The sequence below is a fragment of the Yaniella sp. genome, assembly GCF_030453185.1.
GTDB lineage: Bacteria > Actinomycetota > Actinomycetes > Actinomycetales > Micrococcaceae > Yaniella.
The window spans coordinates 1-50,843 of the sequence record NZ_JAKDKW010000011.1; the positions used below are offsets into that span (position 1 = coordinate 1).

The window sequence follows — 50,843 nt, forward strand, 5'->3', positions numbered from 1 at the left end:
TGGTATTTCCACACCTATATCAGTGAGCGCTTGAAACGCCCCAAACAGCACAGCAGCCACATCCAAGTGACCATCACTAGAATGGATGCATGTCACGATCTCCCATCGATGCACTGGCAGAACAGTACGCTGCTCGCCTTGCAGAGTTTCACCCGGTCACCGCCTCTGAAATAGGGCTTGGCGAGTATGCCGATAAGATGCCCGACTATTCCCAAGAAGCCGCCGACGATCTCGATACAGTCAATGCTGGCGTGTTAGCACGGCTAGACGATCTGGAGATTGAAAGTGCCGATGACCAGATCACCAAAGATGCTCTGGCAGAGCGCTTGGTCGTGGAACGACAGCTCCACGCCACCGGTGTCGTCGACCTGAATAACATCGCGTCTCCGGTTCAAGATATCCGCTCCACGTTCGACCTCATGCCAACAGCCACTGCTGAGGACTGGAACAATATTGCTGCTCGTCTCGCACTCGTCGGTCCTGCACTGTCGAGTTACCAGCAGCGTTTAGCATCGGCCACAGCCGCGGGGCACCCACCCACGGCTCGTCAGATCGAAGCATGCATTGTCCAGTCGAAGGCTGCAGCAGATAACTTCTTCACCGACCTCGTCAGTCAGGCAAGTGCTGTGTCACCCTCACTTCGTAGTGCACTCGAGCGTGGCGCGACAGCGGCGGCACAAGCGTACGCTGATTTTTCACGTTATTTGGCAGAAGATCTCCACGGCAACGCGCGCAGCGGAGACCCCGTAGGTCAAAACTATTATCAGCTGGCATCCCAACAATTCTTGGGCGCGCACATTGATTTGGCAGAGACCTATCAGTGGGGCCTAAACGAACTAGATCGCATCACCGCAGAACAAGCAGCAGTAGCCGAAACGATTCGACGTGGTGCAAGCATTGACGAAGCACGCGTGTTGCTGACTGCTGAGCCACAGCGACAACTCCACGGAACCCAGGCGTTGCAAACATGGATGCAAAAGCTTTCAGACTCCACCATCGAGGATATGAGACAACATTTCCACATCCCGCCACCGATGGACAAAGTAGAAGCAATGATTGCTCCGACCCAGGACGGGGGGATCTACTACACAGGCCCCTCGGCGGACTTCACACGTCCCGGGCGGATGTGGTGGTCGGTACCCGAAGGTGAAGACACCTTCACAACGTGGCAACAAACCACCACCGTCTTCCATGAAGGCGTGCCCGGGCACCACTTGCAGATTGCCACAACCATGATGAACGCCGAGCAGCTGAACAGTTGGCGTCGCAACTGGCTTTGGGTTTCGGGCCATGGAGAAGGCTGGGCGCTTTATGCTGAAGACCTCATGAAGGAGTTGGGCTATCTAGACGACCCAGGTGACTATATGGGCATGTTGGACGCCCAGCGGATGCGTGCGGCTCGTGTCGTGTTCGACATCGGCTTCCATTGCGGTTTTGTTGCCCCTAAGTCGTGGGGCGGTGGCGTCTGGGATCTGGAAACCGGCTATCGATTCCTGCAAGCACACCTCAACGAAACCCCACAGGTACTGGACTTTGAATTCACGCGCTATTTGGGCTGGCCCGGCCAAGCTCCGAGCTATGCGGTAGGCAAACGGATCTGGCAGAACATTCGGGCAGAACACGAGAAGGAGCCAGGCTTCGACCTGAAAACTTTCCACACCCGCGCCCTGGAACTCGGGTCCATGGGTTTGGACACACTACAGAAAGCACTTCGATGAGCGTAACTCTACTACTCGGCTCCGCCTCGACGTCTCGCGCGGCGATCTTAACTCGCGCTGGCATACCCTTTACCCAACTCGCTGCCGACATTGATGAGGCAGCACTGGTCACCGACGTCCCAGAACCGCGTGTCCAGGCGCAAGCACTGGCAACAGCAAAAGCTCATGCGGTTTCCAACATGCTCCTCCGCGATACGCTGCCCGACGGGCCCACCTATATCATCGCAGCTGATTCAGTCTTTGAATTCGAAGGCCACGCCTACGGTAAACCCCAGCACCCTGATGTCGCGATAGAACGCTGGCGAGCACAACGCGGCAAAGCCGGCATCCTGCATAGCGGCCACACAATCATCGCCGTGCTCGGGGGCCGCAAGCAACGAATCGTACAAGAAACGGTCAGTGCCACCGTCGCGTTCGCCAATGTGAGCGACTCAGTCATCGATGACTACGTAGCCACCGGCGAACCCCTGTTCGTCGCCGGCGGGTTTACCCTTGAGGGGCACGGAGCCACCATGATAGCGGGTGTCGACGGAGATCCGAACGCAGTCCTTGGTTTGTCTCTGAGGGCAGTGCGCGAAATGTTAGATCGCCTAGGGGTTGCTCTCACCCCGCTCTGGACTGCTACCGAATAAACCACATTTTTGTAGGTTTCCTACAACGTATGGAGCAGTTTAGCGGCGCACCGTGCGTCATTCTGTATGTTTCCCACGGATTCGTCCTAAGCTGCTTTAGATGGCTTCGATTACAATGGCCTCATCGACTGACATCCGGGTCAACGTCCCAACCAAGGAGAATAGTTTCTATGTCCATGACCACTGCGTCATCCTCGATGATCTACCGATCGTTTTCGAAGGTATTGATCGCCAATCGAGGTGAAATCGCGGTCCGCATTATCCGAGCCGCACAAGATGAAGGACTCGAGGCAGTCGCCATCTATGCGAACCCGGACCGCGACGCGATGCATGTGCGCTTGGCGGATCACGCATTCTCCCTTAACGGTGACACCGTTGCCGATACCTATCTGTCTGTCGATAAGGTACTCCGCGCTGCTAAAGATTCAGGTGCCGACGCCATCCATCCGGGCTATGGCTTCCTTGCAGAAAATGCTGAATTTGCTCAAGCAGTCATCGATGCCGGGATCGTGTGGATTGGTCCACCTCCTGCTGCTATCAATTCATTGGGCGACAAAGTTGCAGCTCGCCACATTGCCCACACAGTAGGAGCGCCGTTAGCTCCCGGGACCCCAGATCCGGTCAAGTCGTCTCAAGAGGTCATAGATTTCGCGGATGAATTTGGACTGCCATTAGCCATCAAAGCGGCTCATGGTGGTGGCGGGCGCGGGATTAAGGTAGTCCGCCAACGTTCCGAAATTCCTGACGCTTATGAATCCGCAGTTCGTGAGGCTACTGCCGCCTTCGGTCGCGGTGAGTGTTTCGTCGAACGTTTCCTCGACGCTCCACGCCATCTTGAAACGCAATGCCTCGCGGACAAAGATGGCAACGTTGTGGTGGTCTCTACTCGTGACTGTTCCCTGCAACGGCGCAACCAGAAGCTGGTGGAAGAAGCACCCGCTCCGTTTCTCAGCGAAGACCAAGAACAACAGCTCTATGACGCTTCAGTGGCGTTGCTCCAGGAAGCCGGTTATGTAGGTGCCGGAACCTGCGAGTTCCTCATTGGTCAAGACGGTATGATCTCATTCTTGGAAGTCAACACTCGTCTTCAAGTCGAACACACCGTTTCCGAAGAGGTCACTGGTATTGACCTGGTTCGCGAGCAGTTCCGCATTGCCCGCGGTGAGCTCCTTGGATACGAACACCCCACAGTTGATGGGCACTCCTTTGAGTTCCGAATTACTGCCGAAGATCCAAGCCAGAATTTCATGCCAGCCCCGGGAACTATCACTAAAATGCGTCTCCCTGGCGGGCCCGGCGTCCGCATTGACACCGGCATCGAAGAAGGCGAAACAATTTCCGGGGCGTTTGACTCGATGGTTGCCAAACTGATTGTGACTGGCAAGAACCGCAAGGAAGCCCTCCAGCGGTCGCACCGCGCATTGACTGAAATGCGTATTGCCGGGCTCGCGACGGTATTGCCATTCCACCGCAGAGTGATCCAAGATCCCAACTTTGCCCCAGAACTCGACCAGCCCGGTCAGAAATTGCCTGCCGATGGTCCGTTTACCGTGCACACTCGTTGGATCGAGACCGACTTTATTAATGATCTGCAACCTCAGGTCACCTCACCGGCGATGGATGCGGATGACGAACAGCAACGTCGCCTCGTCACGGTTGAAGTCAACGGTAAACGCGTTGAAGTCACGCTGCCGGATTCATTGTCTGGCATCGCAGCGGTTGAGTCCAAACCGAAGCGTCGTCGTGCGCCACGCAGCGCCACCGGAGCAAGCGGAGCGAGTGCGGCTGGTGTTTCCGGAGACGTGGTTACCTCACCAATGCAGGGCACTATCGTAAAAATGGGAGCTGCAGTGGGCGATGATGTCTCTGTCGGCGACCTAATTCTGGTGTTAGAGGCGATGAAAATGGAACAACCCATCACCGCACATAAAGCCGGCAAGATCACCGAGCTCACCGCCGAACCAGGTGCTACCGTCAATGCGGGCGCTCGCCTGGCTACCATCGAGGGGTAACAAAGCCGCCGTCTTTGACGATTCAGTAATCCGGCCTATACACTTAGGTTGTTTTCACAGGTGACGTCCAGGTCACAATAAACTGGACGTCACCTGCATTGTTTCCATAACCATCACGAAAGTACTCTCGATGTCAACGCAACCCACAGAGACTTCGCATGGCGTCAAGGATGAGGATCTGGGCGTAGCCCGGTGGAAGATCATCCTGGCCTCCGTAGTAGGCACCACCATCGAATTTTATGACTTCTATATTTATGCCACAGCGGCCGTGTCGATCTTCCCCCTTATTTTCTTCCCCGGTGGAGATCCCCAAACCGCGCTGCTAGCGTCCATGGCTACCTTCGGTGCAGCCTTCGTTGCTCGCCCACTAGGCTCCGTGATCTTCGGACACATGGGTGACCGTATCGGCCGTAAAGCAACGCTGATCGGTGCGCTACTCACCATGGGTATCGCAACTTTCATTATTGGTCTGCTGCCAACGTTCTTCCAGATTGGGCTATGGGCACCAGCGATGTTGACCATCATGCGTTTCTGTCAGGGTCTTGGTCTCGGTGGCGAATGGTCCGGTGCAGCACTGCTGGTTACCGAAACAGCCAAACCAGGTAAACGTGCATCTGCCGCCATGTGGCCTCAGCTCGGTGCACCGTTCGGATTCCTGCTGGCCAATGGTTTCTTCCTCATCCTGACACTGGCCTTTGGTTACGACTCCGCCACCCACGGTGCTGACCACGTCTTCATCGACTGGGTATGGCGGGTACCGTTCTTGGCCTCGATCGTGATGGTTGCGATTGGCCTGTGGGTGCGCCTCTCGTTGGAAGAAACCCCGGTCTTCAAGCAAGCCGTCGCCAAGGATGAGCGGGTAAAGGCCCCGCTGAAAGATGTCTTCGCCAAAAACTGGTGGGAACTGATCCTGGGTACCTTCATCATGTATGCAACATACGTATTGTTCTACCTGATGACCACTTGGGTTCTGTCCTATGCGATTGGTTCCGCCGATACCGGTGGTCTCGGGACTTCGTATAACGATTTCTTGGTCATCCAGTTGATCTCGATTCTGTTCTTCGCTGCGTTCGTACCGGTTTCGGGCTTCCTTGCAGACAAGTTTGGTCGCAAGCCGACCATGCTGGTTATTACTGCACTCATGATCGTCTTTGGCTTGCTCTTCGGATGGTGGCTCAACGCCGATGTCATTATCAGCGACGACGGTACTCTGAACTCCGCACGTATGATTGTGTTCATGATCGTTGGGATGTCTCTGATGGGTCTCACCTTTGGGCCGATGTCTGCCATCCTGCCAGAGTTGTTCCCCACGGAAACTCGGTATACCGGTTCCGGTATTGCCTACAACGTTTCCTCCATTTTGGGTGCAGCACTGACACCATTCATCGCTGCCTGGTTGATGGGCGCCTTCGATGTCTCGTATGTGGGGTATTACTTGGCTGCGGCTTCGGCCATTACCTTGATCTTCTTGGCACTGAGTCCAGAAACGAAATACCGCTCGCTAGCGAATTTCGACGTCGATGAGGTCCAGCGTCAACGCTAACGACTATGCATTGGTGATCAGATCTTCAATGCACAGGCCCGGGCACATTCTATGTGCCCGGGCCTTACTGTTTTAGTATCGGTAGCGCACCCTACGCTGTAAATATATGGCTCTAATGCTGGGTGTATTCTTGGGCGTAGTCGAGGTACCACTGCAGCACCGATGGGTCAGCTGCAGTTTCTTTCGACACCTTTTGAGCGGCCATACCCTGCAAGACGCGCTTAACCGGGACCTCCATGAGTTTGCCAGTCTTGGTCATGGGGACACCCGGAGCAATAATGATCTCATCGGGTACATACCGGGGCGACAATTCGGTCCGGATAGCTTGTACGACCTGGTCTTTGAGTTCGTCGGCAGGCATGTCCGGGTCTGAAGGCACCACGAAGAGCGGCATATAATAGTCGCCGTCCTCCAGCTCAGCACCAATCACCATGGAGGCAGACACTGCATCGAGGGCGTCTACTACTTGATACAGGTCGCTGGAACCCATGCGAATCCCACCACGATTCAGCGTTGCATCGGAGCGGCCGTGGATCACAAACGATTGTCGATCCGTTTGCGTCGCGAAGTCACCGTGGTACCAGATATGCGGATCTTCGGTGAAGTACGCTTCGCGATAGCGTAAGCCCTCAGGGTCGTTCCAGAAATATAACGGCATCGTTGGCATCGGTTTGGTGATCACCAGCTCGCCCACTTCATCGGTCACTGAGTTGCCCGATTCGTCAAAGACGTCTGCTGCTACACCCAGTGCCGGACCCATCAGTTCGTTAACATAGACAGGATCCATCGGGTTAGAGCCGACAAATACAGAACACACATCAGTTCCACCGGAATCGGAGCGGAGTCGTAGATCGGATTTGACCGCTTCATAGACCCAATGCCAGGTTCGTGCCGGTAGAGGTGATGCGGAAACCAGTATGTCGGTAAGGTTCGAAAGATCGTAGTCGTCTTGCGGCACGATTCCGGCTTCCTGCACGCCAGTCAGGATAGCTGCACCGCAGCCAAAGAGCGCAACCTGTTCTTTTTCCAGGATCTCGAACTGTCGACCTGGTCCCCCAGCGAAGACACCACCCGAATAGGTTACTGATTTCGCGCCGGTTATCAGGATCCCTACCAGCATGTTCCACAGCATCCACGTGGTCGACGTCGAAATATAGACGGCTTGTCCCTGCGGCACTTTGTAATGCAGACCGAAGGATTTCGCGATTTCTAAGACGGTGCCGCCTTGGCTCTGCACGATCCCCTTGGGGGTTCCGGTCGTACCAGATGAGTAGAGCACCCACAGCGGATGGGAGAAATCGACGCGGTTAAATTCTGGTTGCCGACCCGTGGCGATAATGTCAGTAAACGAAGCGGTCTCGATCTTATACTGTGCAGCGATGTCGTTGACTGTCTCCCGCGAACCACTGTTGGTATTTTCTACCAATACGTGGTGGGTAACTGTTTCGAGTTCACTGAGCAGACCCTCAAGATCACTCATTTGGTCACGAACTTTACCGCCGAGCTCTAGCCCGTCGATGGTCATGAGTACCTTGGGCTCGAGTTGGTTGAACCTGGTGACGATGCCCGGCACACCGAAATCGACATTCACAACCGACCAGATAGCGCCAACTGCAGCGGTGCCGAGCAGCGCAACGATGGCCTGCGGGATGTTTGGTAGCGCGCCGGCGACGACGTCACCCTCACGGACACCAATACTCCGAAGGTGATGGGCAAACGCCCCAACTTGTTCGTTGAGTTGGTTCCAGGTCAGCACAGTCCGTTTGAGTGATTCATCGAGACCAACGATGGCTTCTTGGTTACCCATCGTCTGTGCGTGGCGCAGCATGTTTTCAGCGTAATTGATCTTCGCGCCTTCAGCCCAGACAGTCTCTGGCATGCGGCCCTGGATCATAGGACCTGTTGGTTTTTCACCGATAATGTCAAAGTAATCCCAGATTTCGGTCCAGAAGACCTCCAGTTCTTCGACCGACCAATTCCACAAATCAAGGTACGTTTCCATGCCCAGATCGTGTTTGGTATTCATGTCCTGCATGAACTGGTACATCGCCGTGGCCTGAACTTGATCAGTTTGTGGCTGCCACAGAATATTTTCGCTCAAGGTGTCTCCCAACTGTGTCTGGACGCTCGCCCTCTAAGTTAATAAGTACCAACTCGATGGGCAAGATGTCACAGCCTTAGATTGTAGTCGAGATCACAACGGCATGAGTTTGTTTGCTAGAACTCTTCTCGACGGTGCATCTGGCGAGCAACTTCTGCGATGGTGCCGGTCAGTGACGGGTAGATGGTGAAGGTATCTGCGAGGTCGTCGACGTGTAGTTTATGCGTTACGGCTAGCGATAGCGCATAAATCAGGTCCGAGGCCTGTGGTGCGACCACGACCCCACCGACGACGTGTCCGGAACCGCGACGGGCGAAGATTTTGACGAACCCTTCATCCACGTTCATCATTTTTGCGCGCGGGTTAGTAGCCATCGGGATCATAAACTCATCGACCTGGTAATCCCCACTGGCGACCATCGCATCGGTAACGCCAACCGTAGCGATCTCCGGCGAAGTGAAAATATTCGAGGCTACCCGGTTACTAGAGAACGGTTTGACGACGTCGCCAAGCAAGTGGTTGACGGCGATACGCCCCTGCATCGCAGCAACGGATGCCAGGGCCAGTCGACCCGTACAGTCACCAGCCGCGTAGATGCCCGGCATCGACGTGCGCGAAACTGCATCGATTTTGATATGACCGGATGCGGTGATGTCCACGCCTACATCTTCAAGGCCGATGCCATCGGTGTTAGGAATACCTCCAACGGCTAAAAGACAGTGTGAGCCTTCAACATAGCCGCCGCCAGACAGTTCGACTCGCACGCCGTCTTTAATGCGGCTCACGGACTGGGCACGGGTCCGTGATATCACGTTTACGCCGGCTTCAGAAAAAGACTCCTCGAGCACTTTGGCCGCATCAGGGTCTTCACCCGGCAACAGCGTTTCGCGCGACGAAACAAGCGTGACATTGGAGCCTAGCAATTGGTAAGCCGAAGCGAATTCGGCACCGGTCACGCCAGAGCCTACAACCACCAGGTGTTCCGGCAGTTCCTCCATTGAGTAGAGCTGCTTCCAGTTGAAAATCCGCTCACCGTCTGGTTTGGCGGTATCAAGTTCACGGGGTGTGGCACCGGTGGCGATGAGAACGGCGTCTGAGGTGATTTGCTCAACATTGCCGTCCATCGTGGTGGCTTCAACAACATTGCGGTCCACGAGTTTGGCCTCACCGATGACGATCCGTACACCGTTGGCCTGCAGTGCATGACGAATGTCCTCGGATTGCTCAGTAGCCAAACGCAGCAGCCGGCGATCGATTCGCTCTATGTTGGAACGAACTGATGCGGCGTCAAATTCCAGCCCGAGGGTCGGCGCACGCAATACGCGTCGGCGTGAATCTGCGGAAGCGATCAGCGTCTTGGACGGTACAACGTCAGTTAGCACCGCCGAACCGCCGATGCCGTTTCGCTCAATGATGGTGACGTCGGAACCAAATTTTGAGGCCACGAGTGCAGCTTCGTAACCGCCGGGGCCACCGCCGACAATAGTGATGGAGGGACGAGGGACAATTTCTAAAGTGCTCACGCATCTATTGTGGTCTCTTTTGCTTGAGAATGCACAATCCCTACGGCGTTTCTAGTTGTATTGCGAAAGTCGTTGTCTCAGGGCGATACAGTAGTGGCTGTGAGCGATACAAACATGTTTTTACCCGGTGACCATCCTGGATTTGACCTCGCCCGGCAGGCCGCTGAGGTCCTTGCCGACCGATTCGGAGTTACACGACATGACATCGGTGTCGTACTGGGCTCCGGTTGGGCCCACACGATCGATGCCTTAGGTGAAATCAACGGGGAGATGTCATTTGATGATATTCCGGGGCTGGCTGGCGATTCAGTTGCCGGCCATGTCCAAAAAGTGACGTCCGTTCGACTCCCCAATGGGCACAATGTCTTGGTCTTCGGGTCGCGTACACACTATTACGCCAACCGTGATGCACAAGCTGTCGCCCACGTTGTTCGAACGATTGCCGCTACAGGTGCTGCCACCGTGGTATTGACCAATGGTTGCGGAGGTTTGGACGCACAGGTCGCACCAGGCACCCCGGTACTGATTTCCGACCACATCAATCTCACCGGCACCACACCTCTGGTAGGGCCGGAATTTGTTGACATGACCGACGCGTATGCGTCACGACTGCGAGTGGTCGCTAAAGAGGTGGACCCCAGCCTGACCGAAGGCGTATATGTCCAATTTTCCGGCCCTCAGTATGAGACACCCGCCGAGGTTCAAATGGCAGCCAAACTCGGAGGCGACCTGGTGGGGATGTCAACGGCCCTGGACACCATCGCAGCCCGTCATGTCGGCCTCGAAGTGCTGGGAGTGTCCCTAGTAACCAATGCTGGCGCGGGCGTCACCGAAGCTCCTCTCTCCCATGAGGATGTGATTGCCGCTGGCGAATCCGCGGCACCTCGCGTCTCGCGATTATTAGCCGACATCATTCGGGCTATTTAGCATGGATGAACTGTTCACCGCTGCTCAGACATGGATGGATCTTGACCCGGAGCACGCAGAGATTCTGGCCAATGAAATTTCGGCTGCCCGCCGCGAGGAAGATTGGGCAATCGCCGCATTAACTGCTCGGTTCGCCGGATATCTCACCTTTGGCACGGCAGGACTCCGTGCGCCCTTGGGCCCCGGAACCACTCGTATGAATAAGGTGGTTGTCCAACGTGCAGCCGCAGGCATTGCGGATTTTGCGCGCGAACGCACGGACGAACCGGTCGTAGTGATTGGTTACGATGCACGGCACAGGTCCAAAGATTTTGCTATCGACTCCGCTGCTGTCTTCACTGCTGCAGGGTGTCGAGTTAAACTCATGCCAACCACAACCCCCACTCCTGTGTTGGCGTTTGCCCTCAAATACCTGGCCGCAGACGTCGGAATCATGGTCACGGCCTCTCACAATCCTCCCAGCGATAATGGCTATAAGGTCTACCTCGGGCCACGTCTGTTGGGTGCCGACGATCCCACCGGTGCCTACGCTCAAATTACTTCACCAACCGATCAGCTCATCGCTGCCAATATTCATGCTTGGAATATCACGACCGAGCAACCGAGGCTAGCGTCGTCCGGATGGGAACTCATCTCTCAGGACATCAGCAATGACTACGTCGAAGCTGTCAGTCAGTTCCTTGGCAGTGTGTCGTCACCTGTTGCTCGAAGTGCCCTCAATATCGTCTATACGCCGCTGCACGGTGTGGGTGCGGGTGTCTTTTGTCAGCTGATGGATGCAACCGGTTTCAACACGGTGTCGGTGGTGGACCAGCAAGTTGATCCAGACCCAGCATTTCCCACCGTAGCGTTTCCCAACCCTGAAGAACCCGGTGCCTTATACCTGGCCATCTCGACGGCGGGTTCCCTACCCGAAACCGATCTCATTATCGCTCATGATCCTGATGCTGACCGACTGGCCGTTGCGGTGCCGGTAGCCGGTGAGTGGCGGCGGCTATCGGGCGATCATGTGGGTTTACTCGTGGGCGCCCGGCTCATGCCTTACCTTGCGGCCAATAACTTGGCAATCTCCAATTCAGTTGTTTCAGCTCCACAACTCGCCCGGTTAGCGGCCCATCACGGTGTGCCCCACGAAACAACGCCCACCGGCTTCAAATGGATTTGCCGCGTACCAAACCTCGGTTTTGGGTATGAAGAGGCCCTCGGTTACGCGGTGGCACCACACGTGGTCAATGATAAAGACGGGCTCAGCGCTGCCGTCGTCATAGCTGATTTGGCCGCAGAGTTAAAAGCTGAAGGCAGCAATCTTGTGGAATATTTGCAAGAGCTCACAGGCCTGGTCGGTGCCACCATTACCGATCAGATATCAGTTCAGGTGCCGTCGCCTTCTGTTGGTTCTCTACTCGTTGATGACCTTCGAACTAACCCACCCCTCAAACTTGCGCAACAAAGCCCGGTAATTGCCGTGGACTACGCCAACGCGCAGGTGGAACTAGCACAACGATATGGTCCTATGAATATGGTGGAGTTTTCTACCGAGGGACTTGTCACAGCCAGATTGATGATTCGCCCCTCCGGCACGGAACCAAAAGTGAAATGTTATGTATCAGTGTCAGCTACACCGGATACACCGTTTGAAACCGTACAAGCAGCCATGGTTGATTTACGTGAAGACGCTGCCAACCTTGTCAATGTCGAATAAGGAGACACTGTGCCCAATACTGCACCGTTAAATCCAGCTGAGGTAGATGCATTAGCACCCCATCAACTGGCCGCAAGAATTGATCACACCCTGTTGTCACCAACCACAACGGCTTCAGAAATTGACAAGCTTTGCGACCAAGCCGCGCAGTTTCGTACCGCTTCGGTGTGCATCCAGCCGATTTGGGTAACTCGCGCAGCTGCTCGCTTGGCCCACACCGAGGTGAAAGTCTGCACCGTAATCGGATTCCCAACCGGTGCCCAAACACCACAGACTAAAGCGGCTGAAGCAACCGAAGCTATCAGCAATGGTGCACATGAAATTGATATGGTCATCGACCAGGCAGCAGCGCTATCGGCTGACACCACACGGCTGCTCAATGATATTTCAGCGGTGGTTTCAGTAGCCGAAGGCCATGACGTCGTTGTCAAAGTCATCTTAGAAACCGCTGCGCTGACAGAACAGGCCAAAGTGCTGGCCTGTAAAGCAGCTGTTGAGGCGGGCGCGGACTATGTGAAAACTTCCACTGGATTTGGTCCCGGCGGCGCCACCGTCGAAGATGTTGCACTGCTCCGGCAAACCGTGGGCGATGAACTCGGAGTCAAGGCTTCTGGCGGCATCCGCACCCGTGAGGATGCACTCATCATGTTGAAAGCTGGTGCAACCCGTCTAGGTGCCAGCTCAACTTACGCTATTCTTAGTTAACAACACATCCTTGCACCGTTCGCCGGGCTATCCTGGCTACGAGAACTTTTTGAAAGAACAGAGGTGTCCTCTTGATACGTGACGGTAAACCGGTAGATTACTCCGGTCAGGGCAATACCGCCGGTAACTTAATCGCAGCCTCCATCACAGCGGTGCTGTTTATTGGTGGGCTCTACATGTTCAATACACTTGCGTTTGAAAACGTCTGGATCCCAATGCTGGGCGTCATCGGGCTGTGCTCACTGGCCTATTTCATTCCAAAACAGCTCATCGGCAAATCGAACACCGTCGATAGTGATTTTGTGACTGATCGAGCGCACGAAACCCATTCTCCAAACCTGTAAACGATTCGTCGTCACATTTTTTAGAACGACATAGAACAGCACCCGGGGTCTGTTGCCCCGGGTGCTGTTGTGTTGTTTGCAGACTGTGAAAACACCCCAACGAAATATCGGCATAGACGCACTACGGCTGTTCTCAATTGCCATGGTGGTACTGGGCCACTCCGGATCATTTGAATGTTCCACGCTACTGTCGATCTGGCGGATGCCCTTGTTCTTCATCTTGTCCGGTTTCTTTTTTGTCCCTTATGGAAGATCACTACGGTTTGAACTGAGTCGGCGCTGGGAAACGCTCGTCATTCCTTATCTTGCGTGGTCGGTAGTCATTTCACTCGTAGTCATCATCGTGAAATGGTCAGAGCCGACCGATATGTTGCACCATCTGTTTACGGGATGGCGCGGCGGAACCGGCCGTTCTATTTTTTGGATGTCGGCGTGGTTTTTACTGAGCTTGGCCATATCGGCCGTCATGCTGCGGTATCTGGAACGTTTCCCGCGCTGGATAGCTTGGGTTGTCGGGGCCGCTAGTATCTTGACCTCAAGACTCTTCGTGTATTTAGACCGTGCCGATATTCTGGACGGAAACCCCTTTGTTGACGTGCCGCTGCGTCTCGGCATTAGCCTACCAATCATCTTCTACCTGCTTATTGGCCAAGAGATTCGAACACGAGTCATGCCCGCGATCGAAGAGCTCTCCGTGGTCCGAGTCTCGTCCATTGGCATCGTGCTCATCGTTGGGCCGCTGGCACTCGCCAAGCATTTCTCAGTCCCTGCCCACTACATGCATGCCGGCTTATTCGGTTGGCCTATTGTCACTCCGATGATTGCCATCACCGTGACGATTGGGTTCATCATGATCTTTGCTACCGGTGTCAATCGAGTGATCCATGCTTCGGAGTTTTTGAACAGGCTCATTGGTCGACTGGTCCGAACCGGCTCAACCGTGGTGATGTTCCATGGCTTGGTCTTGTTATTCGTGCACCACCTCGGACTGAATTCCAGTTCCCTAAGTGATTTATTAGTAAGGTTTGGAATAACGTTGACGACGGCGTTTGCTGTTGGTCTTCTCATCAATATGTCACCGGCAGCACGGGTATTATCAGGCGTTCCGAGAGAACGCCCGCTGCGGGTGACGATAGCCGCCTAACCGCCGAAACGAGTCTATGTCCCCCGCTCGAGTACCTCGCAATATTGGAATCGACCTGCTGAGGGTTTTCTCTATTGTCATGGTTGTGGTTGGGCATGCCGGTTCGTTTCCCAACGATCAACTGCTGACCGTGTGGCGGATGCCCTTATTCTTTATGCTCGCCGGATTTTTCTTTACCCCGGGACGCAGCCTCACGGTCGAATTCTCTAAACGCTGGAATACCTTGATCATCCCGTACTTGGCTTGGTCACTGATCATCTCTGTGTGGATTATCGTGACATTATGGGGCCAGCATGAGGTGATTTTCGACCATCTGGAGTCTGGTTGGCTCGGAGGCTCCGACCAATCTATCTACTGGATGGCAGCGTGGTTCATCACTACGCTAGCTGGAGCAACGATTCTACGCCGCTTCCTCGAACGCTTTGGCAGCCTTATCCCGTGGCTGGTTGCCATCGCCGGGATCGTTGTTTCATATATCCTCACAGAAATGGTCAGCAACGGCACAGTGGATACCCACCCTCTGGTCGATACTCCATTGCGTTTGGGCTTGGCCTGGCCCGTCATGTTCTATTTATTAGTGGGCGAATTACTGCGCAAACTTCTGATGCCGTTGGTCAAAAAATTTTCTTCTCACGTGTTAGCACTCATCGGTCTCGTCCTAGTGGGCGTAGCGCTATATGCCACCGTTCCATTCAACATTAGTGCTCACTTCATTCAGGCTGGTGGATTCGGAACTCCCGTTCTGACGCCGCTGATCGCCATCATGGTCACGGTAGGATTCATTCTTGTCTTTGCCACCTGGGTCAATGACATGCTCCAGAAGTTCCGCTCACCTCAAGCTGGGGTCTCACGTCTGGTACGTACGGGAACCCCCGTGGTGTTTCTCCACGGTTTGGTGCTGGTGTGGATGTACCAGCACGGTTTTGGCGAAGATTCCCTCGAGCATTTCCTGTGGCGCTTGAGTACGGCTGTCGTGGTGTCGTTTCTTATGGCGCTCCTGATCAACAGCACGCCTACCGCGCGATTACTGTCCGGCGCTCCACAAGAGCCGAACATTTTACGAAAACGCGATGACAACCCATCTTAGTTCTCACCAAAAACGTGAGCGATGAAGTCCCCAGCCCACTGGAGTAGGTCTGCGTCCACGAGGTCTTTTCCGGTCACTGATTTCGTTTTCGGGCGCGGCACCATAAGAGCTTTCATGGGGGCCCGATGCGTAGCGCCCGGGTACATCCGCTTCAGCCGCATGGCACGCGAATCCGGCAGTGATTCCATGGGACCAAACTTGATGTTCTTGCCCATGAGCATGACCTCGTAGATGCCATATTCGCGAGCAGTATTGCGGAAGTTTGCCACGGCCACGAGGTTCTCTGCTGGTTCTGGAAGCTTTCCGTATCGATCTTGGAGCTCTTCCACGACTGCAGCAACAGCTTCAGCGTCAGCAGCTTGGGCAAGGTTCCGATACGCCTCGAGGCGTAGTCGCTCACCCGGGATGTAGTCATGCGGCAGGTGCGCGTTAACCGGTAGCTCCACTTTGACTTCTTCCGGCGAGGTGTCTTCCTCACCTTTGAAGTCAGCCACGGCTTCACCGACCATGCGCAGATACAAGTCGAAGCCTACCCCGGCGATGTGGCCGGACTGTTCGCCACCGAGCAGGTTCCCTGCACCGCGGATCTCAAGGTCTTTCTGGGCTAATTGCAGTCCGGAGCCGAGCTCGTTGTGGGTCGCCACTGCTTTGAGTCGTTCCATTGCGACCTCGTTGAGCGGCTTACCTGAGTCATATAGGAAATACGCATAGGCGCGGTCTCGGCCACGCCCCACACGTCCACGCAGCTGGTGTAGCTGCGACAGACCGTAGCGGTGTGCGTCCTCGATGATCAGCGTATTGGCATTGGCAATGTCCAAACCGGTTTCAATGATCGTGGTTGAAACCAGCACATCGTATTCTTTTTCCCAGAAATCGACCATGATCTCTTCGAGCGTGGATTCGCCCATCCGCCCGTGGGCGACGGCAACGCGTGCTTCTGGCATGAGCTCCTGGATACGTGCGGCGACTTTGTTAATCGTGTTTACACGATTGTGGACGTAGAAAACCTGACCCTCTCGCATGAGTTCACGCCGAATGGCAGCGGTGATCTGCTTGTCGGTATATGGACCAACGTAGGTCAAGACCGGATGGCGTTGTTCTGGCGGGGTCGCTAAGGTTGAGGTTTCTCGGATGCCAGTCATCGACATTTCCAAGGTTCGTGGAATTGGCGTGGCCGTCATGGCCAGCACGTCCACATTTGTACGCATCTTTTTGAGTTTTTCTTTATGCTCTACACCGAAGCGCTGTTCTTCATCCACAATGACAAGCCCGAGGTCTTTGAACTGGACTTCATCGGAGAGGAGTCGGTGTGTGCCAATCACCATGTCGACGGTTCCTTCAGCCAGCCCATTGACTGTCTCACGCGACTCTTTGGTCTTCTGGAAACGTGATAGAGCACGGATCGTCATGGGGAACCCGGCAAAACGTTCGGTAAACGTTTCTGCGTGCTGGCGAGCCAACAGTGTTGTTGGGACCAGGAGGGCAACCTGTTTGCCATCTTGAATAGCTTTGAATGCAGCGCGCACGGCGACTTCGGTTTTACCGAAGCCCACGTCTCCTGCCACCAGACGGTCCATGGGAACTTCAGCTTCCATGTCCTGTTTAACTTCTTCAACAGTGGTTAGCTGGTCCGGCGTTTCCATATGTGGGAAGGCTTCTTCCAGTTCGGCCTGCCATGGTGTGTCCGGCGGGTAGGCATGCCCCGATGTCGCCATTCGCGCCGAGTATAACTGGATGAGTTCTTTCGCGATCTCGCGGGTAGCGCGACGTGCCTTTGATTTAGTCTGTGCCCAGTCTGATCCGCCCATTTTCGACAGGCTCGGGACATCGCCACCCACGTACTGGGATACCTGGTCCAGCTGGTCGGTCGGAACAAACAGCCGGTCTCCGGCGCCCCCGCGTTTCGACGGCGCGAATTCTAATACCAAATATTCTCGGTAACCTTCTTCTCCGGCGGTAGACCGCGCGCCGGCGACTTTGCGACGCTGTAGTTCAATGAACTTGGCAATTCCGTGTTGACTATGGACCACGAAATCGCCTTCTTCAAGGGCTAACGGGTCCACAGCGTTCCGCCGTTTACGGGCCAACGATCGGCGCTCGCCCCGCTGCGTTCCTGCAGCTTGTCGTCCAAAGAGGTCATATTCGGTGACCACGGCCAAGCGCTGCTGAGCCCAAGCGAATCCTGAACCCAACGAGGCCGCAGTCACCTGGATCTGGGCTGGCTGCACATCGTCTATCGACTCGACCACCGTGGCGGTGTGACCTTGTTCCAAGAAAAGTTCAGCCAGACGACGTGCCGGGCCGGGGCCGTGGGTGGCAACAACTATGGACCACCGGTCCTTTATCCGGTTCCCAACGTGTTCCATCAGTGCTGTCATGTCACCAGCAAATTGTGCGGGTGACGCAAAACCACTACGGAGCGCTGTGGCGTCTATGGTCTCGTCGTGATCGAAAGCCGTAAATTGCCACCAACCCTGATCATGTTCTAGCGCAACCGTACGGGTATCGCCGAGTGTGGCGAAGCCTCCGGCTTCCTGTTGGTTTTCAACAGGCGCAGCAAGCCCTTCCCCGGCTGCGGCCCATGCGGCTTCTAAGAATTCTTCGTTGGTGCTCAACAGGTCGTCCACCCGATGCCGGACTTTTTCAGGTTCCACCATGACGGTGAGAGAGCCTTCCGGTAGCACTTCCAAGAAGGATTCCATGTCGGTGACCAATGGTGCCAGGGACTCCATGCCCTCAACGGCTACACCGTTAGACATGGGCTCCAGCATTTCTAAAACATTCGGCATCGATGCTTGGAGGTCCCGTGCACGTTGCTGGACTTCATCGGTCAGCAGTAGCTCACGGCACGGCGATGCATACATCTTGGTCGGTGTCTCGGATCCATCCTCGGAGGTATCCACTAACGAACGCTGGTCAGCGATGGAGAAATAGCGAATATCCTCGACTTCATCACCAAAAAATTCGACCCGGTATGGGTGATCGTCGGTGGGAGGAAAAACATCAATGATGCCGCCGCGAACGGCGAATTCACCACGCCGGGAGACCATATCAACTCGGGAATACGCAGCGCTGGCCAGATCCTCGACGACTTGTTCGAAGTTATAAAATTCTCCGGCTTGCAGCAGGACCGGTTCGAGGTCTCCTAGACCTTTGACAATCGGTTGGACGATGGACCGCACCGGAGCGGTGACAATCTTGAGCGGTTTTTGCCCGTCTCGCCCAGGGTGCGCCAGCTTCCGAAGGATCGCCATGCGTGCACCGACGGTGTCGCTTCGTGGTGAAAGTCGTTCGTGTGGCAACGTTTCCCAAGACGGGAAGTGCCCAACGACCTCGGCATCCATCCAGGAGTCCAGACCGCGCGCCAGATCTTCTGCTTCACGAGCTGTTGCGGTCACTAATAGCACAACCGGAGTGGAAAACTCGGAGTCATCCAGCGCTTTCGCTAGCAGTGCGGTGACAGCTTCTCTTGCGCCGTCAGGTAGCGTAAGGGAAAGGTCCGAGGTGCGCTCGGTTCGGGTAATTGAGGTCCGCATTGCCGCTACGGCGGTATCGGTTTCAAGGTGGTTTAATAACCCTGATAACACAGCGTTTTCAGACAAATCTAACTTCCCACTATCCTGGTAATGTTCACATCCGGCGCACGTACAAGCATAACTGTTTTTACAGCGTCACCGTCTACACTCGCTTAAATATCAACTGCTAGCGAGCATTAGAGAGGAAGCACATGGCTTTTAAGGAAACTACTACCATCCCGTACACCCCCAAGCAGGTGTTCAGCGGACTCACAAATCGCGATTTTCACGTATACGCAGCCGATGCATTCCGCGCCGATCTTGATGAATTCTCTGTGATGCCACACGAGCCAACATCTGACGACACCGTGTCGGTAAATATCCAGCGCACGGTCAACGGCGAGGACTTCGCCAACAAGCTACCCTCTGCTGTACAGCGTTTTGCAAAAGGTCGCGTAGCGATTGAACAAACTGAAGCTTGGTCTGCGGCAGCTGACGACGGCGCTCGTGATGCGAATGCGACGATTAAAGTCCCAATGGCGAAAGCTACAGCAACTGCCACAATCAAGCTGTACCCAACCGAAGATGGTTCTGGAACGGTCGTAGAAACCGAAGGCAGTGTAAAATCAACGATCCCCTTGATGGGTTCAAAGATTGCTCAGTTGGCCGAACCGCAGGTTGGGAAGTTTCTCAATGGTTTGACCAAGAAGCTCGAAGCTTGGCTAAAGGAACACTGAGTCCATTGTCTGATGCAGTGATCGGCGGGGTGCAGACTTATGGCTGTCCCCGCCGATTTTTTCTTCTATTTTTGGTGGAACCGATTCTGCGTGGTGGTTAAACCATGCTCAATAAGGGATTCCACCGCATCTGCAGCACTATCGATATGCAGTGCCAAGTTTTCTTGTTCTGCGGTACTGAAAGGGCGCAGAACATAATCGGCGGCATTCATGCGCCCAGGGGGTCGACCGATGCCCGCGCGGACGCGGAGATATTCCTTGGTCCCCAGGGCCTGTGAGGTCGACTTCAAGCCGTTGTGGCCGCCTTCTCCCCCGCCACGCTTCACGCGAAGCATATCGAATTCAATGTCGAGTTCATCATGAATGACGATGAGGTTTTCGGGGCCGATCTTGAAGAATTTCAATAAGGCTGCGACGGGCTTGCCGGAAAGGTTCATATAGTTGGCCGGTTTTGCCAGTACGATTTTGGGGCCACCGATGCCCATCCGAAATTCTGCGACAGCAGCACCCGCCTTATGCACATTCCAACGTTCGGAATTACGTTCGGCGAGTTCATTGACGACCATGTGCCCGATATTGTGGCGGGTAGCAGCATAACGGTCACCGGGATTGCCCAATCCCACCACCAGCACCGGGCCGGCGGTGGGATCAAGCGCACCTGTTGTTGCAGTAGCCAAAGGGAGTCTTACTCTTTTTCGGCGTTTTCTTCGGCGACAGTTGGAACTTCTCCACTGGCTTCTTCATCAGTATCTTCGCCCAGATCCTGTTCGATGACCAGGTCAACAGTTGCAACCAGGTACTCTTCGTCAAGATCGATCTGCACGCCTGCTGGCAGGATGACATCTGGTGCGTAGACGTGTTCGCCGGCCTTGCGGTCGGTGAGGTCAATGGTGACGTGGTCAGGCAGATCCAGTGCATCAGCTTCGACTGGGACACTGTTGACGTCCAGAACGTAGGTGTGTTCTGGGGCAACTTCACCGATGACCTCCAGTGGCACATCAACGGTGACGCGCTCGCCGCGTCGAACAATGATGAGGTCAACGTGTTTGATTTCGTCTTTCAGCGGGTTGCGCTGAATGTCTTTTGGCAGTGCCATTTCTTTGGAGTCGCCTTCGACCAAGCGCAGTAGCTGGTTCGAGTTACGCAGTGCCAGGAAGCCTTCGTGGCGTGGCAACAGCAAGTGGCGGGGTTCTTCTCCGTGGCCGTAGACTACGGCCGGGATGTAGCCTTCGCGACGTGCGCGGCGGGCGGCACCTTTACCAAAATCGGTGCGGGTTTCTACTGGCAGATCAAGAATATCTAGAGCCATGTTCATTCCTCCTGTGTATGTTCAAGTGCAGGTTGCACTCAGATTTTCCAGGCAGGAACTGTACAACACCAACAGTGTTGACAAAGCCTCGTCGATCACGGAGTGGGTGAGACTCCCTCGCCTGGGCAACGAGTCACAACTATAGCATCAGCAACGGCTAGAAACGAATTCGACCACTACCTCGAAGGGAAGTGGTCGAATTGTCAACGGAAGTAGTGCTGGTTACGCGTTACCGTCGAACAGACTTGTAACTGATCCATCCTCAAAGACTTCACGAATCGCGTTGGCCAGAATCGGTGCTACCGAGAGCACTGTGAGGTTCTCGAAGCGCTTATCGTGAGGGATCGGCAATGTGTTGGTGACAACCACTTCCGATGCTCCAGAGTTCGCGAGGCGTTCTGCGGCCGGGTCTGAGAACACGGCGTGGGTTGCGGCGATGATGACCTCGGTTGCACCGGCGTCTTTCAGGATCTTCACTGCACCGGAAATCGTGCCACCGGTATCAATCATGTCGTCAATCAGCACACAGGTTCGGCCACTTACCTGACCTACAACAGTCTTGGATTCGGCTTTATTTGGCTGGGTGAGGTCACGTGACTTGTGGACGAAGGCTAGCGGTGCACCGCCGAGGCGTTCGGCCCACTGTTCGGCAACGCGTACACGACCGGTATCCGGTGAGACCACGGTGACGTTATCAACGTCGACGCGGCCGCGGATGTAGTCTGCCAGGATTGGGAAAGCGAATAGGTGGTCCACTGGGCCATCAAAGAAACCCTGGATCTGCGATGTATGCAGGTCCATGGTCATGATTCGGTGTGCGCCGGTTGCCAAGTAAAGATCAGAGATCATCCGAGCCGAAATAGGTTCGCGACCTCGACCTTTTTTGTCCTGGCGTGCATACGGGTAGAACGGTGACACTACGGTGATGCGGCGGGCCGAAGCGCGTTTCATCGCGTCGCAGAGCAAAAGTTGTTCCATGACCCAGTTATTCATTGGAGCTGGATGTGCTTGTAAGACAAACACGTCTTTACCGCGCACGGACTGGCTTGGCCGAACGTATGTTTCCCCGTTTGCAAAGTCATAAGCATCTAGCGGCAAGAGTTCAGTGCCCAAGTGCTCGGCAATTTCCTCGGCCAGCTCTGGGTGCGCCCGCCCTGAGGCCAACACAAGTTTTTTGTTCTCGTTGGTGACGATTTCGCTCAACCAAGTTCTCCCTAGAACGTTCGGCGTCTTATTAGTGCTTCAACTGTAAACGCTACTACAGCCTTCCAACAGTCTGTTGGGAAGTTTATGATTTTCCGTTGGATGCACGGGCGGCTTTCGCCGCTGCCGAATCAGGTCGACGCTGCAAGACCCAGTCTTCGATGGTGCGTTGCTCCATCGCGTTCATAGCGAGGGCCCCTGCTGGCACATCCTTACGAATGACCGCGCCTGCCGCGGTGTACGCGCCGTCACCAATTTCTACCGGGGCCGTGAAGACAGTATTGGAACCGGTACGAACTTCGGCTCCAATGACGGTGCGGTGTTTGTTCACACCATCGTAGTTCGCGGTGATGTTGCCGCAGCCGATATTCGCGTTTTCGCCGATCTCTGCGTCTCCGGCATAGCCAAGGTGAGAGAGTTTCGCTCCGCGACCAATCTGAGCATTCTTCGTTTCGTAGAATGCCCCAATTTTTCCGGTGTCACCCAGCACGGTGCCCGGACGGAGATAGGTAAACGGTCCGACGTTCGCGCCGATGCCGATGACAGCTTCGGTTGCTTCGGTGCGTCGAACCGTCGCGTCTTCGCCGACGACGACACTTTGCAGAGTGCTGTCGGGTCCAATCACGGCTCCCGAGGCAATCTGGGTTGCCCCGTGCAGCTGAGTATTGGGCTTAATGGTCACATCTTGTGCCAGTTCAACATCGACGTCGATCCAGGTCGTGGCAGGATCCACGATGGTGACACCGGCTCGCATCCAGCGATCGGCAATACGGCGGTTGAGTTCGGAACCAAGCGCGGACAACTGCGTGCGGTCGTTGACGCCTTCGACTTCCATCAGGTCGTTAGTCACATACGTTGCTACACGACCGCCTTCGGCCCGAGCCAGGCCGAGAACGTCGGTCAGATATTTTTCGCCTTGGACATTATTGGTCGTGACTTCGGCCAATGTCCGGGCTAAGATTTCGCCGTCGAATGCATAAATGCCCGAGTTGATTTCGGTGATGTCTGCGATCGTGGAATCACCGGTTTCTTCGGCGATTTTCAGTGCGTCCTTGTGCTCGACGATACCGCTAACCAGGCCTTGTTCGTCACGCACGATACGACCGTAGCCGGTTGCGTCTGGAACGTTGGCACTGAGCACCGTGACGGCGTTCTGAGCGTTCTGATGTTCGCTCACTAGAGCGTTTAGTGTTTCGGGGGTGAGTAGTGGAACATCACCGTAGGTCACTACGACGGTGCCATTGACAGCCCCGATGGCTTCCAGCCCTTGTTCTACAGCTCGGCCGGTGCCCGGTACATCGTCCTGATCGGCGATGACGAGGTTGGGATTATGTCCGAGAAGGTGTTCCACCACGCGTTCACGCTGGTGACGAACTACGGCTACGAGATGCTCTGGGTTCAAACTCATGGCGGCATCGAGGGCATGTCCGACGAGTGAACGTCCACCCATGGGGTGCAGGATCTTTGGAAGACTAGATTTCATCCGTGTGCCGGCGCCGGCCGCCAACACGATTACAGCCGCGGGAGAAGAGGAACTCAAAACAATCGCACCTTTGATCGTAAGACACTATTTCTCAACCGCGATGCGGCAGTTCCGCCCCTAGGATTCGAACCTAGACCACACAGCTCCAAAGGCTGGCGTGCTGCCATTACACCAGGGCGGAATGTTGGTCATTGACCAACACCTCAAACATTGTGCCATAGATATTCGTAAATTCCGAATTCCTACATCGGTCCGTGGCATTCGATTCGGTACTGATTACCTCATATCCGGGTTGGCCTCGGCATCGCGGAGCGCTGCTATAAGCTCAGGCTTGCGCATGGACGAGCGTCCAGCGATATCGTGTTGTTGGGCCAGCTGATAGAGCTCATCAAAGCGCAAGTCTTCCAGCTGCGTTGCTGGCTCATGAGCAACCTCAGCCGGGTCATAGACATCATCGGCCGGTTCTGCAGTGTTGTCTTCGATACCCACATCTCTCGCAGGCGGCAATGTATCGAGCAGAGCCTGGGTCTTGCTATGGCGGCGCAGCCGGTTGAGTGCATAAATCCCGGCGAGTGCCCCGCCGAGCGCAACGGTGCTCGCCCCGAGAATCTGGCCGATACCTGGGCTGCGTGTTGATCTTCTTGATGTATTCATGTCTTTCATTATCGCCTAGATATAGTTCCTGGTCTTTTGTCACCCCTTCAACAAGACCAACCGACGGAGGGACCTGGGATCGGAGTATCCGTGGTCTCAATAGAGCACCTCGGATCGGCAGAGTATTTATAGCTGCCGGTCAAAACTGTCGCTGTTGGAGTTGATGATGCAAAAGCTGCTTAAAAACTATGGTGCGAATGATTGCTCATCCGCACCATAGGTTCGACTTCAGTACTCGTTAGTCGTTTTCAATAAATTTATTGATGATCGCTTCATTGAACGCTGGCAGGTCCTTCGGAGTCCGAGAGGTGATCAAATTACCGTCAACTACAAGCTCTTCGTCTGCCCAGTTGGCGCCAGCATTCCGCAGATCGGTTTGCAGGCTTGGAAAGCTGGTCATGTTCCGGTCTTTGAGTACGTCGGCTTCGGTGAGAATCCATGCTGCGTGACAGATGGATGCCACAGTTTTATTTGTATCGAAGAAAGCGCGGGTGAAATTCACTGCGTCTTTGTTCATGCGAATTTGGTCTGCGTTTTTAGTTCCCCCAGGCAGCACAAGCCCGTCAAAATCATCGGCGTTGGCTTTGGCGACATCGAGGTCTACTTTTTGTGAGTGGTCACCGCCACTGACCTCACCTGATTCTGGGGAGACGAGAACGGCTTCTGCACCTTGCTCAACAACGGTGTCCCACGGCGAATAGAGCTCGGATGGCTCGTAACCGTTAGTGACAAGAAACGCTATGCGACGGCCTTTAAGGTCGCTCATGAATTCACTCCTTATGTTTGGGTGTACTACCACCGTAGTCGGCTGCGTAAGTGTGCGAAAGGTTGGGTAGCTTCCGGTACGGGAAGGTGTTGACCAGACCAATAGCCTCAAACATCGCGAAGATAATGGTTGGGCCCACAAAGCGAAAACCATGTTTTTTCAACTGTTTCGCGAGGGCGACCGACTCAGATGATTGACTGGGCGGATTGCCATCTAAATCGAGCACTGGATCGTTGATCGGCTCATACGACCAAATCAATTTCGCCAGGCCGCCCTGTGCTCGCAACATAATGGTTGCTTTGGCATTACTGATGACCGCCTGAATCTTCTGTCGGTTCCTGACAATTTCTGCATTATCCATCAACGATTCGACGTCGTCCTCGCTAAAGCTGGCTACGACGTCAGGGTCAAAGTCAGCAAAGGCTTCACGAAAGGCGGGGCGTTTCTTCAGGATCGTCAACCAGGATAGACCCGCTTGGAACCCTTCCAAACTGAGGCGTTCAAAGAGACCTTGCTCGTCTCGAACCGGCCGACCCCATTCAGTGTCAAAGTAGTGCTGCAACAACGGGTTGGTCGTGGCCCACTTTGGACGAGCAGTACCGCGCTCGTCAAACACCACACCAGGATATTCAGGCGGCTGTTGCATCAGATTTCTCACCTCGCTCCAAGGCAAGTAAGTACTTTTTAGCTCCGGGGGTGCCGCTAAATTCACCGTACGTGCCATCGGCGCGCACTACCCTATGGCACGGTTGGATGATCGGCATGGGATTGCGTGCACACGCACTCCCAACGGCGCGTGCCGCACCGGGTTTATTGAGTTGCTGGGCGAGCTGACCATACGAACGGGTTTCCCCGTATGGGATGGTTGCTAAATTCTGTTGCACCGTGGTGATGAAACGCTCAGTATTTCCCCGCTGGATGGGCAGTTCAAAAGATTCTCGTGTGCCGGCAAAGTATTCATCGAATTGGTCTGTGGCATATCGCAGTGTTTCATCATCCCGAAGCACCGGAGCCCCAAATTGGCCCTCGAGACGTTCTAGCACGGAGGCGAAATCGTGATTCTCGAACGCCACGTGAACAATGCGGGCCTCTTGGGCGGCAATCAACAGTTCGCCGATTGGTGAGGGGATGATCGTGTAGCGGTTGGCTGCAGCGTGAACAGTATCGGACATGTTTACCACCTCGTTTTTGATGTCACAGACAATTATGCCCCCTTTCGCCTGTCTCGTCAGCTCGCTTCCCTGCAGTGTGGATACCCCACCGGCGGTCTGCTTGACAACGCAAGTAACGAGCATCATACTGACTTAAAGTCATATTGACCTTAAGTTGCTCGATGGCGATGTACCTGCTGCGAGCGCAAAGAAGGAGCACGGTGAGTTTTTCTGCCCCGAGTGCGTCGGAGCGCCGGTTTATGCCGCCAGCTGTTGCGGTGTCGACGGTTGCGTTTGCATTGCATCCACCCGTGGACGCCAACGTTGCGGACCCGCGTTCCGGTGAGGTGCTCTCCACCTGGGGTGAGTATGCAAGTCGCGAAGGTTCGAGGGTGGAGCACGCCACCACGCTGTGGTTACCGTTAGTGCGGCGTACTCGACCCCCATTCGACACCCTGTGGGCATTACCGGGTGGCCCGATCCCCTGGGATGAGGATTTATCGCAGACGGCGTCGCGAACACTGCACGAGGCGGTGCTGCGCTCCCCCAGCTATTTGGAACAGCTCTTCACGTTTGGGGAGACCAGCCGTTCCGCATCCGCTCAACGTCTCGTGACGATCGCCTATTGGGGCCTTTATGGTCAATTGGATTTGACCGCTGAACCGACCACTGCGTACTCCCCGGATACGACCAGTGACGTAGCCACTGCTACTCGAGACGCAGTCACAGAGTTTCCCGAAGCACTCGTTGCCTCAGCCGATGCAAATGTCGCGTGGTTTTCGATTGACCGCCTCCCCGAACTGGCCTTTGATCACGCGGCAATCATCGACTATGCGGTCTGGCGATTGCGCCAACGCACCGAGTATTCCATGGTGGCCCATCGCTTTTTAGGAAAAGAGTTCACGCTGGCCCAATTGCGCCGGGTTCATGAAGCCATCTTGGGTGAGCAAATTGATCCGGCAAATTTCCGTCGCGACATGCTGGCCCAGGGCCAGCTCCTTGATACGGAACGAGTTGAAGGAGGCACACCGCATCGCCCGGCCCGTCTGTATCGCTTCAAAGACCAACCCCAACAACCATGAGTTTCACAGTTTCTATTCCAAGGAGTCCTATGACCAGCGTTGCAGATTTGATTGCCTCAGCTGCCGCTACCGAACAGCGCAGTCGCACCGATTTGGGCGACACCATCACCTTTGGCGAGCCAACCGATATCACCACCACGTGTGACAGCAAGCTGCCTACGGCACCGTGGCAGATCGATACCGAACCAGGCTACGGCCCGGGCGCTTCAACCCTGGACACCGCTCCGGCAACGACACCGCAGCAAGGTCCAATCCCTGCTGAGTACACCCAAGCCAGTGCAGAGGAACTCGATGCTCGAATTCTCGCGGCCAAAGAAACGCTGGGTGATCGCCTGAAAATTCTGGGGCATTTCTATCAGCGAGACGAGGTCATCCAATATGCTGATTTTGTGGGTGACTCCTTCATGCTGGCACAGGCAGCCAAGGACCACCCCGAAGCCGAATCATTTGTCTTTTGCGGCGTGCACTTTATGGCCGAAACCGCCGACATCCTGTCGACAGATGCGCAATCGGTGATTCTGCCCAACCTGGCTGCCGGGTGCTCGATGGCAGACATGGCGACCATCGACCAAGTAGAAGAGGCCTGGGAACAACTCACCGAGGCACTGGGGACCTCCACCGCAACAGATCACGCCGAGATCATCCCCGTGACCTACATGAATTCCTCAGCTGCGATCAAAGCGTTCTGTGGACGCAACGGGGGCATCGTTTGCACTTCCTCGAATGCAAAAACCGTACTGGAATGGGCATTCGCACGAGGCAAACGCGTCATCTTTTTCCCCGACCAACACCTTGGCCGCAACACCGCCAAAACCATGGGGATTACCGAAGAGCAGATGCCACTGTGGCGTCCGTACCTGCCGATGGGAGGCAATACCCAACAGCAGTTACAGGATGCCAAAGTTATTTTGTGGAACGGCTTCTGCTCGGTTCATAAGCGTTTCACCGTAGCCCAAATTGATAAGGCTCGCACCGACTATCCCAACGCCCAAGTCATCGTCCACCCGGAATGTCCTGCACCGGTGGTCGAAGCTGCCGACGGCGTAGGTTCAACCGAGTACATCCGCAAAGCCATTGCGGCCGGGCAACCCGGTGACGTGTTTGCCATCGGTACGGAAATCAACCTTGTGAATCGTTTACAGGCCCAACACCCCGACATGACTATCTTTTGCCTGGATCCGGTCATCTGCCCGTGCTCGACCATGTATCGCATCCACCCCGCCTACCTGGCCTGGGTCGTAGAGTCCTTGGTGGCCGGGGAAACACCCAACCAGATTTCCGTAGCTCCAACAGTTTCTGCAGATGCATCAGTTGCGTTAGAGCGTATGTTGGCGGCCCGGCCGTGATCATCGTCGTTGGGACCGGCGTCGCTGGCCTCACCGCAGTCGAGCGTTTAGCCACTGCCGGGGTGCCGGTAACTGTGTTAACCGCGGGGCACTTCGGCCTCGACGGTGTCTCAGCTGGCAATACAGCTCTGGCCCAGGGTGGCATTGCTGCGGCGCTAGGCAAAGACGATTCCCCGCTCTTGCATCTCAGTGACACGATCGAGGCGGGCGCGGGTCTCGTTGATCCAACGATGGCACAGATTCTCACCACCGATGGCGCTAACCGGGTCCGCGAATTGCTGGCTTCAGGTTTTCCCGCCCACCGTGATGCACAGGGCCAACCGACCTTTGGCCTGGAGGCAGCTCACCGGCGTGCTCGCGTGCTCCACGCCGGTGAAGATAGTACAGGTGCGGCGCTGTCAGCGTTTCTGACTAGCCGCGTTCAGCAGCTCGCAGACGACGGTCGTGTGCACATCATCGAGCAGGCATCGATAACCGATCTGGCGGTCGCCAACGGATGTCTCAGCGGAGTGTTCTACACTTCTCCTACGGGGAAGCAACAGCTCGACGCCAACGCCGTGATACTGGCAACGGGTGGTTATGCTGGGCTGTTTCCGACGACGTCGTCTTCGCCTGCGATCACCGGGCAAGGTCTGCTGGCTGCAGCTCGCGCCGGAGCTGTAATGGCCGATATGGAATTTATCCAGTTCCATCCCACTGCGCTCGCAGGATCCGGTGCACTCCTCTCTGAGGCAGTTCGAGGAGCCGGTGCGGTACTGCGCGATCCCGCAGGGTATCGGTTTCTGGCCGACTCCCACCCGAATGCTGAACTTGCGCCACGTGATGTGGTCTCCAGAGCCTGCTTTGCGGTTATGGAGGCCTTTGGTACAGGATCAGTGTTCTTGGATGCCACCGTGATCGAAGATCACCACGGCGCAGGCACGTTGGCACGCCGATTCCCACAATTGACGGCCATGTTGAAAACCCACGGCATCGACTGGACTACACAGTACGTTCCGGTCGCACCGGCAGCCCACTACTGTATGGGCGGGGTCACCACAGATGGTCGCGCTCGCACGTCTTTGCCCGGCTTGTTTGCCGCCGGAGAGGTGGCATCCACGGGCGTACATGGAGCCAACCGACTGGCTTCGAACTCCCTGCTGGAAGGCCTAGTCTTCGGCGCTCGAGCAGCAGAAACAGCACAGGACTTTCTACGTGATAAAGCCTGGCAGGTCGAACCACAGCTGCATGCATTGATGAGTTCTGCTGTGCCGGTCTCGTCTCGCGTGCATGTCACCACCGATGAAACGGATGGATTGTGCGATATTCAGCGGGTTGTGGGAAGACATTTAGGCATAATGCGAAATCCCGATGGCTTAGTAAAACTGCTGACTGAGCTAGATGACGTCGCACATCCTGCAAGTGATCTTGTCCGGATCATAGGAACCGCCGCTTTGGCGCGCACCGAGTCGCGGGGCGGCCACTGGCGAGCCGATTATCCGGTCCCCGACCCGAACCAGGCCAACCGGACAGCGTGGCTACTATCCACCACACAGACCAACCCCGGAGGGAACCGATATGCCCACCGGACCAAGGAGAGTGCACTGTATGTTGACGCATAAGCTTGTCACCGACGTCGTTGAACGCGCTTTGACAGAGGACTGCCCCTGGGGTGATGCAACCGTGGCCGTTTCAATTCCGGCCCACCTGGAGTTCCAAGCGAATCTCGTGGCCCGCGAACCAGGGTTTTTCGCCGGTGGTGCAGTACTGGTCGAGACTTTCCAGCAGGTCGATCCACGAATCGTCATCACAAACCTGGTCACCGATGGTACGGCCTTTTCGGCCGGTGACGTGCTAGCTTCCCTGTCCGGCCCGGCCGCCGGAATTCTTACAGGCGAACGTGTGGCCCTGAATTTTGTCCAGCGCCTCAGTGGTATCGCCACCTTGACCTCACTATTTGTTGCCCACGTCGCAGGCGTTGGCTCGCACGCACGTATTGCCGACACCCGAAAAACCACGCCAGGGTTAAGGGCACTTGAAAAACACGCGGTCACAGCAGGTGGCGGTATCAATCACCGCTTTAGCCTGTCGGATGCAATCATGTTCAAAGACAACCATCTCGCTGCCCTGGGTGTGACCGCCAACAGCGAACTGACCGAAGCCATCCAGAGGGTCAAAGCCAAGGTCGGGCACACCACCGCGATCATCGTGGAAGTTGACCGGCTAGAACAGATAGAACCCGTGGTAGCGGCTGGCGTGACAGGCATTCTGTTGGACAATTTCTCCGTGGAGGACCTCCGGACCGGGGTCCAGCTCATCGACGGCCGGTGCACCACCGAAGCTTCCGGGGGTGTCCATCTGGACAGTGTGGCCGAGATTGCGGCCACCGGCGTGGACATCATTTCGGTTGGCGCCATTACCCACGGGGCCAACGCCCTCGATCTGGGATTGGATGCCAGCTAATGCACTATCTCGATGCCGCAGCAACCGCACCGCTTCGACCAGCGGCGCGCCACACCATGCTCAGCGTGTTGGACGGTGGACCAGCCAACGCCTCATCGGTCCATACGCCCGGTCAGCTCGCCAAAACAACTTTGCACCACGCCCGACAACAGGTAGCAACTACGCTGGGTGCACGTGAGTCCGAGGTCATCTTCACATCCGGTGGCACCGAAGCCAATAACCTCCTACTCAAAGGCGTCGCCCTGGCGGAGCCTCGTGGTAAACACATCGTCACCTCGGTCATCGAGCATTCATCGGTGCGTCAGACCTGTGCTTTCTTATCGCGGTTCGCAGATTTTGAGATCACCGAAATCAATGTAGACAAATACGGCCGAGTGGATGAAGCTGCGGCACTGGCTGCGATTCGGGATGACACCACGCTGGTATCGATCGGCCTGGCGAACGGCGAGGTCGGCACTGTCCAGTCGCTGGAGCGCATCGGTCACGCCGCCAAAGCCTCGGGGGCAGTGATGCACACCGATGCAGTCCAAGCAGCCGCATCCCTTCCGGTAAATTTTGGTGCAGAGGGTTGGCCCGGGACGTTTGTCGATGCGATGTCCATTGCATCGCACAAGTTTGGTGGCCCACAAGGTGCCGGCGCCCTACTGCTCCGCAACGGGACACCGCTTGAACCGCTCCTGCACGGCGGCGGGCAAGAGTCCGGTCAGCGCTCCGGAACTGAGAGCCTCGCGGCTATCGCCGGTTTCGGTGCCGCTGTGGCTGCCCTCCTGCCCCAAGCCGGTACTCGCGCGCAGTCTTTGATGGCCCAGCGAAATGCCTTTGTGTCCCGCATGCTCCAAGAGGTTCCTGGCGCCCAACTCACCGGTCACCCTGCAGAGCGGGTCCCGAACCACGCCTCGTTTGTCATCGACGGGATCTCCGGAGAATCCTTGCTGGTGGATCTGGACGTAGCCGGTATCGCGGCGTCTTCGGGATCTGCCTGCTCGGCGGGCAAGAACGACCCCTCCGCAGTTCTGCTGGCCATGGGGTACCACCCCGATGTCGCGGTAACAGCACTACGTTTTACGTTCCCTGATCCCCTTGATGAGTCGGAATTCCAGCGGTTCATGGACCAAGCCCTGCGAGTTCTTACGTCGCACACTGCACTGGTCCGGTAGCACCTTCATGGAGTACTCCACTGCTACTTCTTGACTTCGCCATCATGCCGCGTAGGGTACCAGGTGAGACACGAATCACAGTCGCACTTGGTATTAGGAGTACGCTATGGCAGAGAACCCAACCATTGAAGAACTCAGTCACGAAGACCGAACTTTTGCTCCCCCTCCAGAATTTGCGACCAACGCTAATGTCACGGCCGCAGAATATGAGCACGCAGAAGCCGACCGACTAGGTTTCTGGGCTGAAAAAGCCAACCGTATCACCTGGGATACCCCATTCGACGAAGTACTCGACTGGTCAGAGGCACCGTTTGCGAAATGGTACACGGGTGGAAAACTCAATGCCGCCTACAATTGTGTGGATCGCCACGTCGAAGCAGGACTGGGCGATCGGGTCGCCTACTATTTCGTAGGTGAAGGTGGCGATACCCGCACGATTACCTATTCTGATCTGCTGCGAGAAGTATCCAAAGCCGCTAATGCGCTGATCGAACTGGGCGTCAAGACCGGTGATCGGGTAGCCCTCTACATGCCGATGATCCCCGAAACAGTCTTCACAATGCTGGCGTGTGCACGCATTGGCGCCCCACACACCGTGATCTTCGGTGGTTTCTCCGACCGTGCGATCGCAGACCGCATCCAGGACTGCGGGGTAGAAATAGTCATTACCGCCGATGGCGGTTACCGCCGCGGCAAAGCTAGCAGTCTGAAAGCGGCCGTAGATAAGGCAATCGCTGATCTCCCACAGGTACGTAACGTGCTCGTCGTGCAACGCACCGGCCAGGACGTCGACTGGCAAGAGGATCGGGATTTATGGTGGCACGACGTCGTCGACCGCCAAAGTGAGGAACATACTCCAGAAGCCTTCGACGCGGAACACCCGCTGTATATTATGTACTCCTCGGGCACGACCGGGAAACCCAAGGGCATCATGCACACCACGGGTGGTTACCTGGTGGGCACTTCTTATACCCACTGGGCGGTATTTGATATCAAGCCCGAAACCGATATCTTCTGGACTGCTGCAGACATCGGCTGGGTGACCGGGCACTCCTATATCGTGTACGGACCGCTGCTGAACGCGACCACCTCGATCCTGTATGAAGGTACCCCGGATACCCCGCATCGGGGCCGCTGGTGGGAAATCGTGCAAGACTACAATGTCACGGTCCTGTATTGTGCACCCACAAGTATTCGCACATTTATGAAATGGGGACGCGATATTCCTGCCGACTACGATCTATCCTCTCTCCGGCTCCTGGGGAGCGTGGGTGAACCGATCAACCCTGAAGCTTGGATGTGGTACCGCGAAAATATCGGTGGCAATGCCAGCCCGATTGTCGACACCTGGTGGCAAACTGAAAACGGTAACATTCTGATCAGTCCCCTGCCAGGGGTCACCGCCACCAAACCCGGCGCAGCCATGCGTGCACTACCGGGCATTGTGGCCGACGTATTTGATGAAGCAGGCAATTCAGTCGAACCCGGCAATGGCGGCTACCTGGTCATTACCGAACCGTGGCCTGGCATGTTGCGGACCCTATGGGGTGATGAAGAACGGTATAAGAAAACGTACTGGTCGCAGTATCCCGGCGTGTACTTTGCCGGTGACGGCGCAAAAATCGATAAAGATGGCGACATCTGGGTACTGGGACGCGTTGACGATGTACTCAACGTGTCAGGCCACCGCATGTCTACCACCGAGATCGAATCGGCGCTGGTGTCGCACGCGATGGTTGCTGAAGCAGCCGTGGTCGGTGCCGCCGATGAGACCACCGGTCACGCCATTGAAGCGTTTGTGATCTTGCGCGAAAGTGCCGCAGACAACGACGACGTCGTCAAAGAGCTGCGCGATCACGTTCGCGCAGCGATCGGGCCTATCGCAACCCCTCGCGGCATCATGGTGGTACCTGATCTGCCCAAGACGCGTTCGGGTAAGATCATGCGCCGACTCCTCAAGGATGTGGCAGAGGACCGGGAAATTGGTGATGTCACCACCCTGGCTGATGCTTCGGTCATGGAGCGGATCCAAGAGGAAATTCGTAGTCGCGCAACGAGCTAACGTCAGGCGCTGCGATCTCGAATGATGCGGGGCATAACATTGATCAACAGCACCATAATGAGCAGTTCAATGAGTGTCTGAGTTACCACCACCAGTGGCGTCAAGCTGTACTCAGCGGGTAGCGCTAGCACCAAAGGGAGGATCACCAGAGAATTTCTAGTGATCCCACTAAATACCAGCGAGCGCCGCTGGTGGATTGCTAATCTTGCTGCACGTCCAACCCAGGAGCCTAGAGGCACCATGATGCCAGCAAACAGGATATACACCGGAACGGTGAGCATCAGATCGCCAAGCTGATTACTCACACTTGCGATGTGTGCCGCTACGACGACACCGAGAGTCGCCGTCATGAGTGGCACCATCAGTGTTGACCCCGCGGCGTCGATGACCCTCATCCGTTGCCACCGTTGGGCTAGCGCCTGGGTGAGGGCAGCCAAGACCAGGGGTACGACAATGATCCAAAGAAACGCATCGACAAAAGGCCGAAATTCAATCGACGCAATAAACCCTGAACCAAGGAACAGCCAAAGATACACCGGCAGAAGCATCAGTTGCACGATCATGAGCACGGGTGCTGCGGCGAGCAAACTCTGGGAATCACCTTTCGCCAAACCTGCGAAAACAATCACGTAGTCAACGCATGGCGTCAGTAAAACACAGAGTACTCCGACAAGCACCATGTGATCCTGTGCGACGATCCTGGACACGATCCACACCACAACGGGCACAACGACGAAATTCAGCACCAAGACGGAGGACATGAACTTCCAGTCCTTGAACGCCCCGCTGAAGTCAGAGAAGGGCAGGCCTAAAAACGTTGCATAGAGCAGCAGTGCCAGCATCGGCATAATCGCGATCTCGGCGACGGGAGCAACTGCAGGCGCACTCAATCCGACAACTGCGCCAAAGCCCAACCCGAGCAGGTAGCACCATACTTGCTGGCGGTGAGCCCACTGGACCAATCTCGACAACTGATTTTTCATGGTGGGACCCTTTAGAAACTATCCAATTTCGACCAAAATGACACCCACCATAATCAAAACCAGTCCCAAAACCATTCGCGGGGTGAGTTGTTCTTTCCAGATGACCCGTGCAAGCAGTGCGATAAGTGCGACCCCCACGGCCGACCAGATGCCATATGCGATGGCGACAGGCATGCCCGCCACAAGAGTCAGCGCCAAGCAAAAGAAGGCGATGACATAAAATACTGCCATCGGAATGATCCAGAGCTTTTTCTGAAACCCTTCGGTCGCACGCAGGCTCAACGTCGCGATAACTTCAGCGACGATAGCGAATGACAGATAGAGCCAACTCATGATTCGAGCACCGCTTCTCGCCCTGGAGCTTTTTCACCGGCTTGGACGAGGTAAACGCCGACCATGATAATCACGATACCGACAATAGCGGGCAGACGAAGTGTCTCGCCAAACAGCGCTGCGCCCAAGATCGCAACCAGCGCGACCCCGGCTGCAGCCCAGATCCCGTAGGCAACACCGATTGGCATTCCCTCACCTAAAGCAAAACCCAGCAGCGTAAACGCAAGGAAGTACCCAGCAACAACACCCACAGCCCACCACGGTTGGTCGATTGCGGCGCGCAAGGCCATGGTGCCGAGCACTTCGGCAACGACCGCCCCCAGTACCAACAGCCATCGTTTCATTCTCTGGTGGACCTACTTTTCTTCGTCGCTGGGGCACACCCACTCTAGCAACCTTGCGCGGTGCATAAGCCCCTCTGATACCGGAGTTTATGACGATCTCAAGTTTTGGAAACCTCGGGGAGACCAGATCCAGCAAAGACGCCGACCAACCCGATGACGGCGAGAAATATCAGGGTCAAAAGCACGTGGAACGTCGCGAGCAATGAACTGATGCCCCCGACCACCAACAGCACGATACCCAGCGCCGTATTGGACACCGCTACATAGGTGGTACGTTGATCGCCTTCCGCCATATCAACAACATACGTTTTGCGGCCCACACGAACACCAGTGTGCAACAGAGTCAGCAAGAAATACGCCGCGATGAACATGAGGTTGGTGAACCAGTTATCGCCCAGCACATCCGGAATAGCCGCTGCAATCACCACGAGGAGCAGGATTGTCGAGGCGACACCGGCTCCAATACTCATGAGTTGTTTACTCGACCGGTCCGCCATCCGGCCAAATAAGCGACCACCGATCAGTGCTGCAATCCCCGAGGCCATAACGAATCCGCCGAGTCCGGCGAGACTATCCGCGCCGTATTGAATCGATAGGGTGACCATGAACGGCGGGCTCAGCGATGAGACCAATAATAAGCTGCGCACGGTAACAAAGTGTCGGAAAGGCTTATCGTCGCGGAGCAAACGATACATCTGCACGAATGTATTCGTGGTCTCATCTGCGTCGTGGTCCGATGTGTTGTCTTGAGCTGTTTGCCGTGGTTCACGAATTCCGATGTACACCAGAGAAACACCGACCCACAGTGCCGCCCCAATGGCCAGAAACCAGGCAAGCTGAACGTTTGAGAGCTCTTGGCCACCAAAAACTCGAATACCCAGCCCCAGGGTAATGGCGACAAAGCCAGCTGCCGTCGTTGCCAGACCGTTGAGCTGACCGCGTTCGCCTTTCGGAACGGTCCGGCCTTGAACGTCTTTGGACGAGATCGAGGAGAAGCACCTGCCCAGTGAGAAGACGAGCAGTGCGACGAGGATGCTAATACCGGCGGTGAGGCCCTCGGCCAGCGCAGCGATCAGTGCCATAGCGCCCACCGCACTTGCCTGGATCAATGCCCCGGCAATAAACACCCACTTGCGGTACCGTATTCGCAGTACCAATGGTGTGATGAACGCTTGCGGCAGCATAGACCCGGCTTCGCGGATAGGCACCAGCAGTCCGGTGAGTGCCGCGGGCACGCCGAGTGCCGCGAAAAGCCACGGAAGTACGGTTGAGGCATTGACCATTTGGTCGCCCGACGACTGCAATGCGTTGGCGGACACGATACGCATGCCATTCGACGCCACATGCGGGCGAACCTCCGAGGCCAGCTGGGCTTCGCCCTCGTGGTTCCTTTTCATCAGACTCGAGTAGAGTTTCTCTATTTTGCTCACGACCAAAGGTTAGTCTGCCACCGCTGGTTCAGCTAGGAAGCTTAGGCGAACCTACGCGAACTACAGTTGTAGCTGATCATACGATGACTCGACTGCATAATTATTTGGAGGTACGCGATGCCAGAAGGCGACTCTCTTGTGCGGCTCGCCCACCGGTTACGGCCAGTCATGCAAGGCAGAACGCTACGGCACACCGATTTTCGAGTGCCCCGGCTAGCTGCCTTGAATCTGCAAGACTGGATCGTCAATGACGTCACCACAACCGGAAAATATCTGTCGATGAGCGTCCAAGCACCAGACCATGCTCCTGTCGACCGCCCCGAACTCATTGTCCTGTCGCATTTAGGGATGGACGGTTCCTGGCAGATCGATGCACAACCATCGCACCAAACTCGATGTATTTTCACCTTGGACGACCATCAAGTCCTGGGTTTCAGCCTTGCCACGCCAGAGGTGATTCCCTCTGACATCGCACACGACAAGTTGGCCTACCTTGGGCCTGATATTTTGGATCTCGGCTGGAACGACCCGAACACAGCAGATGCCCTGCGCTCTCAAGTGATCAGAAATTTCCGACAGGCGGCTGACCAACCCATTGCCACTGCTCTTCTCGATCAGCGCCTCGTGGCAGGCATCGGCAATATCTACCGCTGCGAGGTGTTGCTACTGGCCCGTATCAGCCCGTACCGGACGATCTCCGAACTCACAGACGAACAACTCGCTGGGCTCATCGCGCTGTGCCATGACCTCATGACACTGAACATTCCACCGGTGGCAGAAGAGCAGAGCCGACGATCAACCGTCGATGTCCGTCCAGATCCAAGTGCTCCATTTGGCGTTCGGATCGCAGATGCAACTGAACGGGCTCGTGCACACGCTGACCGAAGGCGCCGTCGCGGCAACCCACCTGTGTACTGGGTGTACGGTCGACAGCGCGCCGGGTGTTTACGTTGCGGTCATCGGATACGAACCGATGCACTCGGCACTGGTCCAACAACTGAACGAAACGTTGCATGGTGCCCGAACTGTCAACGAGGTTGAAATCACGAAGCATGTTTGCCTGATTTCCGGCTGAGCTTGGAAGGCCACCATACGGTTCGGCCTATATCGTAGGTCAAAGCTGGCACTAAGAGCGAGCGGACTATAAAGGTATCGAGCAATACGCCAAAGGCCACGATAAATGCCAGCTGCACCAGGAAGAGAATCGGGATCACCGACAGTGCCGCAAACGTAGCAGCAAGCACCACTCCAGCCGAGGTGATCACACCACCGGTTACCGTCAGACCGCGCAGTACACCCTGTCGAGTGCCGTGTTTGAGGGACTCTTCTCGCACGCGGGTCATCAGGAAGATGTTGTAGTCGATACCCAAGGCAACTAGGAAGACGAAACCAAACAGCGGGACCGCCGGGTCTGCACCAGGGAAGTCAAAGACGCCGTTGAATACTAATGCCGAAACGCCCATCGCCGTACCAAACGAAATCACCGTCGTCGCGACCAGCAATATTGGCGCCAAAATCGAACGCAGCAGGATCATGAGAATACCCAGAATGACGGCCAAGATGATGGGAATAATGAGGTTCCGGTCATCAATTGAGGCGTCGATAGTATCGACGTCGGTTGCAGTGACACCGCCTACCATGGAGCTGGGGGCTGCTTCGTCGAGATCAGTACGAAGTTCACGAACTGTTTCTGCCGCAGTCTGAGAGTCCGCGGCCGCTGTAAGCGTCGCCTGCATCAGGACATGTTCGTTGACCACCGTGGGTTCTGGTTCAGGCGTGCCCGGAGGACCAAAGGCTTCAATACCGTCCTCGGTTACCGGCGCCGTGCCACTTGGTGAGTCTTCCGCAGTAATCGAGACTTCTTCAATTTCTGTGTGAGCAAGCAGCACATTGGCTACTGTTTCACGTTCGTCTTCCGCTGCGATGACCTGGACTGGGCTTCCCGAACCTCCTGGGAAGTGTTCACCAAGCACCTCTTGTCCATCGCGCGCGTCAGATTGACCGAGCACGAGTTCTGATTGTGCAACCCCGTCTGCCTTCAGTTGAGTTGCTCCTGCAGCACCGACTAGCAGAATCAGCGTGGTCACAATCCAAATAGTTCGCGGACGTTTTTTGACCTTACGAGCGACGCCGGGCCAAAGTCCTTCGCCCGGAATGCCATGTTCGGCAACGACAATCTCGGGTTCGTATTTCACCCGTTTTGGCCAGAACGCACCACGCCCGAAGGCGAAGAGGATGGCGGGCAATAGCGTCAGCGCGGACAACATTGCAAAGACAATACCAATGGAGGCAATCGGGCCAAGCGTACTGTTGGATTTCAGATCGCTCAACAACAGCATCAACAAGCCAGCAATCACCGTGCTGCCCGACGCAAGAATGGGTTCGATCGAGCCTTTCACAGCACGCAAGGTTGCAGTCCACTTATCTGGGGTAGACCGCAGTTCTTCACGGTACCGGGCCACCAGCAACAGCGAATAGTCTGTCGCTGCACCGATCACCAGAATAAATAAAATACCCTGTGTCTGCCCGCTGAGCAGGACGACTTCCCATTTGGCCAGCCACCAGACCGTCAAGAGAGCCGCACATAATGCGAAGAGGCTGGTTGATAACACGGCAATTGGCAAAAGGAACGACCGATAAACGACGATCAAGATAATAAAAACCGCAGCCAAAGCTACGGCCAACAGCAACCCATCAATGCCGGCAAATGCTGCCGTGAGGTCCGCAGTAAATCCTGCAGGGCCGGTTACATAGACGCTGAGCTCGTCCGGCACACTGGAGTCGAGTTCGTCACCAACCTGTGCGACAACATCACCAGTGTCGGCCTCAGAGTTAATCGGCACAAACGCTTGTACTGCCAAGCCATCATCCGAGGGTACTGCCGGAGAAACCTCATCATCAACACCCTGAATATCTGGCAGGGTTTCTAAGATCTGGGAGATCTCTTCCAACTGGTCATCGGTAATTTCAGTTTCACTGGCAAAGACTGTGACCGCTGGGAGGCTATCGGATTCAGTGAATTCACCCTGGAGCTCTTGCACCTGCGTCGCATCAGCGGACTCTGGCAGGAACGTCGTCGGATCATTTGAAGAGACTTCGTTGACCTTGCCAAAGTATGGTCCGCCAATACCCGCTGCAGTGAGCCATACCAAGATCAGCACTGCGGGAAGCAAGACGCGTAACCACTTCGGTGCTCCTGCTCGTGCAGCATCTTTTCGCACAGGAGATTTCGCGGTCGTCGATCCCTGGTTCATGATGATGTCCAATCACAAGTATTGTGTAGTGGTTAGCAGGACGCAATTATGGTGATCCGATGCAGGCTTTCGAAAATTACCACAATTAGTAACCAAGGATATACTACTAGCCAAGCTAGCTATATTGCTAATGCTGCAGAGAGGGAGAGACTTTTGTATGGTCGACATACCGGACGAATCACACAAGATGCCCTGGAACATCTATTCGGTGGATGCGTCTGACCCCGACGCCAAGCTCGTCGACCGCGAACATTACTCAACCGCAGAAATTCACCAGGTTGATGAACTCATGGCAGCATTGGCTCAGTTACGGGCGGTAGAGCAGCAGCTCTCGGATGCCTCTCAACGCTATATGCGCCTGGGACAAACCGATATGAAAGCCCTGCATTTTCTCATTGTCTGCAAAAACACGGGCACTATTCCAACTGCTGGGGCCATTGCCGCCCACCTCGAGATTTCCACTGCTTCAACAACCAAACTGTTGGACCGGCTCGAAGCAAACGGACATATTCTTCGATCCCCACACCCAAAAGATCGACGCGCATTGGCTATCTCCATAACGGACAAGACGCATGCGACTGCGGTGGAAACCATCGGGCGGCAACAAGCCAAACGCTTCAACGCTGCCGCACGACTCACGAGTCAGCAACGCGACGTCGTCACGAATTTCCTCAGGGACATGGCCAAAGAGATCACGCTTGGCGATGGTCAGTGGAACGGGCTCGAAGAACAGTAGCGCGTTGAGATCTGGAGCTAAAAACTTTCAACTAGCCAAGCTGTTCAGATAACTCCAGCCAGCGTTCCTCCAACTCATCTACTTCGGATTCGATGTTTCCAAGTTCTGCCCCCAGCTTTTGCATTCCTTCGTAGTCGCTTTGATCGTGCGCCGCCAACTGCTGTTGCACGCGATCAATTTGTTCACCGTGTTTTTCAAGTTTGCGTTCGATTGCTGATACTTCTTTTTGGGCTGCCCTGCGCTCTGCACCGTTCAGTGCGCTAGCATCCTGGGATTTCTTCTCTGTCTCGGAAGGAGCTTGCATCGGCTGAGCACCTTGCGAGTGCCCCTGGTGTTGTGCCAACCGAAGGTACTCGTCGACGCCGCCAGGAACGTGGCGTAACTTGCCACCCAAAATGGCATATTGCTGGTCCGTGACACGCTCCAGCAAGTAACGGTCGTGTGAAACGACGATCAGTGTGCCAGGCCAGGAATCAAGCAGATCTTCCATGGCAGTCAGCATATCGGAATCCACATCGTTCGTCGGCTCGTCAAGCACGATCACGTTCGGTTCACTCAGGAGAAGCAGCAATAACTGCAGTCGACGTTTCTGACCACCAGACAGTTCGCTCACCCTGGACGAAAGGTGTTCCCGGCGGAACCGGAGACGTTCCAAAAGTTGGGCCGGGGTATGGTCTTTGCCGTCAATATTAAACGTTGTTTTCGTATTCGCCAGGACTTCACGAACACGGTCGGCCCCAATTTTTTCCAGTTGGGAGAATTGTTGGTCCAGCATACCGATCCGAACCGTCTTACCGTGCTTAACACGACCCTCGGTCGGTTCGACATCTCCCGTCACCAGACCAAGCAGTGTGGATTTTCCTGCACCGTTGGCTCCGAGAATGCCGGTCCGCTCCCCCGGGCCAAGACGCCATGTGATATTACGCAACACTTTGCGCTCCCCGAAGCTCACGCTGACATTCTCAATATCGACGACGTCTTTGCCCAGGCGGGATACCGCAAGGCGTTTGAGTTCGATGGCATCCCGTACCGGTGGAACATCTTCGATCAGCTGGTTTGCTGCATCAACGCGGAATTTTGGCTTGGAGGTTCTGGCCGGGGCACCACGGCGCAACCAGGCCAGTTCTTTACGTAGGATATTTTGGCGTTTGGCTTCACTGGCTGCTGCCATGCGGTCACGTTCGACACGTTGCAAGACATACGCTGCATAGCCACCTTCGAAGGGGTCGACGATACCATCGTGAACTTCCCAAGTCTGGTTACAGACCTCATCCAAGAACCACCTATCGTGAGTGATCACCAACAGACCGCCGGCATTGTGTGCCCATCGCCGTTTCACATGCTCGGCCAACCAGGAGATGCCTTCGACGTCCAGGTGGTTCGTTGGTTCATCAAGGGCCAGAATATCCCAATCACCGATCAGCAACTTAGCTAGCCCGACGCGACGACGTTGGCCACCGGATAGAGAACCTACCGGAGCATCCCATTCGAGGTCTGCGACGAGGCCACGAATCACGTCCCGGATTTTCGCATCCCCGGCCCACTCGTGCTCGGCCAGATCACCGACAACCGCCTGGCCCACAGGCAAGGCTGGGTCGAGGGTATCGGCCTGGTCGAGCATGCCAATCGTCGTATCGCTGCGAACGGTAACCTGACCCCAGTCAGGTTCGAGACGCCCAGTCAGCAGTTTCATCAGCGTGGACTTGCCATCACCGTTGCGTCCTACGATGCCGATGCGATCTCCTGCGGAGACTCCCATCGTGACCGATTCGAGCACTTTTTGGGTGGGATATTCAAAGTGAAGGGCTTCTGCCCCTAAAAGATGAGCCATAACGTGAACCATGTTAGTTCACCGGCTGCACAACAGCTCGCGCATTCGTTGAGAGCACGACTGAGCCTCGTCTTTAGAGCAGGTGTGCGCCGGCGACTGGACCAGATTCTGCAACGGCCGAGATCTCCATACGCTGTTCGAAACGTTCAGCCAACTCGGTGGCGGCACTGATGCTTTCAGCGAGAAATACCAGTGAGGGTCCACGATCAATAGTTTGGGCGGCCAGCGCGCCTTCACCCATGCCGGCGGTCAGCCAGTCATTGTGCTCTGGCAAGATGCTGACCAGCGCGGGTTGGAAATCGTTGTGCATCATCAGCGCCAGTTGGCTAGCATCTCCGCGCGCTACAGACTGGACGAGTTCTGGATCGAACTCTAGTTGACTGCGATCCGGTACGTCATTTTTCGCCTGCCGGAGCATATGTACTTGTTGAAACATCTCGGCTTCATCCAAATCTGCTGCCGCAGGTACAAGCACCATGGCAACTTCTGAATGGACTAACACCGGTGTCACTAGCCCCTCGGTCGCATCGACATGAGTGATGACGGCTCCCCCGGTAATAGATTCGGCAACACCGTCGCCAACCCGTTGGGCAATGCGCCCTAGCTCTTCACGCGCAATGGAGGCATCCCAGAGCCCAGCCAACGCGACTAACACGGCGGCAGCTGCTGCGGCAGTTCCACCCAAATGGGTCTCGAACGGTATGTGCTTTTGGATTGTAATGTCGAGTCCGGATGCAGCCTTGGACCGGCTTAAATGCTGTCGCAGTTCATCAACCGCACGAAATATATACACCAAGTCACCATGCGGGACGTCTGCATAATCGATGAGCGTCTGGGCCGCATCCTCGAAGCTGACGAGCACCTCTTGATCCTCGCGCATCCGAATGGTCGCGATGTCGTAACGCGAGACTGCCAATTTCAAGCTGAGCACAGCTGGGTCCTGAAAGTCGTTGGGTTCCCCAACTTGGTTCGTCACCGACACCATAGCCGGAGCTTGCGCTGTGACGGCCGATTGTTCGTCGTATTCAAGTTGTGCGCTCATTGTGCTTCCCTTTGCTGTTTGTGCTCGGCAATCCGGGCGAAGTCTTCTACCGCAAGGACTTCCCCGCGTGCTTTAGGATCGACGTCGGCAGCTACCAATATTTCCTCGGCTGCAGCACCTGACCCAGCCCATTTACTCAAGGCTGCACGAAGTGTTTTGCGGCGCTGAGCAAATGCTGTGTCGATGACTTCAAAGACTTGTTTACGGGTAGCCGTGGTAACCGGAGGCTGACGTGCGGTGAAATGCACGAGGCCGGAGGTTATTCGTGGTGCTGGCCAAAACACTTTCGTCCCCACGCTTCCTGCTGAGGTCGCTTCGGCATACCAGGCCATCTTCACGGACGGTACGCCGTAAATTTTGGAGCCCGGCCCTGCAACGATGCGTTCTGCTACTTCTTGTTGCACCATGATCAGACCGTGTTGAATACTTGGGAGTTCCGCCAGAATGTGCAGCATGACCGGTACAGCCACGTTATACGGCAGGTTTGCCACAATGGCACTTGGAGGACCATCAGCGCTCGCAGGCATTGACTCTATGATTTCGTCGTGACTGATTCGCAAAGCGTCCGCCTCGACCACGGAAAGTCGTTCCACACTATCCGGACGCCACTGCTCAATGGTGGTCGCCAAACGGTTGGCCACCGGTGGGTCAATTTCAATCGCGGTCACTGCCTGTGCTGCATCCAGAATGCCCAGGGTTAGTGATCCGAGGCCCGGCCCAATTTCTAGGACATGTTCGGTTGTCTCAAGGTTTGCGGCACCAACGATCCGTCGGATCGTGTTGGGGTCGATCACATAGTTTTGACCCAACGTTTTCGTTGGTCGCAAGTCGAGGATATCGGCAAGTTGGCGGATATCGGAGGCAGATAAGAGAGCAGGATGTTGTGAAGTCACGGTGCCATCTTAGTCTGTGCCCAGCTCAACCGGTGAGTTAAACACCTCGGTCCGGAATCTCACGTGGAGATTCCGGACCGAATACATTTTCAGCTTATGAAACTATGTGGTGTTTAGCGCAGTCCCATTGCAGAAGTACATGCTGGCCACTGGCCCCAGCCTGCTTGTGATTGCAGTTTGGAAGCGACGGCGATCTGCTGTTCGCGGGTTGCCTTATCGGCGGTCGGTGCGTACTGATCGCCTCCCATGGAGTTCCAAGTGGTCGGGTTGAACTGCAGACCACCGTGGTAACCGTTCCCGGTGTTGGTTGACCAGTTTCCACCGGATTCGCACTCGGCTAGTCGGTCCCATACTGAACCATTAGCTACAGAAGGTGCGGAGCTACCGCTGCTGCTGCTCGACGAGGAATCTTCCTCTTCTTCCTTCGTGCCGCGGAGGACAACAGCGTCGGTTGGTTCCTCAGTAACTTCGCGGCTGGTTTCAGTTTTGTCAACTTCTTCGCCATTTTCTGTCGTGACCTCGTAGGTCACGCTGGCTACACCGTTTATACCTTTGGTATCGGTTTTAGTTTTGCCCTTTTCGAGAGAATCGTCGTTTTCATACGTGGTTTCGTATTCGACGGGGTCTTCTTCGGTAACTTCAGTCTTTTCAACGACGGTCACTGCAATAGCGGTTGACGAGTTGATGTTCTGATCAGGCTTCGGGGAAACTTTGTCGTCGCCATCTACTGACACATTGGCATTGTCCAGGACGTCCTGAACGGTTTTACCAGTGGTGACAACTTCTTTCGTATCCTTGCCCACAGTGATTTCCATCAGTTGAGGTACCTGGATTTGATCAGCACTGAGCGGTGTAATCGATGAAACACGCTCAATGTCGAGTGGCTGATCTTCGGTTGGTTGTTCTACGTTCTCGGCGTCGGCGGTGACTGGCTTATCGGCACTGGCCTGAGTGACAACGAATGCTGCAAGGCCGCCTACGACCATGACTAGGGCTGCAATCTGCGCAACGATCTTCGTCAGTGTGCCGCTGAAAATGCTTGACATATAGAAAAATCCATAAGGTTCGGGGTTCCGACGCGGCACTAAACGCCTACTCGTCGATGACAATACGCACGACTATAACGGAAAGATAACAATCATTACAAATCAGTAACGCGTATTTGTTGACCAAACCCGGTGAGCAACGCCCCCTCAAGCATAATCGCTACTAGTCAGCATCGAATTTTCCATATACCAGCTGCGTATTATCAAAGATAACGGAACCGAGATTTTCGACGCTCTGACCTCGTGTCTCAGCGAGCTGGTAGAGGGTGTGCGGCACAAGGTAAGGCGCGTTCGGACGACCCCGGTATGGATGTGGTGTGAGGAACGGCGAGTCTGTTTCCACCAGGAGCAGTTCCTCGCGCATTTGCTGGGCAGCAGCACGAGATGCAGTGCTATTTTTGAACGTGACCACCCCAGAAAATGATGCATACCACCCGTGTTCATTCAGGATTTTCGCCATCTCCTCGTCGCCCGAATAGGAGTGAAAAACCACGTATTCGGGCAGTTCATCCATAGATAACAAAGTGGCCACAACGTCATCGTGCGCTTCTCTATCGTGAATTTGCAGCGCTAGTCCAAGCTCTACCGCCATCTCAATATGGCGTTTGAAAGCATATTTTTGGATATCCCAGTTCTCTTCCCCCCCGGTCCGGTAATAGTCCAAACCCGTTTCGCCGATGCAGACAACCCGCGGATGATCGGCTAACTGACGAATGGTCTCAATGGCCTCGTCCAGTTGGTTGCTTTCAGCAAGGTGCACTGTGTCATTTGGGTGGATGGCCAGCGCCCCTCGTAAGCGGGGTTCTTGTTCGAGAGCTTCGAGGGTGTACCGAGCCGATTCAAGATCAGTCGCAACCTGCACAGCACCGACGACGTTAACCCCCGCCGCAGCGTCCATGGCTTCCGTTGGCGTGACCTGGACGAGGCCGTCACGAAAATCCAAGTGTGCGTGATTATCAATCACAGGCACCGGCGAGCGTTCCGGAACGGGCGGATATACCAATTTACGTTTCCTACCGCTGTACTCTTCAGTCCTCGATCGAACCTGAGCGCCCTTGCCGACGGGCTGCTCATCTTTTGGCAGGTACTGTTCTGGTGTTTGATGCTGTGGTTGTTCTGTGGTGGACATGTATCCAGCTTAACCAGGACTGCCCCGCCGAGTTCAACGTCTCGACGGGGCAGTAATACTTGATGAACTTATTTAACGTTGTGCGGGTTTGGCATACCGATGTACTGGACTGAGGTGTATTCCGCAATACCTTCGGCGCCACCTTCGCGGCCCATACCGGATTGCTTGACGCCGCCAAATGGTGCGGCAGCGTTGGAGATTACCCCGGCGTTGAATCCGATGAGGCCGAATTCAATCTGGTCTGCAACACGCAGTGCACGGTTGTGATCTTCTGTGTAAAGGTATGCCGCGAGACCGTATTCAGAGGCATTAGCCAGACGAATGGCATGTGCTTCATCCTTGAACTGCACGACCGGCGCAACCGGGCCAAAAATTTCCTGGCTCAGAATTGGCGAGTTTTCCAGCACGGACAGAACGGTTGGCTCGTAGAAGTAGCCATCGCCTTCAACTTTGTTACCGCCGGCGAGCACTTCAGCGCCTGCATCAACGGCTTCGGTGACTAGGCTGTGGACGTCGTCACGGGCTTTTCCATCGATGATGGGCCCAACGGTGGTGTCAGCTTCGGTACCGCGTCCGACCTTACGTGCACGCATAGCCTCAGCAAATTTAGTGTTGAATTCTTCGGCAACATCTTCGTGCACCAGAATGCGGTTTGTGGCGGTGCAGGCTTCACCCATGTTACGCATCTTGGAATCCATGGCGCCCTGTACTGCAGCGTCCATATCGGCATCATCAAACACGATGAATGGTGCGTTCCCACCTAATTCCATGGACGTACGCAGCACGTTTTCGGAGGCATCGGCCAGAAGACGACGTCCTACCGGAGTGGAGCCGGTGAACGAAACTTTGCGCAAACGACGATCCTTCATCAGTGGACCAGAAATGGCTGACGCCGATGAACCAGATACGACGTTGAGTACACCAGCCGGCAGGCCGGCATCCATCATGGTCTGGGCGAAGTACTGCGAAGTCAGCGGGGTCAGCTGCGCTGGTTTGAGGACCATCGTGGTGCCGGCCGCAACAGCCGGCGCAACTTTACGAGTTGCCATGGCCAGTGGGAAGTTCCACGGGGTGATCAGCAGTGATGGGCCGACGGGCTTGTGACGCACGATCATGGTCAGGTTGCCTTCTGGTGTGGAGCCGAACCGACCGTAGTGACGGACGGTTTCTTCAGAGAACCAGCGGAGGAACTCGCTACCGTAGGTGACCTCACCGCGAGCCTCGGCCAATGGCTTACCCATTTCCAAGGTCATCAACAGGGCAAAATCTTCGGTACGTTCCTGTACAAGGTCGAAGGCGCGACGCAAGATTTCGGCACGCTCACGTGGAGCGGTCAGGGCCCATTCGGCTTGCGCTTCATCAGCTGCTGTCAGAGCTTTGAGGGCATCTTCGGAGTTGCCGTCTTGGATCTGCAGCAGTTCTTGACCAGTGGCTGGGTCATAGACGGGCAGGGTCTTGCCAGACGAGGCGTCTACCCATTCACCGTTAATAAGGAGACCGGTGGGAACGCGTTCAAGCAGTTCTTTTTCTTGTTGTGCAGTGACAGTCAAGGATACCTTCTTTCGATCTGTCTGGCGGACGCAGAAGTCGTCATGCACGCCAGGTTTCTACAGTGCAACTCGTCATTCAATCTAACATGCAGGTGTTCTGACGAATAGCTATCGAGCCCATAATTGCGGCTATAGAAGTTCGTCATAGTCCTCATTCACAACTGGCATCACTGGTATCTGGTGAAGTGTCCTGTCCAGCTACGCATTTCTGAACATCCGTTCGATGCTTGCACCCATCAGCTAGTGTGTTGCGAAACTGTCGTTATCCAGACTGTACTGCCACTACGGTGATCATGATGTTGTTCACCTTCTGCTGGGAGCGTCCGGAATTCCACGACCCAAATGGCCTCGACTGAGCGGCGATGGCTAGAATAAAGGGCGAACAGGCGAATCGGACTGTTGATCCAATATCACCTCAACTTGCTGACACCTTGAAAACTTTCAGACTAACCACGGCAGATGGTCTGCCCAAATCATCAAGATGCCCAACTCTCAGGAGGCTCGCGTGACCGAATGGTCCAAACCTCACCCTTCATCCCGCGTTGTTGTACAGGCTGGCGCTCGTGTGCCAGCGGCAACCTCGGAAGCTCAGACCGGCAATCACTGGGTTGAAGTTCCCACCGAGTTCGATGCCATTATGCTCTCGTCATACGGTGGCCCCAATGGCCAGGACGACGTCATCCCGTTCCTTCGGAACGTCACTTTAGGACGCAATATCCCTGACGAACGACTCGAAGAAGTTGCCGTCCATTACCGTGAGGCCGGCGGTGTTAGCCCGATCAACGAACAGAACCTCGCGCTCAAGGCGTCGATCGAAGAGGAGCTGAAACGTCGCAACATCGATCTGCCGGTGTACTTTGGTAACCGCAACTGGGATCCCTACTTCACCGAAGCTATTTCCAGAGCTCATGAAGAAAACAAGGTCGAAGGTCGTCCGACGAAAATTTTTGCTCTAGTCACTTCCGCCTATTCAGCATATTCTTCTGACCGTCAGTACCGTGAAGACTTCGCCGATGCGCTCGAAGCACTGGATCTTTGGGACGACGTTCAAATTGACACTTCCCGTCATTTCTTCGATCACCCGGGTTTTGTAAATCCGTTTATCGAGGGGACTCGGGAGGCTATTGCGGAGCTCGTCAAAGAAAACGTAGACCTCGATTTGAACAAGGACGTCGAGGTCCTGTTCTCTGCACACTCGATTCCAATCAAGGATAACGCTCTGTCGGGAGATCCTGATGAGCACGACTACGGGGAAGTCGGGGCTTATAAAGCCCAGCACCTCGCACTCGGTGGCCTGGTCATGGATGCCGTCAAAGAACAATTTGGCACCGATGTCCCCTGGAAACTCGTATATCAGTCCGAGTCCGGCCCGGCCCACATTCCGTGGCTCGAGCCAGACATCAACGATTACCTGGAAGATATCTCTTCGACCCGCAAAGCAGTCGTCGTCGTTCCGGCAACTTTCCTTTCAGATCACATGGAAGTCTGGTGGGATTTGGATATTGAAGCCAAAGAAACCGCAGCCGAACAAGGCCTAGGCTACAAGCGAGTTTCCACTCCGGGCGTCCATCCCGATTTTGTGGCCGCAATGGTCGATCTCGTGGAAGAACGCCTGAATGGAACTCCTGCTTCCCAGCGGAAAGCGCTGACCAAATACGGACCCGGCTATGACGTTCGCCGCGCTGGCTCCAGCCAGGGCTCCGGACCACTGCGTGCTGCCACAGGCGGCCTGCTGCCGTAAGGTGAAAATGAATTCCCCGTAGTGCGTGAATAACTCCCCAGCAGTTGGACCGAGAAATCGGCAACCACGGTCTGGGGAGTTTTTCATTTACATTGGCTATGTCGGGCTGACTCACAATGGGTGTACTGGAATCTACACCTCAGCATTTTTGTTGAATTATAAAGTAATTTCGATTTTCTTATCGTG

Annotated in this window: 42 protein-coding genes and 1 tRNA gene; 20 read left to right on the plus strand and 23 right to left on the minus strand. The window is 55.4% G+C overall.

The features are described 5' to 3' along the window. Window positions 1-89 precede the first annotated feature (89 nt). From L0H14_RS03080 to L0H14_RS03095, 4 genes are all read left to right on the plus strand, one after another. The gene (locus L0H14_RS03080; RefSeq protein ID WP_301416982.1) at window positions 90-1,718 is read left to right on the plus strand and encodes a DUF885 domain-containing protein; all 1,629 of its coding nucleotides are present in this window, start codon (window positions 90-92) and stop codon (window positions 1,716-1,718) included. Beyond that, entirely contained in the window at window positions 1,715-2,350 is a 636-nt protein-coding gene (locus tag L0H14_RS03085; protein WP_301416980.1) for a nucleoside triphosphate pyrophosphatase, read from the plus strand. The genes L0H14_RS03080 and L0H14_RS03085 overlap by 4 nt, the downstream gene beginning before the upstream one ends. Window positions 2,351-2,520: 170 nt before the next feature. Then, complete coding sequence (locus L0H14_RS03090; protein ID WP_301416978.1) at window positions 2,521-4,362, plus strand: biotin carboxylase N-terminal domain-containing protein; 1,842 nt, start codon at window positions 2,521-2,523, stop codon at window positions 4,360-4,362. Window positions 4,363-4,492: 130 nt separating this feature from the next. Beyond that, a complete protein-coding gene (locus tag L0H14_RS03095) occupies window positions 4,493-5,905 on the plus strand; it encodes an MFS transporter (RefSeq protein WP_301416976.1) in 1,413 nt (470 codons plus the stop codon). Window positions 5,906-6,017: 112 nt separating this feature from the next. Here the strand turns inward: L0H14_RS03095 and L0H14_RS03100 are convergent, their stop codons facing one another. Then, the gene (locus tag L0H14_RS03100; RefSeq protein WP_301416973.1) at window positions 6,018-8,006 is read right to left on the minus strand and encodes an acetoacetate--CoA ligase; all 1,989 of its coding nucleotides are present in this window, start codon (window positions 8,004-8,006) and stop codon (window positions 6,018-6,020) included. Between the two features lie 116 nt (window positions 8,007-8,122). Then, window positions 8,123-9,529 (minus strand): NAD(P)H-quinone dehydrogenase, encoded by a 1,407-nt coding sequence (locus L0H14_RS03105; RefSeq protein WP_301416971.1) that lies wholly within the window; start codon window positions 9,527-9,529, stop codon window positions 8,123-8,125. A 114-nt stretch (window positions 9,530-9,643) separates the two neighbouring features. Here L0H14_RS03105 and L0H14_RS03110 point away from each other — a divergent pair, with 114 nt between their 5' ends. The 6 genes from L0H14_RS03110 (at window position 9,644) to L0H14_RS03135 (ending at window position 15,438) form a co-directional block, all read left to right on the plus strand. Further along, window positions 9,644-10,456 carry a purine-nucleoside phosphorylase gene (locus L0H14_RS03110; RefSeq protein ID WP_301416988.1) on the plus strand — a complete coding sequence of 271 codons (813 nt, stop codon included), beginning with the start codon at window positions 9,644-9,646 and terminating at the stop codon, window positions 10,454-10,456. A gap of 1 nt (window position 10,457) precedes the next feature. Beyond that, window positions 10,458-12,158, plus strand: a complete 1,701-nt coding sequence (locus L0H14_RS03115; protein WP_301416968.1) for a phospho-sugar mutase — start codon at window positions 10,458-10,460, stop codon at window positions 12,156-12,158. A gap of 9 nt (window positions 12,159-12,167) precedes the next feature. Beyond that, window positions 12,168-12,863, plus strand: coding sequence for a deoxyribose-phosphate aldolase (gene deoC / locus L0H14_RS03120; protein ID WP_301416966.1), 696 nt, complete (start codon window positions 12,168-12,170; stop codon window positions 12,861-12,863). A 71-nt stretch (window positions 12,864-12,934) separates the two neighbouring features. Beyond that, window positions 12,935-13,207, plus strand: a complete 273-nt coding sequence (locus tag L0H14_RS03125; protein ID WP_301416964.1) for a hypothetical protein — start codon at window positions 12,935-12,937, stop codon at window positions 13,205-13,207. A gap of 85 nt (window positions 13,208-13,292) precedes the next feature. Further along, a complete protein-coding gene (locus tag L0H14_RS03130; protein ID WP_301416962.1) occupies window positions 13,293-14,351 on the plus strand; it encodes an acyltransferase family protein in 1,059 nt (352 codons plus the stop codon). A 16-nt stretch (window positions 14,352-14,367) separates the two neighbouring features. Beyond that, complete coding sequence (locus L0H14_RS03135; RefSeq protein WP_301416960.1) at window positions 14,368-15,438, plus strand: acyltransferase; 1,071 nt, start codon at window positions 14,368-14,370, stop codon at window positions 15,436-15,438. Here L0H14_RS03135 and mfd read toward each other — a convergent pair. Then, window positions 15,435-18,974: a transcription-repair coupling factor gene (gene mfd, locus L0H14_RS03140; protein WP_301416986.1), complete on the minus strand. Its 3,540-nt coding sequence runs from the start codon at window positions 18,972-18,974 to the stop codon at window positions 15,435-15,437. The genes L0H14_RS03135 and mfd overlap by 4 nt on opposite strands. 191 nt (window positions 18,975-19,165) lie before the next feature. Here mfd and L0H14_RS03145 point away from each other — a divergent pair, with 191 nt between their 5' ends. Next, entirely contained in the window at window positions 19,166-19,690 is a 525-nt protein-coding gene (locus tag L0H14_RS03145; RefSeq protein ID WP_301416958.1) for a DUF2505 domain-containing protein, read from the plus strand. Between the two features lie 65 nt (window positions 19,691-19,755). Here L0H14_RS03145 and pth read toward each other — a convergent pair whose 3' ends face one another. From pth to L0H14_RS03190, 9 genes are all read right to left on the minus strand, one after another. Beyond that, on the minus strand, window positions 19,756-20,367 hold the full coding sequence (gene pth / locus L0H14_RS03150) for an aminoacyl-tRNA hydrolase (protein ID WP_301416955.1): 612 nt from the start codon (window positions 20,365-20,367) through the stop codon (window positions 19,756-19,758). A gap of 8 nt (window positions 20,368-20,375) precedes the next feature. Further along, window positions 20,376-20,999: a 50S ribosomal protein L25/general stress protein Ctc gene (locus L0H14_RS03155; protein ID WP_301416953.1), complete on the minus strand. Its 624-nt coding sequence runs from the start codon at window positions 20,997-20,999 to the stop codon at window positions 20,376-20,378. A 222-nt stretch (window positions 21,000-21,221) separates the two neighbouring features. After that, entirely contained in the window at window positions 21,222-22,202 is a 981-nt protein-coding gene (locus tag L0H14_RS03160; RefSeq protein WP_301416951.1) for a ribose-phosphate diphosphokinase, read from the minus strand. Between the two features lie 85 nt (window positions 22,203-22,287). Next, on the minus strand, window positions 22,288-23,748 hold the full coding sequence (gene glmU, locus L0H14_RS03165; RefSeq protein ID WP_301416984.1) for a bifunctional UDP-N-acetylglucosamine diphosphorylase/glucosamine-1-phosphate N-acetyltransferase GlmU: 1,461 nt from the start codon (window positions 23,746-23,748) through the stop codon (window positions 22,288-22,290). A 46-nt stretch (window positions 23,749-23,794) separates the two neighbouring features. Continuing rightward, a tRNA-Gln gene (locus tag L0H14_RS03170) sits at window positions 23,795-23,866 on the minus strand. 95 nt (window positions 23,867-23,961) lie between these two features. Beyond that, window positions 23,962-24,339, minus strand: coding sequence for a Rho termination factor N-terminal domain-containing protein (locus tag L0H14_RS03175; RefSeq protein ID WP_301416949.1), 378 nt, complete (start codon window positions 24,337-24,339; stop codon window positions 23,962-23,964). Between the two features lie 238 nt (window positions 24,340-24,577). Beyond that, window positions 24,578-25,105: a type 1 glutamine amidotransferase domain-containing protein gene (locus tag L0H14_RS03180; protein ID WP_301416947.1), complete on the minus strand. Its 528-nt coding sequence runs from the start codon at window positions 25,103-25,105 to the stop codon at window positions 24,578-24,580. 4 nt (window positions 25,106-25,109) lie between these two features. Continuing rightward, entirely contained in the window at window positions 25,110-25,751 is a 642-nt protein-coding gene (locus L0H14_RS03185) for a DNA-3-methyladenine glycosylase I (protein ID WP_301416945.1), read from the minus strand. Further along, on the minus strand, window positions 25,735-26,277 hold the full coding sequence (locus L0H14_RS03190; protein WP_301416943.1) for a methylated-DNA--[protein]-cysteine S-methyltransferase: 543 nt from the start codon (window positions 26,275-26,277) through the stop codon (window positions 25,735-25,737). The genes L0H14_RS03185 and L0H14_RS03190 overlap by 17 nt, the downstream gene beginning before the upstream one ends. Before the next feature lie 200 nt (window positions 26,278-26,477). Here L0H14_RS03190 and L0H14_RS03195 point away from each other — a divergent pair, with 200 nt between their 5' ends. From L0H14_RS03195 to acs, 6 genes are all read left to right on the plus strand, one after another. Further along, on the plus strand, window positions 26,478-27,338 hold the full coding sequence (locus L0H14_RS03195; RefSeq protein ID WP_301416941.1) for a hypothetical protein: 861 nt from the start codon (window positions 26,478-26,480) through the stop codon (window positions 27,336-27,338). Between the two features lie 29 nt (window positions 27,339-27,367). Continuing rightward, on the plus strand, window positions 27,368-28,684 hold the full coding sequence (gene nadA / locus L0H14_RS03200) for a quinolinate synthase NadA (protein ID WP_301416939.1): 1,317 nt from the start codon (window positions 27,368-27,370) through the stop codon (window positions 28,682-28,684). Continuing rightward, window positions 28,681-30,285: an L-aspartate oxidase gene (locus L0H14_RS03205; protein ID WP_301416937.1), complete on the plus strand. Its 1,605-nt coding sequence runs from the start codon at window positions 28,681-28,683 to the stop codon at window positions 30,283-30,285. Before nadA ends, L0H14_RS03205 begins: the two co-directional genes overlap by 4 nt. Continuing rightward, a complete protein-coding gene (nadC, locus tag L0H14_RS03210) occupies window positions 30,272-31,126 on the plus strand; it encodes a carboxylating nicotinate-nucleotide diphosphorylase (RefSeq protein WP_301416935.1) in 855 nt (284 codons plus the stop codon). Before L0H14_RS03205 ends, nadC begins: the two co-directional genes overlap by 14 nt. Then, entirely contained in the window at window positions 31,126-32,283 is a 1,158-nt protein-coding gene (locus tag L0H14_RS03215; RefSeq protein ID WP_301421382.1) for a cysteine desulfurase family protein, read from the plus strand. Before nadC ends, L0H14_RS03215 begins: the two co-directional genes overlap by 1 nt. A gap of 106 nt (window positions 32,284-32,389) precedes the next feature. Continuing rightward, window positions 32,390-34,345 (plus strand): acetate--CoA ligase, encoded by a 1,956-nt coding sequence (gene acs / locus L0H14_RS03220; RefSeq protein ID WP_301416931.1) that lies wholly within the window; start codon window positions 32,390-32,392, stop codon window positions 34,343-34,345. Window positions 34,346-34,347: 2 nt separating this feature from the next. Here the strand turns inward: acs and L0H14_RS03225 are convergent, their stop codons facing one another. The 4 genes from L0H14_RS03225 to L0H14_RS03240 all read right to left on the minus strand — a co-directional run bounded on the left by L0H14_RS03225 (window position 34,348) and on the right by L0H14_RS03240 (window position 37,402). Continuing rightward, window positions 34,348-35,328 (minus strand): arsenic resistance protein, encoded by a 981-nt coding sequence (locus L0H14_RS03225; protein WP_301416929.1) that lies wholly within the window; start codon window positions 35,326-35,328, stop codon window positions 34,348-34,350. Between the two features lie 18 nt (window positions 35,329-35,346). Further along, a complete protein-coding gene (locus tag L0H14_RS03230; RefSeq protein WP_301416927.1) occupies window positions 35,347-35,661 on the minus strand; it encodes a multidrug efflux SMR transporter in 315 nt (104 codons plus the stop codon). Further along, a complete protein-coding gene (locus L0H14_RS03235; RefSeq protein WP_301416925.1) occupies window positions 35,658-36,005 on the minus strand; it encodes a multidrug efflux SMR transporter in 348 nt (115 codons plus the stop codon). The genes L0H14_RS03230 and L0H14_RS03235 overlap by 4 nt, the downstream gene beginning before the upstream one ends. A 98-nt stretch (window positions 36,006-36,103) precedes the next feature. Continuing rightward, window positions 36,104-37,402, minus strand: a complete 1,299-nt coding sequence (locus L0H14_RS03240) for an MFS transporter (protein ID WP_301421383.1) — start codon at window positions 37,400-37,402, stop codon at window positions 36,104-36,106. 150 nt (window positions 37,403-37,552) lie between these two features. Here L0H14_RS03240 and L0H14_RS03245 point away from each other — a divergent pair, with 150 nt between their 5' ends. Beyond that, window positions 37,553-38,476 carry a DNA-formamidopyrimidine glycosylase family protein gene (locus tag L0H14_RS03245; protein WP_301416920.1) on the plus strand — a complete coding sequence of 308 codons (924 nt, stop codon included), beginning with the start codon at window positions 37,553-37,555 and terminating at the stop codon, window positions 38,474-38,476. A gap of 2 nt (window positions 38,477-38,478) precedes the next feature. Here the strand turns inward: L0H14_RS03245 and L0H14_RS03250 are convergent, their stop codons facing one another. After that, window positions 38,479-40,689: an efflux RND transporter permease subunit gene (locus L0H14_RS03250; protein ID WP_301416918.1), complete on the minus strand. Its 2,211-nt coding sequence runs from the start codon at window positions 40,687-40,689 to the stop codon at window positions 38,479-38,481. A 157-nt stretch (window positions 40,690-40,846) separates the two neighbouring features. Between L0H14_RS03250 and L0H14_RS03255 the strand changes: the two genes are divergently transcribed. Next, the gene (locus L0H14_RS03255) at window positions 40,847-41,425 is read left to right on the plus strand and encodes a MarR family winged helix-turn-helix transcriptional regulator (protein WP_301416916.1); all 579 of its coding nucleotides are present in this window, start codon (window positions 40,847-40,849) and stop codon (window positions 41,423-41,425) included. Between the two features lie 31 nt (window positions 41,426-41,456). Here the strand turns inward: L0H14_RS03255 and L0H14_RS03260 are convergent, their stop codons facing one another. The 6 genes from L0H14_RS03260 to L0H14_RS03285 all read right to left on the minus strand — a co-directional run bounded on the left by L0H14_RS03260 (window position 41,457) and on the right by L0H14_RS03285 (window position 48,916). Further along, a complete protein-coding gene (locus L0H14_RS03260; protein ID WP_301416914.1) occupies window positions 41,457-43,256 on the minus strand; it encodes an ABC-F family ATP-binding cassette domain-containing protein in 1,800 nt (599 codons plus the stop codon). Between the two features lie 73 nt (window positions 43,257-43,329). Next, the gene (locus tag L0H14_RS03265) at window positions 43,330-44,298 is read right to left on the minus strand and encodes a hypothetical protein (RefSeq protein ID WP_301416912.1); all 969 of its coding nucleotides are present in this window, start codon (window positions 44,296-44,298) and stop codon (window positions 43,330-43,332) included. After that, window positions 44,295-45,191: a 16S rRNA (adenine(1518)-N(6)/adenine(1519)-N(6))-dimethyltransferase RsmA gene (rsmA, locus tag L0H14_RS03270; RefSeq protein ID WP_301416910.1), complete on the minus strand. Its 897-nt coding sequence runs from the start codon at window positions 45,189-45,191 to the stop codon at window positions 44,295-44,297. Before rsmA ends, L0H14_RS03265 begins: the two co-directional genes overlap by 4 nt. A gap of 113 nt (window positions 45,192-45,304) precedes the next feature. Then, complete coding sequence (locus L0H14_RS03275) at window positions 45,305-46,237, minus strand: resuscitation-promoting factor (protein ID WP_301421384.1); 933 nt, start codon at window positions 46,235-46,237, stop codon at window positions 45,305-45,307. A gap of 163 nt (window positions 46,238-46,400) precedes the next feature. Beyond that, window positions 46,401-47,366, minus strand: coding sequence for a TatD family hydrolase (locus L0H14_RS03280; protein WP_301416906.1), 966 nt, complete (start codon window positions 47,364-47,366; stop codon window positions 46,401-46,403). A 68-nt stretch (window positions 47,367-47,434) separates the two neighbouring features. Continuing rightward, the gene (locus L0H14_RS03285) at window positions 47,435-48,916 is read right to left on the minus strand and encodes an NAD-dependent succinate-semialdehyde dehydrogenase (RefSeq protein ID WP_301416904.1); all 1,482 of its coding nucleotides are present in this window, start codon (window positions 48,914-48,916) and stop codon (window positions 47,435-47,437) included. A gap of 505 nt (window positions 48,917-49,421) precedes the next feature. On the opposite strand from L0H14_RS03285, the gene L0H14_RS03290 reads away from it, so the two are divergent. Beyond that, window positions 49,422-50,657: a ferrochelatase gene (locus L0H14_RS03290; RefSeq protein WP_301416902.1), complete on the plus strand. Its 1,236-nt coding sequence runs from the start codon at window positions 49,422-49,424 to the stop codon at window positions 50,655-50,657. Window positions 50,658-50,843 lie beyond the last annotated feature (186 nt).

Bases quoted from the DNA above. Each gene is read 5' to 3' on its own strand.
- L0H14_RS03110 (WP_301416988.1), top strand. From the start codon at position 9,644: ATGTTTTTACCCGGTGACCATCCTGGATTTGACCTCGCCCGGCAGGCC.
- nadA (WP_301416939.1), top strand. From the start codon at position 27,368: ATGACCAGCGTTGCAGATTTGATTGCCTCAGCTGCCGCTACCGAACAG.
- L0H14_RS03215 (WP_301421382.1), top strand. From the start codon at position 31,126: ATGCACTATCTCGATGCCGCAGCAACCGCACCGCTTCGACCAGCGGCG.
- L0H14_RS03115 (WP_301416968.1), top strand. From the start codon at position 10,458: ATGGATGAACTGTTCACCGCTGCTCAGACATGGATGGATCTTGACCCG.
- L0H14_RS03190 (WP_301416943.1), bottom strand. From the start codon at position 26,277: ATGTCCGATACTGTTCACGCTGCAGCCAACCGCTACACGATCATCCCC.
- L0H14_RS03225 (WP_301416929.1), bottom strand. From the start codon at position 35,328: ATGAAAAATCAGTTGTCGAGATTGGTCCAGTGGGCTCACCGCCAGCAA.
- L0H14_RS03280 (WP_301416906.1), bottom strand. From the start codon at position 47,366: ATGTCCACCACAGAACAACCACAGCATCAAACACCAGAACAGTACCTG.
- L0H14_RS03255 (WP_301416916.1), top strand. From the start codon at position 40,847: ATGGTCGACATACCGGACGAATCACACAAGATGCCCTGGAACATCTAT.
- L0H14_RS03085 (WP_301416980.1), top strand. From the start codon at position 1,715: ATGAGCGTAACTCTACTACTCGGCTCCGCCTCGACGTCTCGCGCGGCG.
- L0H14_RS03245 (WP_301416920.1), top strand. From the start codon at position 37,553: ATGCCAGAAGGCGACTCTCTTGTGCGGCTCGCCCACCGGTTACGGCCA.
- L0H14_RS03235 (WP_301416925.1), bottom strand. From the start codon at position 36,005: ATGAAACGATGGCTGTTGGTACTGGGGGCGGTCGTTGCCGAAGTGCTC.
- L0H14_RS03135 (WP_301416960.1), top strand. From the start codon at position 14,368: ATGTCCCCCGCTCGAGTACCTCGCAATATTGGAATCGACCTGCTGAGG.
- L0H14_RS03260 (WP_301416914.1), bottom strand. From the start codon at position 43,256: ATGGCTCATCTTTTAGGGGCAGAAGCCCTTCACTTTGAATATCCCACC.
- L0H14_RS03275 (WP_301421384.1), bottom strand. From the start codon at position 46,237: ATGTCAAGCATTTTCAGCGGCACACTGACGAAGATCGTTGCGCAGATT.
- L0H14_RS03250 (WP_301416918.1), bottom strand. From the start codon at position 40,689: ATGAACCAGGGATCGACGACCGCGAAATCTCCTGTGCGAAAAGATGCT.
- mfd (WP_301416986.1), bottom strand. From the start codon at position 18,974: ATGCGGACCTCAATTACCCGAACCGAGCGCACCTCGGACCTTTCCCTT.
- L0H14_RS03240 (WP_301421383.1), bottom strand. From the start codon at position 37,402: ATGAAAAGGAACCACGAGGGCGAAGCCCAGCTGGCCTCGGAGGTTCGC.
- acs (WP_301416931.1), top strand. From the start codon at position 32,390: ATGGCAGAGAACCCAACCATTGAAGAACTCAGTCACGAAGACCGAACT.
- L0H14_RS03145 (WP_301416958.1), top strand. From the start codon at position 19,166: ATGGCTTTTAAGGAAACTACTACCATCCCGTACACCCCCAAGCAGGTG.
- L0H14_RS03090 (WP_301416978.1), top strand. From the start codon at position 2,521: ATGTCCATGACCACTGCGTCATCCTCGATGATCTACCGATCGTTTTCG.
- L0H14_RS03080 (WP_301416982.1), top strand. From the start codon at position 90: ATGTCACGATCTCCCATCGATGCACTGGCAGAACAGTACGCTGCTCGC.
- nadC (WP_301416935.1), top strand. From the start codon at position 30,272: ATGTTGACGCATAAGCTTGTCACCGACGTCGTTGAACGCGCTTTGACA.
- L0H14_RS03095 (WP_301416976.1), top strand. From the start codon at position 4,493: ATGTCAACGCAACCCACAGAGACTTCGCATGGCGTCAAGGATGAGGAT.
- L0H14_RS03230 (WP_301416927.1), bottom strand. From the start codon at position 35,661: ATGAGTTGGCTCTATCTGTCATTCGCTATCGTCGCTGAAGTTATCGCG.
- L0H14_RS03180 (WP_301416947.1), bottom strand. From the start codon at position 25,105: ATGAGCGACCTTAAAGGCCGTCGCATAGCGTTTCTTGTCACTAACGGT.
- L0H14_RS03155 (WP_301416953.1), bottom strand. From the start codon at position 20,999: ATGGCTCTAGATATTCTTGATCTGCCAGTAGAAACCCGCACCGATTTT.
- L0H14_RS03265 (WP_301416912.1), bottom strand. From the start codon at position 44,298: ATGAGCGCACAACTTGAATACGACGAACAATCGGCCGTCACAGCGCAA.
- L0H14_RS03185 (WP_301416945.1), bottom strand. From the start codon at position 25,751: ATGCAACAGCCGCCTGAATATCCTGGTGTGGTGTTTGACGAGCGCGGT.
- L0H14_RS03175 (WP_301416949.1), bottom strand. From the start codon at position 24,339: ATGAATACATCAAGAAGATCAACACGCAGCCCAGGTATCGGCCAGATT.